Origin of the sequence: Amycolatopsis pithecellobii (assembly GCF_009707865.1) — a bacterium.
GTDB classification, from domain to species: Bacteria; Actinomycetota; Actinomycetes; order Mycobacteriales; family Pseudonocardiaceae; genus Amycolatopsis_E; species Amycolatopsis_E pithecellobii.
The window spans coordinates 57,672-105,923 of record NZ_WMBA01000021.1; the positions used below are offsets into that span (position 1 = coordinate 57,672).

Consider the following 48,252-nt stretch of genomic DNA (forward strand, 5'->3'; position numbering starts at 1 on the left):
CGAAGTTCGATCCGGCGCTGGCGGCCAGTTTCGCGAACATCGCGTTCCAGGACATCGGCACCGGCGGGGGAGTGCCGGTCCCGCGGGACCGCAACACGCTGATGGCGCGTCTGTCCCAAGAGGACACTGCCGCGATCGCGCGGGCACGGAAGGCCGATCCGAACTCGGTGGTGCGGTTGACCCGGATCGCGGTCGGCACGCGGGACGCGCTGATGGACGGGCTGCACCGGAACCGGGCGGGAAGCGCGGAACCCGACCCGCGGACCGGGCAGCCGCGTGCGGACGCGGACGTGCTGGGCGTGACCCCGGAGCAGCTGGCGTCATTCCGTGCGCTGGGCGAGGACGCGCATCCCGCGACGGCCCGGTTCGTGGCTTCGCAGTGGGGTGTCGAGCCGAGCCAGGTCGTGGACCTGTCGGTGCGGCTCGGGATGGCGCCGCTCGCACTTTCCCGGCATGTGGGGGAGCTCGCCGACGGCGTGCTGCCGAAGGCGGCCGGGCACCTGCGTCTGGACCCGGCCGGTTCGGCTGTGCTGCACGCGCCACTGGTGGCCGTGGTCCGCGAGGCCCTGGCTCAGGACGGCCACGCCGGTGTCGAGCGGTTGAGCGGCGCGGACCTGGCGGAAGGTCTGCGGGACCAGCTGCGGCCACACGGTGTGCGGACGGTCGACGACGTCGTTTTCCTGGCCGGGACGGCGAAACGGCTGGGCTGGGGCGCGAACGACCTGCCGATGCTGGAGGCGTTCGGCAGGCGCCGTGGCGTGTCGTGGGAGCTGCTGCACGACGTGCCGGCCGATCTGGCGGACGAGCATCTGGGACTGGCGCGGGATGCGCAACGGTACGCCGACGCCGGTGATTTCGAGGCGCTGGCGGGTCTGCTGAACCTGCCCAGCGGTGACGTGGTGCGCGCGGTGGCGCGGAAGCTGAACGTGGTGCAGCCCGCGGATCTGGTGGCGTTGCGGGACGACTTCCAGCGGGTGCGGGACAATGCCGATGTCCCGCCGAGGTACAGCGCCGACGAGCAGGCGGCGTACCTGGTGGACAACCTCAAGACCGAGGTGGCCGCACAGGGCGCCGATCTGGACCGTTACGTGGCGGTCAGCACCCGGCTGGGTTTCCCGGCGACCCTGCTGGCGGCGCTGACCCTGTCCGGGGCGCATTTCCGGCGGCTGGCCGCGGGATTCCTGGCCGATACCCAGCAGGTGCGCGAAAGCGACCGCGCGGTGTCCTATGTGGACATGCTGCGCCGGTACCGCGAAGAAACCGCGATACCCAACTCGGAAATCGCGCCCTACGATCCGTCGGGCAACTACACCGGCACTCCGGAAAACCTGACCGTCTCCTACGAGCTCGGGGCGTGGCACAAGCAGCGGCCGGGCCGGCTCATGGTGGCCGACGCCGGCCTCGCGCACACCCTGATCGCGTCCCTGCTCACCGACGACACGGGCAAGTCCGTGCCGGGCTATAGCGTGGCGGCCGGCGACGGAGTGAGCACGGGGATACCGGCAGGCGTGTTCTCCCACGCTCCGGAACGGCTCAACGCGTGGGCCGAACACCTCGGGGTGGATCTCGCTCGCTTCACCGAACCGGCCCGGCACTCCCAGGCCGAGGTGCAGGCGCTGGCCCGGGCCGGACTGCCGGTCAAGCAGGTGGAGCAGGCGCGCGACAAGCTCGGCCGGGTTCCGATGGATCTGCTGGGCCTGGCCGAACGGCTCGGGGTCAAGCCGCTGTACCTGCTGCGGCTCGCGAACGCGCTGGAGACCGATCCGCGCCATCTGTCGTGGCTGGGCCCGATCTTCCGTTCGGCCGACTACAGTGACGCCGTCCGCTCGACGGTGCGGCTGGCCGGGTATCTGAAGAACCACGCGGAATTGGCGTTCTCGGCCGCCAGTGGCGAGGCGGTGCGGCTGCCGTGGATCGCCTGGTTGTTCAACCACACGACCATGGACCGCGCCGAAGCCGACCGGTGGATGAGCTCGTGGTGGGCCCAGCAGCTGCCCGGCCGGACCGCGAAGGAGATCGTCCGGCTGCTCGACGTCGTGCCGGGCCTTCGGATCGCCGACATTCCCCAGCTCCTGGCCCAGACGGGGTTGGAGCGGACGGCGGACAATCTCGCGGCCTTGTGGCAGGTGATCTCCGGAGGCCGGCGGGTGCCATCGGCCACGGAACTTTCGGCGGTGGCGGCGCAGGCGGGCGTGCCGCTCGCGAGTGCCCTCCGGGTCGTGCGTCAGCTGAGTGGCCGCCTGCGGGCGATCCTGCCGTTCCGCGATGTGCTGCACCAGCTGGCTGGCGGCGGTGCGGTGCGCGACCTCGACGTCTTCAACGCCACCGCCGCGGTCAGGGGTGCGGCCGCGAGGTTGCGTCAGCCGATCGAGCGGCTGTACGACTTCCTGGCCGAGCGGCAGCCGTCGCAGGCCCAGGTCAACGATCAGGCCTACCTGGTGGCCGAGGGCGGGCGCTGGATCCGGGCGCAGGATGGGGCACCGGCATCGGTCGACCACACGCCGATCAGCGGCAAGCCCTGGTATGACCGGGGCCGGCTGGAACGTCTGATCGACAGGGTCGGTGCCGAACACGAAGGCAGGATCGTCGCGCTGGCACTGGCGCTGGACCGGATTCCCCACAACGCGTGGATGGCCGGGACGGATCCGGCGCGGATCAGGGCGACGCGAGCGGAGATGCTGGACGCCTCCGTGCGGCTCAGGGCGGATCCGAAGGATCTTCGGGCCTTCTTGCTCAGCGAGCCGATCGACGGGCCCAAGTCGGGCCAGGCCACCGGGGATGTGCTGGTGACCGAGATCGTGGCGCGCTACCCGGCGTGGGAGCAGCGGATCCGTGACCGGTTCCAGCTCCCGGGCCACGTGTCGGTCGGCGACCTGTTCGGGAGGCTGCAGAACGACGGGCACACGTTCTCCTATCTGGAGACCATGTCACCGGACGAGGCGATCAAGGAAGCCCAGCGGTACGACCTGGCCAGCCGGCTGCGGGCGAACGTCGTCCATCTGCGGGTCTTCGAGCGCGAGGCGCCGTGGCTGGACCACGAGCGGTTGTACGACCTGCTCGCGCAGCTGGGCCGGGAGCAGAACTTCGACAACTTCACGGAGCTGCGCGACTACAGCCGCAAGATCCGTCGCCTGCCCGATCACCTGCCGCGGGTGGCGGCCGAGCTGGGCATACCAGTGGACCGGCTCTACGACCACAGCCGCACCCAGGAGGCAGATCCCGATGGCCTGCGGATGTTCCCCGGCTTTGTCCGCCTCCTCACGAAACCGCAGTTACGCGGGAGCGAACTGAGCCGCCAGCAGGGTCGTGTCCGGCAGGTGATCGAGGGCCTGCAGAACAAGCTGGGCTGGTCCCGTGCGGACGTGTTCCGGTTCATCACGGACACCCAGCCGAGGCTGAGGGACCTGGATGCGGCGATCAAGGTCGCCGACAACGCGCTGCCGTGGCGCCAACAGACGGCGAACGGGCTGCTGAGGACCGCCCGGCAGTGGGGCGACACCAACGACGTCACCACCGACTACCTCGCGCTCGTCCGCGACTCCGTCCCCGGCCTCAGCGATTCCGCCGTGATGAAGCGGCTGATCGATCGGGAGGGACTGCAGGAAGCGGCCCGCTCCATCGGCCCGCACCGCGTGCCGGACATGCTGATGCACGCCCTCAGGACGGGCTGGTCTCCTCACGACCTCACGAAGCCCGCCGACGAGCTCGGTATCGAGCCCGCGCTGCTGTACGACCTGGCCGCCAAGCTCGGGGTCGACCCGAACGAGGTCGTCGCGTTCGTGCACTCGAACGGCCCGGCGGTCCGCAACCGTGCCGGTGACTTCGACGAGTTCGCGGTGCTGCGCCAGTTCCCGGCTTGGGCGCGGGAACAGCGGGAGCGGCTCGGCCTTGGTCCGAACCACCAGCTCGCCGCGGTACTCGAGCACGTGCGGAGCGGGAAGAGCGCAAAGGAACTGCAGGACAACGCGACCCGGACGGTGCAGGACGCGACGCCTGCGGAGATCGAGAAGATCCGGGACCAGCTCGACGCCCGGATGGAACACCGGTGGATGCCCTGGCTGAACAACTGGGCGGATCTGGCGAACGGTAATGCGGCGAGCTGGGAACTGCACGGGATCGTCAAGGATCGCGACACGATGCGCTGGCTCGACTTCAGCCGCGTCGTCAGTGCGATGGAGGAGCTGGGCCTGCCGGCGACCTTCGTGAACTTCCGGACCATGGCCCGCGGCAGCTACCACGCGGGCCGGGTCGTCGACGATCTCGGGCGGGCGGCCGCCGCGGCGGGGCTGCCGTACCGGGTCGCGTTGCGGCTCATGTCCGAGCTGGGGGCCGACCCGTGGGCGCTGTCGTCGGTCAAGCATCTGATCCGCAGCAGCCACGGGATCGACCCGGCCGCAGTGGGCAGCAGCGTCGGGTATTACAGCCTCCGCACCGAGATCATCGACCGGGCCGCTGCGATGAGCACCCGCCTCGGCTTGGGCCGCGACGAGGCGTTCCGGTTCCTGGCGGCCGTGCGGCCGGACCCGGAGCAGATGCGGCACTGGCTGCGCGACGCCGGCCAGCTCGCGGCACACGGCGGAATGCCGGTTCCGGACCTGTTCCGGCTGGCCACCAGGTTGAAGGCCGCTCCCGACGAGGTGGCCCGGTTCGTCCAAGTCCAGGGGCAGGCACTGCGTGGCGCCGACGGTGCCGTCGATCCGGCACTGGCGGCCCGTGACTATCCACAATGGACTGCGCAGCGACCGGACCCGCGCGTTGCTGTCGGACCGACGGTGCCGTTGGATCAGCACAAGCTCGACACCCTGCTCGGCGCGATGAGCACCGATCCGCGGGTCTTCGATCAGGCACGCCGGGTACTGGCCGCGTTCAGCACGGAAATAAGGCGGATTCCGGACGATCTTCCCGACGTGGCCGCGACGTTGAGGGTGGACCCGACGCGGCTCTATTTCGCCGCTCGCGCGCTGCGCATCGACCCGGCGCAGGTGGGCATGTTCGGCGACCTGATCGGGGCCTTGCGGCAGCCGCTGGAAGCCGGTCCCCACGGCCCGCAAGAGCCGCCTGCCGTGCGGGCCGCGGTCGAGCGGATCGATGACTCGGTGCGGTACGTCGCCGCGGGGCTGGACTGGCCACGGCAGGACCTGTTCCAGTTCATGCGGGAGACCGGGACCTCGCCGGACGAGCTGGGTGCCGCCGCCCAGTCCATGGCGAACGGCATCCGCCATCCGTTCTTCGACGCCGCCTGGCGATGGGGCATGGCGAACGGGATGCGGCCGGACTACGTGACGGTCTCGGCGAACTGGGACCGGCTGCGGGCCGGCACGGGCACCACCGATCCCGCGGAATTCCGTGATCTCCGTGGCGCGTGGTGGATCGATCGGGACCAGCTGCGCCACGCGGTCGACGCGGCCGGGTTCGACCGGCTGCGGGATGTCCTGCGGCTGACCCGGTTGACCAGCCGGGCGCCGGGGGATCTGGGTGGCTTGTCCCGTGAGCTCGGGATGTCCCCGGATCTGCTGGTGAACGTGGCGACCGCGGTGCGGGCGGACCCGGCGGACGTGGCGGCGTTCGTACGCGCGAATCCCGGTGTGGTGCGCGATGGCCGGACCGGGGCGGTGCTTCCGGACAAGGTCATGGCGAGGTATCCGGCTTGGGCGCAGGGGCTGCGTACCAGGCTGCGGTTGCCGGCGAACATGTCGATCGCGGTGCTCGACGTGGCGTTGCGTGGCTCTGGCCATTCCGGCCTCGGTGCCCTCGCGCGGATGACCGACGACGCGGCGCGCGCGGTTGTCGAGCCGTTGCGGGAGCAGCTGGCCGACGAGGTCGTGCGGCGGTGGGCCCCGCGGCTGGGGCTGGCCGACGAAACCGTCCGGCAGGATCTGCTCGAGTCGCCCGCACTGGACTACAGCCGCATGGTGGACGTACTGGGGTCGTCCGCCGTTTTCCCGCCGACGCCGGAGCACCTGACCCACCTGTACACGCTGAGCAAGGCCATCCACCGGGCACCGGACGAGCTCCAGCACGTGGCGGACCAGCTGCGGATCCCCCTCGAGCATGCCTTCGTGCTGGTGACCTCGCCAGGGCTCGTGATCGACCCGCGAGCGCTGCCCTACTTCTCCGACGCGATCGGCGCCGGCAGCAACGGGGCCACCGATCTGGAAGCCCTCGGGAAGGCCATCGACGATGTCGGTGACCGTCTTGGCCTGACGAGGCTGGAACTGTCCCGGTTCCTGGCGGAACAGCAACCCACCCGGGAACAGCTGGCGCAGCTGACCGCGCACGACCAGTCGGTGCGCACGTGGGCGGCGCAGAACGGCGTGCCGGAGTATGTCGCCGCGGCGAGCGCGGAGTTCGAGCACCTGCGCAGGCAGGACCATTTCACCGCGGGCGGATTGCGGCGCCTCGTCGACCAGTTCGGCGAGGACAGCCTGCCGGCGATCCTGGCCCTGACCCGGGTGATCCAGCGGCTGCCCGACGATATCGGCCGGCTGGCCCGGAACGACACCATGCGGCCGCGCGACCTGTTCGTGGCATCGCTGAAACTGGGGGTGGATCCGAAGGACCTCGAGGCGTTCGTGCTGTCGAGCGCCGACCTTCCCCGGCATCCGGATGGTCCCGCCGTGCTCAAGGATGTCGTGGCGCGGTACCCGGACTGGGCGGCCCACTACCGCCGGCGCCTCGGACTGGGGCAGTACGAGCCGCTGTCCATTGTGTTCGACGACATGTTCCCGCTGGGCGAGACCTTCGCGAACTTCGACGCCACCGTGGACAACGCCGTTGTCCGGGCACAGTTCGGCCACCTGCGCGCCGACCTGGCCGAGGCGGGCACGCGCGTCGCGGCCGGCGCGCCGCACGTCCAGGACCTCGCCAAGTACGGGTATGCGAGTTTCGCCCTGCCGGGGCTGGCGGGGGTCAACAAAGCGAACTACGACACCGGTCTGCGTGACTACCTGATCAACTGCCTGCTGGCGGTGGTGCAGACGGCCAACAGCATCAAGGCGATGGTCGAGGGACGGCCGGCGAACTTCGCGGCGCCGGGGGTCTCGGACTTCGGGCCGACGGTGGCGCTCGAGCGTGCGGTCGGTTCGCCGGTCAAGCCGATGGAGGGCGGTTACGACGGTCTGCGGGCGCATTTCGAGGCGCTGCCGGAGGGTGCGCAAGGCCTGCTGATCACGCCCTCCGATCAGGACGGCGTGGCCCACGCGATCAACGTGGTGCACAACCCGCGGACCGGTCTGGTCGACTTCTTCGACGGCGTGACCGGTGAGTCCCTGGATCCACGGGGCTCGGATGTCCCGGTGTGGTACACCCGGCTGCCGGATCTGCCCGCCGGCGAGTCGTTCCCGTTGCCGGATCGGGATCGCACCGGCCCGGATCCGCGCGTGGAAGGCGACCGGCCGCCGGAGCTGCTCGGGATGCCGCGCCGCTCGAAACGGCGCAGGCTCAACACCGGTGAAGCGGTCGTGCCGGACGACGCGCAGGAATTGCCCTTGCGCCAGGGCGGCGGCGAACCGTCCGGTTCGCGCGCCGACGACGACAGCGAGCCGGACGACGGCACTTTCTGGCGGACGCTGGCGGGCTTCGAGTTCCGGCAGGCCGGGGACGGCACCGTCATCGGTTCGCTGGGGGAGCGCACCGCCGCCAACCGGGAGGCGGTGGGCATCGTGGCGACGGTGCCGGCGTCGACCACCGACGACCTGCTGAGCATCGCGCGCCGGTATGCGGACGGGTTCGCGCCGGGTTCGCACGAGGGCCGCTTCGGGCTGGTGATCGGCCTGCACGACGGCCCTGGCGGCGCCGGCCTGATCGAGCAGCGGATCCGGGACTTCCAGGCCGAGTGGGCGCGGACGGGCACCTTCCCGGTCGCCATCGCCGGGATGACCGGCCAGAACACGCGCACCGGCGGGCCGGTGCCCGCTGAGGTCGTCCACGCGGCGCTCACGCAGCACCCGGCGACCGGGCAACTCGCCGCCATGGTCCGGGATCTGGGCGGTGACAAGCCCGTTTACCTGCACATCGGGGATGCCGGGGCGGACGGGTTCGGCACCCACGGCGGTCCGTTGTTCGACGCCGTGGACGTGGTGGTGCGCGACAGCCGCGGCGTGGCGCCGGAGGTGGCCCGCGGTGGTCTCCTCCCGGAGGAGGGCGAGGCCGCCGGGACCGTGGCGGAGTCCGGCAGGCCGCCCGAGGTGATCACGGGTGGTCACCTGGCGCGCCCGGAGGACGGTGCGGTCGCGAACGCCGCCGCGCGGCTCGACCTGATGGTGCGGCAAGCGATGGCCGACATCGACCCGCGGAGTGTGCCGTTCCCGGCGGGGAACACCTTCATCCGCATCGATGCCGGGGAAGACGGGATTCCGGTCGACGGTGCGTCCGCGGTCCAGGACCGTCGTCGCCAGTGGCAGGGCGACGACGCGGCCATCGCGGTCTTCGACCCGAACCTGGCGCTTCGCACGAGCGGCCAGGGCGCCGCCCCGGCCGATGTGCTGAGCGTGCCGGGCAGCCAGGCGAACAAGGCGACGTGGACCGAGCAGTTCGCGCGGTACATCGCGGCCACCAGCAGTCTCGACCGGGGGCTGGCGGCCAGTTTCGCGGATGTCGCGTTCCAGGACATCGACGCGGCGGGAGAGGTGCCGTTCAGGCGAACATACGGCTACCTGGAATCGGGTCTTACCCGGGCGCAGCGGGAGGCGATCGACGCTGCCGCGATGCAGGATCCGGCTGCGGCCGAGCGGTTGCGGAACCTCGCGCTGGAGACCCGCAACGCGTTGATCGACGGGTTGCGGCGCTACCGGGCCGGTGCCGCGGAACCGGTGCCGGAGCCCTCGCGTGCGGACGACGCGGTGACGCGCTTCGCGGCTTCGCGGCTGGGTAGCCAGCCGGGCGAGGTCGCGGAGCTCGCGGCGCGGCTCGGTGTGGCGCCGCTCGAGCTGTCTCGGCGGGTCACGCAACTGACGGACGCCGCGGCGCCGAAGCTGGCCGCTTATCTGGGGGTGGACCCGGCCGGTGCCAAGGTGCTGACCACGCCACTGGTGGGTGTGCTGCGGGATGCGGTGGCCGAAGCCGGATTCACCCGTGCCGAGCGGCTCACCGGGGCGCAGCTGGCGGAGCGGGCGCGAGTCCGGTTGCGCCCGTTCGGAGTCCGGACGGTGAGTGACATCGGTTTCCTTGCCGGGTTGGCGGACCGGCTCGGCTGGGGTGCGGACGATCTGCCGCTGGTCGAGTCCTTCGGCAGGCGCCGGGCGGTGTCGTGGGAGCTGCTGCACGACCTGCCGGCCGAGCTGGCGGACCGGTATCTGGCGCCGGCGCGCGAGGCGCAGCGGTACGCCGACGCCGGTGATTTCGACGGGCTCGCCCGGGTGCTGAACGTGCCGAACGGTGACGTGGTGCGTGAGCTGATGGGCCTCCTGCCGGTGGCGCGGCCCGCGGATCTGGTCGCGTTGCGGGAGGACTTCGCGCGGGTGCAGGCTTCCCCCGAGTTCGTTGCGAAGACCACCCCCATCGGGCATGCGGCGGAAATCAAACGCCTGCTCGAAGCCGACCTGACGTCGCTGGGTGCCGAGCTCGGTCGTTACGTGGCGGTCTCCACCCGGCTGGGCTTCCCGTCGATCGTGCTGGCGACGCTGGCCCGCTCCGGTCCCCATTTCCGCATGCTGGCCGCGGCGTTCCTCGCCGACACACCCGAGCTGCGGGAAGCCGACCGGGCAACGGGCTATGCGCAGCTGCTGCGCCAGTACCGCAGCGGCAACTCCCGCTCGGACGCGACAGGGACCGACCCCTACGATCCGCACGGCGACTATCGCCCCGACGACGACGTGGAAGAGCCCGACCTTGCGGGGGACCTCGGCCTGTGGCACCGGCAGCGGCCGGGCCGGTTCCTGGTCGCGGACGAGGGCTTCGAATACGCGCTGTCCGCGGCGCTGCTCGCGGGCGGATCGGACCTGGGCACTCCGGGCTTCAGGGAGGCCGCGCTCGTTCCCGCACACGAGGGCTTGCCCGCCGACGCGCGGCTGGCGACGCGCGAGAACCTGGCGGAGTGGTCCCGCCTGCTCGGCGTGGACGTGCCGGGGCTGCTCGATCCGTTGACATTCGGCGCCGCCGACGCCGACGCACTGCGCGCCGCCGGGCTCGACGACGACCTCGTGGCGCAGGTCAGCGCGCGGTGGGGCCGGGTCCCGGCGGATCTGGCGAAGTTCGCCGGGCGTCTCGGGGTCGATGCGCCGTATCTGCTGGAGCTCGCCGATGAGATGGACGCGGACCCGCGGCACCTGACGTGGCTCCGCCCGATCCTGCATTCGCTGGACTACGGCCGTACGCAGCTGCCCGCTGCCGAGATCGCCACGTACCTGGGTGACCACGCCGAAGCCTCGTTCGATGTGGTCCAGGGTGAGGATGTCCGGCAGCCGTGGATCTACTGGCTGTTCAGTCAGGCCGCGCACGAGCTGGACGCGGCCGAAGCCGACCGGTGGATGAGCCATTTCTGGGCTCAGGAGCTCCCCGACCATTCCATGGCCCAGGTCATCGAGCTGCTCGACAACGTCCCCGGCTTGCGCATCAATGACCTCGCCGACCTGTTGAACACCATCAACGTGCCGTGGAACGACGGCACCATCACACACCTGTGGAACATCGTGTCCACGACCCGGCGGCTCCCAAGCGCCGAGGACTTCTCCGACGCCGCGGTGCGGGCCGGCGTGACCGAGGCCGAGATCCTGCGGGTCGCGGGTGCGTACCGGGTGCCGCCGCGCGCGGTCCTGCCGTTCGAGAACCTGCTGGCCCGATTGGGGGCGGGAGAAGCGGTGACGGATGCGCAGATCCGTCACGCCGCGTTCCGGGTCCGGCAGGCGGCGCGCCGGCTCGGCTGGTCGAACGCGAGGATGTTCGAGTTCATCGCGGATCGGCAGCCCACGCAGGACCAGGTGCGCGACCGCGACTATCTCGTCGCCGAAGCCCGTCGCTGGGCCGGCGAGGATGCCGGGGCCCCGCAGACCGACCGGGCCGAGATCAGCCGCAGGCCCTGGTATGACCGGCACCAGCTGGACGCCGCGGTGGCGAAGGTCGGCCCCGAGCACGAAGCCAAGCTCATCGAACTGGCTCTGGCGCTCGACAAGATGCCCGAAGAGGTCGAACTCTTCGGCTCCGATCCGACCCGGATCAAGGCGACCAGAGCGCAGATGCTGGACGCCGCCGTGCAGCTCGCGGTGCAGCCAAGGGATCTGAGGGCGTTCCTGCTGGCGGAACCGGTCGAGTCGGAGAAGAACGCACTGGGCGTCGCCGACCCGCAGACGATGGTGGATGACATCGTCAAGGGGTACAAGGCCTGGGACAAGAAGGTGCGCCGGCAGCTGGAGCTGCCCGATGACCAGAGCATCGGCCGGTTGTTCGGGCAGCTGCAGAACAACGGCCTGACGATGTCCTACCTGGACGAGCTGGGCCCCGAGGAGGCGGTGCGGGAGGCCCGCCGGTATCGGCTGGCCGACCGGCTCGACATCGACGTCGACCAGATCCGCCAGGACGAACGGCGGACGCCGCCGCTGGACTACGAGAAGGCCGAGGACCTGCTTCCGGTACTGGGCCAGCCCCAGACCCATGAGAACCTGGTGTCCCTGCTTCAGTACGCCCGCCGCATCCACCGCCTGCCCGACCACCTGTCGCGGGTGGCCGATGAGTTCGGGGTCCCGGAAGACAAGCTGTACCTGGTGGCCAGGGCACTGGGTGCCGACCCCGAGGGGTTGCGGCCCTTCCCCGGTCTGCTCGACCTGGTGCGGCAGACCCCGGCCGACCAGCTGCTCACCCCCGCGTTCGGCGAGCAGCTGAGAACCCACGTCGGCGTGGTGTCTTCGCTGGCAGGCCGGCTTGGCTGGTCCGACGCGGACGTTTACCGCTTCATCGCGGACATCGAGCCGACCCGCGAGGCCATGGAGGCGGCGAACGCGCACCCCGACAACGCGGCGCCATGGCAGGCACCGGCCGGCAACGACTTCCTCCGGACAGCCCGGGAGTGGGGCCAGGCCAACGACGTCGTCACGAACTACCTCAAGCCGGCGGCCGATCTGCAGCCACGGGTCTACGGCACCGACGTCACGCGGGCGATGGTGCAGCCACACCGGTTGCACGAGGCGGTCACCGAGATCGGGCCGGAACGAGTGCCCGAGGTGCTGGACCATGCGCTGGCCACCGGCTGGCTGCCCAGCTCACTGGCCGGGCAGGCCAGGACCATCGGGGTGTCCGCGCCGGCGCTGTTCGACATGGCCGCCGAGCTGCTGGTGCATCCCGATGACGTGGTGGCCTTCGTGCGTTCGGCCGGTGCACAGCTGCGCGACAAGGACGGGAACCTCATCCCGGAGCAGGTGACGGCGCGGTATCCCGGGTGGGCGGCACGCCAGCGGGAGTGGCTGGACCTCGGCGTGAACCATTCGCTCGCGCAGGTCTTCAACCACCTGCGGGGCACCGGGCGGACCTTCGCGTCGCTGGAACCGGACAACATGTCCCAGGCGGAGGCGCGGGCGGCGCTCGAGCCGATCCGGCTGGACCTCGATGCCAGGGCGTGGGAGCGGTGGTCGCCGTGGCTGGGTCTCACCGACCCCGCCAACGCTCTGGGCAGGTCGATCGCCAACCATCCCGACGGGCTACGCCGGGTGGACTTCACCGGCGTGGTCCGGGTGATCGCCGGCCTGGGAATGCCGCGGCTTTATCCCAACTTCCTGACGTTCGCCGAGCTCAACCGGCACGCCGGCCGGGTCGTGGATGACCTCCCCGAGGCGTCGGAGAAGGCAGGGCTGCCGATGCCGGTCACGGTGACCCTCGCCGGCGGCATCGGCGCGGATCCGCGAGCGCTGGTGGCGTTCAAGGATCTCATCGACACCGCTGTCGGGGTCTCCCACGACGGTTCGGTGTCCCACGGAGTTGCCCGCCTCGGCGGCGACATCCACAACCGCACCGCCGCATTGGCCAACCGGCTGGGCTGGAGCACCGACGAGACGTACCGGTTCCTGGGGGCGCTGCAGGCCGAGCCGGCGCAGCTCTTGGGGTGGCTGCGCGATATCAGCCAACTCACGAAGGCCCGCGGGCTGCCGGCGCCCACGCTGTTCGGGCTGGCCCGGGACCTGACTGCCGATCCGGTGGATGTGGCGAGGTTCATCCGCTCCAATCCGCAGAACCTGCGGGGTGCCGATGGCGCGATCGATCCGGCGAAGGTGACGGCGGAGTATCCGAAGTGGACGGGCGCACGTGCCGGCAAGGCGGGCGACCAGCTGGTGCTCGACCAGGGCGCGGTCACCGCGCTGGCGACCGTGCTGGGGGTCCCGGCCGATCAGCTGGAGGCCTACAGCCGCAGTATCGGCCGCCTCCCCGACGACATTCCCGAGCTGGCCGCCCGGTTCAACGTGCAACCGGAGCGCCTGTACGGGCTCGCCCGCGAGATGGATGTGGACGCCGCGCACCTGCCGGTGTTCACCGATCTGATCCGCGCGCTCCAGCTGCCGCCGGGGGCACCCAATACCGAAGCGTGGACCCGGAATGCCCGGCAGCGGGTCGAGCGCGAGGTCTCCACACTGGCGGCCGCGATGGGCTGGCCGCGGCGGGAGATGTACCGGTTCCTCAGCGCTCACCGGCCGTCGACGCAGGAGATGACCGTCGCCACCGCGGCCGTCATGGACGGCACGGACAGCCACCTTCTCGACGCCGCGCGGCAGTGGGGCAAGACCAACGGGGTGCGGACGGATCACGTGACGGCCCTGGTGAACCGGGACCGCATCCGGGGCGGCGTCATGCAGCCCGTGGATCCGGCGGAGTTCGGGGACCTCCGCGGTGCGCCGTGGGTGGACCAGGACCAGGTGGCGCGGGCGGTCGACGAGGTCGGGTTCCACCGGCTGCGGGATGTGCTGCGGCTGGCGAGGTGGCACAGCCGGGTCGCGGGTGACGTGGGCGAGCGGGCCCGCTCGATCGGGGTGTCGCCGGGTGAGTTGCTGGACATGGCCGTCAAGCTGGAGGCGGATCCCGCGGATGTGGCGGTGTTCGTCCGGGCGAACGAACACCATCTCCGGGGGCCTGGCGGGGTCCTGAACCAGGTGGGCGTGGTATCGAGCTATCCCACGTGGGTGGCGAGACTGCGCAGCCACGCGGGATTGTCGCCGAACGAATCCATCGCGGTCCTGGACGACGTGATGCGTGCCGGTGGCATCACCACAGGTCTTGCCAAACTCGTGTCCGAAAGCCCGACCCGTGCCCGCGACTTCGTCAATCGGCTCCGGCCACGGTTGACCGACGACGTCGCGCGGCGGTGGGCCACTCGACTGGGGGCGGACGAGGAGGCGATCGCACGGGACGTGCAGGAGTCCCCCGAGCTGGCCTACCGCCAGCTGGTCGATGTGCTGGAGCAGTCGCGTGAAGTGCGGGCGACTTCGGACAACCTGGCCAAGCTGTACTCGCTGAGCAAGGTCACCAAGCGGTTCCCCGACGACATCCAGCAGGTGGCGAACCAGCGGGGGCTCACCTTCGGGCAAACCTTCCACCTGGCGACCACGCTGGAGCTGGACCCACGAGCGCTGCTCCACTTCCAGCCGGGCACCCCGGAAGCCATGGGGAAGGCGGCCGATGACCTCGCGAACCGGCTGGGGCTGACGCGCGGCGAGTTGTCGCGGTTCCTCGCGGAGGTGCAACCCCCGCCGAGCTCGATTCCTCAGCTCAACGCGCACAATGAACCGCTGCGGTCGTGGGCGGCGCGGAACGGGGTCCCGTCCTATCTCGCCGCGGCCAGCCAGGAATTCCAGCCGCTGCGTTCGCGCGGCCACTTCAAGCTGCACGAGCTGCGGCGGATGGTCGAGGAGTTCGGGGAGAACAGCGCCGAGTCGATTCTCGGGCTGACCCGGGTGATCCAGCGGCTGCCGTCCGACCTCGTGCTGGGCAACCTCGCCCGCGAAGAAACCATGCACCGGCGGGAGATGTTCCTGGCTTCGGTCCGGTTGGGGGTGGACCCGCGGGATCTCGAGGCGTTCGTGCTGTCGAAGCCGGCCGGGGTCCGCCGGCTGCCGGACAACCGTGCCTACCTGCCGGACGTCGTGGCGAAGTACCCGGCGTGGGCGGCGCGTCAGCGTCAGCGCCTCAACCTGGGGCCGCACGACCCGCTTGCGATGGTGTTCAAGCACCTGCAAGGCCACGAGTGGACGTTCGCCGACCTGGACGACATCCGCGATGACGCTGCGGCGGCGGCGGAAGTCGACGACGTGCGGGCGAACCTGCCCGCGGAAGCAAACCGGATCCAGCTCGGTGAGCGGCACAAGGCCGACTTCGCGAAGTACGGGTACACACCGGTCGCGATGCCGAAGCTGACGGGGGTGAACCAGGCCAACTACCAGCGCGGGGTGCGCGAAAACATCCTCGGGTACCTGCTGAACTGCCTGATGGCGGTGGTGGAGACCTACAACACCGTCAAGGCGGTGGCCGAGGGGGCGCCGACCGACAGTTTCGTGGCTCCCGCGGTCATCGGTGGTGCGGGTCCGACCGCGGCGCTGGAACACGTGGCCCGCTCGGAGTTCCGGCCGATGCCCGGTGGGTACGACGGCGTGCGGGCGCACATGGAGCAGCTGCCGCTGGGCGCACAGGCCGCGGTGATCACGAAGTCCGGGGACGGCGTGGGGCACGGGTTCAACGTGGTGCACAACCCGTTGACGGGTATGGTCGACTTCCTCGACGGGGTGGACGGTTCGACGCCTGATCTGCGGGGCTCCGCGGAGAAGGTGTGGTTCATGCCGCTGCCGGAGCTGCCGCGGCGCGAGTTCCTGCACCTGCCCGATCCGAACTACGCCGGCCCGGTGCCGTATGCGGAGTTCCCGGAGGACCGGCCGCCCGAGATGATCGGCAGGCCCCGTGCGATCGAACGTCTGCTCAAGCATTTCCGGTCGGGGCCGGATGTGCCCGATCGGGCGCCGGAACCGGCGGTCGAACCGAAGGGGCAGCCGGCGCAGCTGACGCAGGAGGATCTGGAGGCGCTGCGCGACCAGGCGGTGCGCGCGAAGGCGTCGATACCTCGTTTGCAGGAGGGCCTGACGGCGTTCGCGCAGCGGTTGAGCGACGACGACGTGCGCTACGCCGCCGAACTGATGAACCAGCTCGGGTTGCGAGGCTCGAAGAGCTGGCTCGAGCTGATCGAGACCAGCAGCGAACTCGGCCGGATTCCCGACGAGCTGCCTGGCCTGGCGGAGCAGCTGGGGGTGCGCCCCGATCACCTCTTCGAGATGGTGAAGACGCCGTTCCTGTTCGGCAGGCTCGACCCGAACGCGCTGCCCCATTTCCGGGACCTGCTCGCCACGATGGGCGACCCGCCGCACGGGGTGCCGCCCGGAATGGTGTTCAGGTCGATCAGCAACCACCTGGTGGCCAAGAAGAGTGAGCCGGGCGGCAATCCTCATGGCGCGTTGCTCGCGTGGACACTGCCGGACCTGCTCGAGTTCCTCGCCGATCCCGCGACGCCGGTGGGGATCATGGACAACGCGGATGCGTTTGCCTACATCGCGGCGCGGTGGTGGTCCGAAAAGTCGCTGGGCGTGCGGCCCGAGGAGTTCGACGAGGCCACCGCGATCGCGCAGCGCCTTGGCAGGAACCTCGGCCACGAAGCGCTGTCGGCTGCGGCGGTATCTCTGGGGCGCCGGCGGGTTCTCGACGTACTGCGGCTGGCCGAGGGACTGGGTCACGTCCCGTGGTTCGACCGCGAGCTGGCCGGCAAGGCGGGGATGACCCCGGAGCAGTTGCTGGACACCGCATTGGCCGGGCGAACCGAGCCGGCCGAGATCGAGGCCTACGTCAACTCCGGCCAGTTCCGGCCGCCGCTCGACGGCGGTTCGCCGGCCGAGCACATCGCGCAGGGATACCGGTCGTGGGCGCAGGGGCACCGGCAGCGGCTCGACCTCCCCGAAGGCTTCCCGATGCGCCGGGTGGGCGGCTGGCTCACCCGGCAGAACCTGACCTTCCCGCTGCTGAGCGCGATGAGCCCGTACCAGGCTGCCCGCGCGCTCGCCGGGACCCCGCACGCCGAGCACACCCTGTCCGGCCGGGAACTCGCCGAAGGTGGCGTCGTTTCGGCGGAGACCTTCCGCGGGCGTCCCGAAGCGGAACAGCAGTACCTGCAACGGTTCTACGGCAAGGTGCCCGCGGTGAACCGCATGATGAGCGAGCCCGATGCGGCGCTGCTCGCGTGCGCGCCGGGCGTGCTCACGCTCTACAACAAGCTGAACGCCGAGCAGTTCGCCCCGGGCGCGCGGCCGGAGGTCACACCGGTCGGACGGCTCGTGCCGACCACGGCGGTCGAGGAGGCGGCCGGGTCCAGCTTCGAGCTGATGCCCGGCGGCGCCGACGGCGTGGAGCGTTATCTGCGTTCGCAGGACCCGAGCGCCCAGGCCCTCGTGGTGACGCAATCCAAGGCCGGCGTCGGCCACACGCTGCTCGTGGCGCGCAACCCGCAGACCGGCAAGATCGACTACCTCGACGCCGGTACGGCACGGGATTTCGGGTCCGATGAGCTTGACCCCCGGGACGCCGAGCGGCCGGCGGTCCGGCTGGGTGAGCGCCCGGCCGCCGGAGAGCGCGTGTGGTTCCTGCCGCTGCCCGAGGCCAGGGGCGGCGCGGGCATCACCGTGCACAGCTGGCCCGACACCCCACCATGGGAGGAGCTGGCGCGCAGCGCCGGGCTGGGTAACCCCGATGTCCGCCCGGAGGTGCTGGGCATGGCCGCGCCGGTCTCCGCGGCGTTCCTCGCCCTCGGTGACGGGCAGCTGGTCGAGCTGGGCACCAGCGCGAACGGTTCGGTGCGCGTCGATGAAGCACCCGAGGACATGCACTTGCTGGAAGCCCTCGAGGACACCCTGCAGCTGTTCCCGCCGGGGCAGATCAACCGCCTGGTGCTCGAGCTGCGCAAGTCGCCGTCGACATCGCGTCCGGGTGGCGGACTGCACCCGACGTCGAAGCAGGAGAAGGGCCTCACCGAGCGGCTGATCGACATCGCGAACACCGGCATCCTCGGCCGGCGGTTCCCGATTACGGTCCGCTATCAGAGTCTCAACGCGCCGCGGGTCACGGTCCAGGGCGCGGACGGCACCAAGTCGGTCGTGCCCTCGGAGCACGTGCTGCTCGCCTCGCAGTCGGCGATCGAACAGCTGCGGGCCGCGGGCATCGAGGTGCACGGTGTCGACCCGGTGACGCCGGCGCCGGTGTCGAACGAAGCGCGCGAGCCCGCTCCGTTCAGCGATATCCGGGACCAGGATCCGGTGACGTCGTGGGGCGAGTCGCGCGACGGGGTCATCGGCCTGGTGCATGTGGACCCGATGCCGCAGGAGACCCTCGACGGGCTGCGGGACGAGCTCACCATGGCGGTCCACCACCAGGCACGCGTCGACGGTCCCGGCCGGGCGCCGATGAGCATGGACGACGATCTGGCGGGCAAGCTGGGCGCCTACCTCGATCCCGCGTGGGTCGCAGAGCGGTTGCCGTATCTGCGCAGCCGTCGTGGCGACCACGTGGTGCTGCAGCACAACGGCCGGCGTTACAAGGTGCGGTTGCGGCTGGGCCTTGCCGAACCGCAGCAGAGCGGCAAGGCACCCGCGCACGATCCGGCCGAGGACGGGCAGCGGCCACTGACGAAGGTCGAGAAGCGGGCGGTGGCCACCACCGAGTCGCGGGACACCTCGTCCACCACGAACTTCCGGTCGTTCGGCATTCCCGGCCTGCCGTCGTGGGATGTCTGGTCCGGCCCGCTCGCCGCCGTCAAGTTCGTGCCCCGGCTCGCGGTGTCCCACAACCAGCTGTCGACGGGCTCGGCCGCGGCGTCCCGGATGATGCACCTCTCGGTGATGCGGAGCCGGGAGAACTCGAAGGCGTTCGATTTCCGGCTCCAGTGGCAGTACCGGATCGAGGCCGTGGACGAAGGTGTGCTGGACTCGCCGAACCAGCACGAGCCCTGGGACGACGCCGACACCACCGGGACGACCCGTGCGGTGATACCGGATCACCTGACCGAGGCCGGCGCGCCGGTCCCGGACCCGGCCGACCCCTCGACGCAGCCGGTGGAGTCACTCGACGACATCCCGCTCTACTCGATGGACGCGGTCAAGGATCCCGGCCGGCTGCTGGACGAGGTGAACGCCGGCTACCGAACCGAATTCGCCGACCTGTCCGGGGATTCCCGGCGGGCGGTGGACGACTTCCTTTCCGAGAAGGCGCAAAAGGGCCACTTCCCGCTGATGCGCGACGGTGGTTATGTGTCACCGACGTTGTTCGACAACAACGGTGACCCGATCGGCGTTTTGCAGGTCACCGCCGAGGTCGGTGAGTTCCGCCCGGCGCACCTGTCCACCAAGGTGATGATGGAGAACTACCTCATCCGTGGGGTGCGCACCGAGGGCTCGGCGTCGCTGTCCAACAGCCTCGACCTCGGCGGTGATGTGCAGGTCACCTCCGGTGACTCGAACGACCCCGCGGCCGCCGGCAAACTCCACGCCGAGGTGAACCTCCACTACGACTACAAGAGGACCAATACCCGGAGCTTGAATTCGGGTGGGACCGCGTCGCTCGCGCATTCGCTGAAGTCCGCGAACCCGCATTTCCTGGCCGATACGGATCTGCGGTACAAGGTGACGTTGATCCGGCCGGGTAAGGCGCCTGAGGTGCGTGATCTGGGTACGTGGCCCGATGGCGCACGGATGCGGGTGCACAGCAAGGCTTTGGCGCAGGGCATCGAAAACCCGCCGCCCCGTTACCTTCCCGACGAGATCAGGTCGCTGCGTTATCTGGGGCTGTCCTCGACCACGAACAAGATCAAGGGCACGGAACAGCTGTTCGACCGGGCGGCGCGCTGGCTGACCGACGGCGGCTACCTCCCGTCGGCGGAGGGCAATCCGAGCAAGGCCGAGCAGGCGGCGCAGCTGGAGAACTTCCGCCGGTTCGTGTCGATGCGGTCGGATCTGGGGCTGCGTTCCGCGATGGACGAAGCGGTTGACGGTGGGCATTCGGAGTGGTTCGACAAGCCCACCACGACCGGTGTGGAGCGGGTCGAACTGCGCCTGGGCGCGCGGCCCGGCACGGGGGAGCCGGCGCATCAGCGGACGGTCGAGAACGTCCAGATCATCAACTGGAGCAACAACACCACGGTCGGCACCGCCGGCAGTGGTGAGGAGGGTGCGCACACGGTCGGCGTATCCGCCGGCGCCGCCGGGATGGTCGGGACCAGGAAGCTGGAAGGCAACCTCAACCCCATCGACTTGAGCGGTCAGGTCGACATCACCGGGACCACCCGGTCGGCCGGCCAGAGCTCGATCTATGAGCAGGCTCTGCTGAGCGCCGCCGCGCAGAAGCTGGACGTCTTCGATGTGCCGTTGGCGTTCTCCCTGGATGTGCACACGATCAGCGCCGACATCCCCGAGGTCCGGTTCGCCGAGAACCCGTTGACCGACGAGGAAGGCGCTGGGGGGACGCGGCCGTGGGACGACGGCTCCATGGAACTGTGGCTGCCGCAGCAGCGCACCACCGGCACCGACCCCGGTGCACTGGTGCCGGCCGGACCCGCGACGGCCCGGCTGGCCGACGACGCGGCGCTCCGTCAGCTGCAACAGCTGATGACCACGGTGCCGCACAGCTCGATGGTGGACGCGATGGCCGGCTCCGGCGCGCTGATCCAGGCGTTCCGCGACGTCATCGCCGGCCGCTACGACAACCTGCCCGCCGGGGTCTTCCAGCCCGTGCTCGGTCCGTCGTCCGGCGTCGAACACGGGTGGGCCTGGCACACCGCGTACGGGAGCGATCCCAACCACGCCGGGTCGGCTATCCAGCAGCTGGGACGAGACGCGCTGAGCCCGGCCAAGCTCATCGCCAACGGCCAGCAGATCCTGAATGGGATGTACGCGGCCGATCACCTGGCGACCTCCGGTGTGCTGACCGATACGGTCGCTTCACTGGAGCTCGAGGCCTACCTCGACCAGCCCGCGCTGGTGACCAACCCCGAGTTCCAGGAGTCCGACCACGGTGGCTTCCCCGCCTACATCGAGACCGATGTCTACGCGCCGGATTCCACGTCACTGAGCAGGCAGCACGGCACCGCCTTCCAGGCGGGCGTCTCCGGGCGGCTCGGCTGGCGTTTCGACCAGGTTCCGGACGGACAGTCGAAACCGGTGCCCGTCGGCGACTCCACGCCGTCCGGCGACAAGAAGAAGAAGTCCGGGCGCACGGCGCTGACCTACAGCGGCCAGGCGAGCTACACCTGGGACAACAGGATCACCACCGAGGACGGCTCGCACACCCAGGTCAACCGTGTTTCCGCCGAGGACGACCGGATGTTCCGCTTCGCCTCGGACGTCTACTACGTGCTGACCGTCAAACGCGGAAGCCGCAACGCGATCAGCAACTGGTTCGGCATCGGGCCGTACGGGGACGTCAAGGTGATCGTGAAGGTGCCGCGCGGCGCGCAGTTCGTGCTGACCGGGCACCAGGTCCGGCAGTACGCCGACCGCCTCGGCGCGGACGGCATGCGCCTCGCTTCCATCCCCGGCGCGTTGCCGGAGGAGGGGCAGGCGCGCTACCTGCCCGAGCGGTTCCGGGCCGGCGACGGCATCGGCCTCGGTGCGGTCACCGACGTGAGCACGTCGGCCCGTGCCCGCGCGAACGTCTATCTGCGGGAGGCCATCGACCTCGTCGAGCAGCACACGCCCGGAGTGCTGACCCCAGGTAACTCGGCCCACTGGCCGGGGTTGATGACGCAGCTGGCGGACAACACCTCGCCGGTGGGGCTGCGTGGGCTCGTCGGCCGCGGCGCTCAGGGCAGCGTGACGGTGACCTACCCCTACCGGCACGGGACGGGCGCCGAACGCGTCGAGCTGGAGTTCAGCGCCGCCCCCGAGACCCACCGGCTCGACACCGTCATCGGACACGAGCTGAACTCGAACTCCGGCGCCGACAACGGGGTGGAGGTCTACGGCGCCCACGGCACCGGCACCTCCATCGCGCCGCGTGAGCGCACCCGCATCGTGTCCCACAACCACACGCTCAAGGCCGACTATCCCGGCAACGGCAGCGGGAACCAGCTCGGCGCGGGGATGCAGCTCCAGCGCGCCACGGGGCAGAGCCGCGCACTGAACCTCGAGGACCGCAGCGCACTGCGCACCCCGAAGGCGACCGAGTTCGACGTGCCGTACGTGCTGAAGCTCAAGATCCGCAAGCTCCCCATGAACGGGCCGGTGATGGGCCTGCTGAACCGGGTCGGCCCCGCGGTCGTGGATCGCACCGCCGGCGCGCTGGTCCGCCGGTTCGGCACTCCGCCCGACGACACCCGGTCCGTGCCGGCGACCGCGAAGCTGCGGTTCGCCACCTCGGAGACCGAAGTCGCCAACCCGGGCCTGCCCGCGCCGCCGATCACGGACCGGCTCATGCCCGCCGTGCTGGACGAAGATCCGACCGGACCGAACTGGCAGCCCGCGCACACGATCGTGAACATGGACGGCAGCGCCCCCGCGCGGCAGAAGCCCGACCCGCACAAGTTCCGCCTGCACCACGACTTCGCCGTACACACGTTCAACGGCATCGAGCAGTTCCACGACGCCCTGCGCCAGGTCGCGCCCAAGCTGCTCCCCGAGGGGGCGCGGTTGTGGAAGTCGGAGGAGAACGCCGTCCAGCAGCTCACCGAGCTGCTCCGTCGCGGAGCTGTCACGCTGTCCAACGACCGCGGTGAGTTCGGGCTCGATTCGGCCGGCGTCGACAAGTCCGGGGTGACCGTCCGGGCTCAGCTCAGCGGGATGCGGTCGCTCAACACCGGCGGCGTCCATGTGGACCGGATGCGCAACGTCACCAGCACCGCCTCGGCCAAGGCCGCCACCACGACCGTGCGCCAGTTCACCCAGAACTCCAGCGCGCTGGGGACGGGCGTCAGCAACCACAACGCCTCGGGGATCATCGCCGCTAACCGGCGTGAGGTGGTCAAGAACGAGGACGGGCCGCGCAGTTCGTCGCAGGAGGTGCGGGCCGACCTGGTGCTGGAGATCTCCCACGGCGGCAAGAGCCGCTGGGTGACCGGCACGGTCTATCTGCGGGCGCGGGATCTGGATGTGCTCGGCCGTGGGCTGGACGGCCCGGTGCACAACGAGACGTTCTTCGATGTTCCCGCCATCTTGCACCAGCTGGGGCAGGACCCCGGCGTGCTGACCATGTCCGAAGGTGTGCGCCCCGCGCTGGCCGGGTTCGTCCGGGGCGACGGGGCGGCGACCGGTGAGCCGGCGCATCTGTGGCTGGACGTCACGCAGTTCGGCGACCGGGCCGCGACGAACGCCATGGTCCTGGCCGCGGGGGCGGCCCGCGACGCACGCCGGCCGGTCGAGCTGTCGTTGCGTGGCACCGACGGCGTCAGGCATATCCGGCTGGACGACCAGGGCCGCCTTGACTCCGATGACGGCCATGCGCGGCGCGCCTGGCTGAACCTGACCCATCCGCTGTACTCCCCGCAGGCGCACGGCAGGCAGAACCTCAGGGTGGCCGACGAGAGGCTCGACGCGCTCAGGAAGCAGCAGCAACACCTCCGGCGCAGGGCGAACGCCGCGAGCCCCGGGTTGCAAGCCGAACTTTCGATGGCGCTGAACGGGCTGGACACGCAGGTCCGCGAGTGGGAACAGCAGCGGCAACGCGCACTGTGGGCAGTCGGGGACCGGCGGCCCTACGACGATTTCCTGGCGGCGCATGACGCGGCGGGGCTCGGTGTCCGGCCGAAGGCGGTGACCACCGCGATGTCCGCGTTGCCGGTGATCGGCGGCAAGGACAACCACCTGCACCCGTTCCGCCAGCCGCTCGCCGACGAACCAGGCTCACCCGAAATCCCGCCGGGCTCGACGGTGTCGGCCGAGAACTTCCGCGGTGACCCGGACGGCGAGGCCCGGTACGTGGCGCGCTTCTACCCCAAGCTGTCCCTGGTGAGTCAGCGGGTGCGCGACGCGGGTGTGGCCCCGTTCGGCTGCCTTCCGGCCGTGATCAACCTGTACAACGCGATGAACTCCGCGCGGTTCGGTACCGGGGTGCACTCGGGTGGCGTGCCGATCGTCGGGCTGGCTCCGGCGACGGTGCTGGAACAGGCCGTCGGCTCGGCCTTCGAGCTGATGCGCGACGGCGCCGACGGCGTGGAGCGTTACCTGCGTTCGCAGTGGCCGGGCGCGCAGGGCGTGCTGGTGACGTCGGGCCGGGACGGGGTCGGCCACGCGATCATGGTGTCGCGCAACCCGGAGACGGGCACCATCGACTACCTGGACGCCACGCCGGATCCGCTGGGGATCGCGGCCGGGCTGGGGGAGCGACCGGCGCCCGGGACCAAGGTGTGGTTCATGCCGCTGCCCGATCCCCGGGGCGGTAACGCCATCACCCTGAACGGCTGGCCGATCGCGCCGTCGGCGGAGCAGATCCGGCGGGCTGCCTCGATGGCGGATCCTGATCACCGGCCGGAGTGGGTGGGGATGCCCGCGGCCGACGGCGTGTTCGGCCGGCTGGTTGGCCTGGGCCGGTCCGGGCCGTCCGCCCAGCCACCGGCTTACCGGCCTCGGTACTCCGACCGGGATGTGGCCACGCACACCCGGACCCTGGGTGTCGACGCCGAGCGGTTCGCGGCGTTGACCGCGCTGAACCTCGACACCGGGCCGGTGGAGTTGCGCCGGTTCGCCGATCTGATGGGTGATCGCGACGCGGGCCGCGTGATCGATCTGACCACATTGCTCCGGAGCGTCGTGCCGCGCGAGGTCGAGGCCGTCGCCCGCGATCTCGGGCTGTCCAGCCCCCGGCCGCTGTACCGGGTGGCGGACGCGCTGGGCGAAAGCCCGGCCCGGTTGCGGGTCCTGGGTGCTCAGCTGCGGCGGATCATCGGGACCGACCGGGCTCGCGCCGAGGCGCTGACCGGGGACCAGGTGGTCACCGGGCTGCTGCGTGAACTGGGCGAGTACGGGGTGCGCTCGACGAATGACCTCGGCTGGCTGATCGAGGTGGCCAACCGGTCCGAGCAGCCGGGCACGCCGGACCTCGCCGTGCTGCTGCCCGCCGCCGACAGCCGGCGACAGGTGTCGCTGGAACTGCTGCACGACCTGCCGCCGCAGTATGTGGCGCACGCCCTGGACCGGATCCGGGAAGCGGAGCGGCACGCCGCCGACCCGGAGGCACTGGCCACCGCGCTCGCGCTGCCGAACGGCCTGGTGCTGCGGCAGGTGGCCGAGCTGCTGGAGGTGGCACGGCAGGCGGACCTGGTGGCGTTGCGCGCCGATTTCGAGGCGGCGACCCGGCAGGTGGGGACACCCGCCTCGAACGACCCCGCGGAGATCCGGAGGGTCGCCGAGGCGATCGTGGCGGACATGCGGATCGCGGCCACCCGGCGCGGTCTGGACCTGGGGCACTACGTCAACATGAGCGTGCGATTCGGGTTCCGCATGCCGAAACTCGGCGACATGCTCGCTTCGGGCCCGCATTTCCGCCGCGTGCTCTGGGCTTTCTTCTCCGGCTCCCACAACGACCGGGCCGAAGACCGGGCCGCCGGCTACATGCAGCTGATGCGGGAACGCATCAGGGAGCAGGTCGAGGCCCACCGGGCCATTGCCCAATCGGCCAATGAACCCCTCCCCACTCCGTGGGTGATTTTCTCCTACGCCGACACGGTGCGGTCGGAGGAGGGGGGCCGGCCACCGGCTGACATCGTGCGATATGGCGTCCGGCGCGAGCGGGATCTGGTGGAACCCGGCGGGCTGCCCTCCTACTGGCGGCCGGAAGGCGATCCGCCCGGCTACGAGGAGGCGGCATCATCGAACGATGGTGTCCAGTCGCGGTCGGCCTACTCGCCGCAGGAGATCGCGCGCTGGTCCAGGTCGCTCGGGATCCCCGAGAGCGAGGTCCAGCGGCTGGACGGGGTCGCCTGGTTCGACCCGGTGGCCATCTCCCGCGTGGCCGAGGAGCTGAAGGTCGCGCCGGCCCGGGTGGTGAAGCTCAGCGAGACCCTCGGCCGGGTGCCGGCCGATGTCCGGGTGTACGCGCACCGGCTTTCCGGTGTGACACCACAGGATCTGTTCGGCGTGACCGAGCGGGTCGGGGTCGACTTCCGGTACTTCACTTCGCTGCGGGACTACTTCAGCTACCTCGCCGATGGCACGCTCACCGTGAAGCAGGCGGCGGACGGCCTGAACGGCCTCGCCGACGCGCTGCATGCTGATACGCCCGAGCTGCGCCAGTGGCACTTCTGGTTGCTGAGCAGGATTTCCCTGGACACCCCGGAGGAGTACCGGGCCGAGACGAACTGGTGGCTCGGTGAGTACCTGGCCCGGCGGCTGGGTATCGAAGACCTCTACAACCAGCACGGGCTCCACAACGTCTCCTGGTGGGATTTCCGCGGCGCCAAGAACCTGAGGCGCGAGCTTGGGTTGCGGGGCGAACAGGGCTACCGAGACCTGGTCGACCTCGGTTTCCGGCTCAACCGGCTTCCGGATGACCTTCCCGTCATCGCGAAGCGGATGGGGCTGCGTGCGGACAATCTCTTCCGGCTGGTCAAGACGTCCTTGTACCCTCGCCTCGACCCGCAGGCGCTGCCCTATTTCCCGGACCTGCTCGCGAACCTGGCGGGTCCGGCCGACGACAGGACGATCGACAGGCTGGCGGACTCGGTCGAGGACCACCTGCAGCCCCTGCTCGAGGCGTTGAACCGGAGTCCCCACTCGGCTCTGATCCCGACCTGGCCGGCCTCCCGCCTTGTCACGTTCCTGGCCGAAGCCAAGCCGCCGGCAGAGATCGTGCGCACGCCGGACCTGCTCGCCCTGGCCGGCGCCAAGTGGTTCGCCGAGACGAAGCTCGGGATACGTCCGGAAGACCTCGCCGAGGCCAGTGCGATCGCCCGCGGGCTCGGGTCGCCAAACACCCCTGAATGGCTGGAGGGGCAGACCAGCGCGCTGGGCCACCGGCGGGGCCTCGACCTGCTGCGCCTGGCCCAGCTGGCGGGCCGCCTGTCCTTACTACCCAACCTTGGCCCCGCCAGGTCGTCGATATCCCTGGACATGGTGGTCGACACCGCGCTGGCGGTGCGAGCCCACCCGGCCGATATCGGGATCTACCTGAACTCCGGCGAGTTCACGCCACTCGCCGGCGGCGAGCGGCGGACCAGGGTCGAGCGACTGGCCCGCCAGTACCGGACATGGGCGGCCGGGCACCGCGCGCGGCTCGAAGTGACCGACGCGGTTCCGATGCAGCAGATCGGCATCTGGCTGGACCGAGCCGGAACGAACTTCCAGGCGCTGAGCCAGATGACCCCCCAGCAGGCGGCGCGGGCGCTCAGCGAGACCGAGCATGTCGACTACGCGAACACCGGCCGGGATCTGCGTGAGCTCGTCGACCCCGGGACCGAGGTCATCACGGCGGCGAGTTTCCGCACACCCGAGGATGCCCGGCGGTTCGCCGACTGGTTCTACCCCCAGCTCGTGGACGTGAACCGGGCCAGGTACGAGAGTGGCGAATCCGGCTACCAGCAGAACTGCGTGGTCGCCGTGGTGCAGGGGCACAACGCGATCCACGCGGAGCACCTCGCCGACACCAGCGGTTCCTGGACGGCCGCGCCGACCGACGGCCCGCTTCCGGTCGAGCGCGTCGAAGAGGCGTTCGGGTCCAGGTACCAGCTGATGCCCGGCGGCATCGACGCCGTGGTCGACCACCTGCGCGCGCAGATGCCGGGAACCCAGGGTTCGCTGCTGCTGCGTGGTGACGACGGCGTCGGGCACATCCTCAACGTGCACCACCACGCCTTGATCGGCACGGTCACCTTCATGGACTCCGTGACCGGGTTGCCCGCGGTCCTTCCCGCGAATCCGGATCGGGTGTGGTTCATGCAGCACCCGAGGACGAGCACGCCGGTCCCGCCGCCGTCCACGGCACGCGATGCCGACCCGTACGCCGGGGCGACGGGCGCCGATCTACGGCCGCGCGTGGCCGGCGATGCGTCGGTCCTGCCCTCGTTCGGCGGTTCGCGCACGATTCCGGTACCCGAGGTGCCCTCTGCGGTGCTCTTCGAAACCGCCGACGGGCAGCTGATGGAGCTGCCCAAGGGACAGGACGGCACCAGGGAAACGGACCCGCTGCGGTCCATTGAGGACAGTCTGCCGCTGTTCTCCCGTGACCGGGTCAATCCGGTGCTGATCGATCTGGACGCCTCGCCGTCCACGTCGCAGACCGGTCACGGGCTGCCCCCGACGTCGGTCAAGAGGCCGGGTCTCGCCGAGCGGCTGATCGACCTGGCGGCCAACGGCCTCGACGGGCATCGCTTCCAGATCGCGGTGCGCTACCAGGGGCTGCGCGCCCCGCGGGTCACGACCGTTGACGAGCATGGCAACCGGTCCGTCGTGCCGTCGGAGCAGGTGCTGCGGGCTTCCGAGTCGGCGATCGACCGGATGCGCGCCGCCGGCATCGACGTGCAGGCCGCGGAGTTGCGGCCCGCGGCGCTCGCCGAGGCGGACGCCCCCGCACCGGGCGACCCCGCGGCCGACCCGGTGATCGCCTGGGGAGCTGCCCGCGACGGTGTGGTCGGCCTGGTGCATATCGATCCGTTCCCGCAGGAAAGCCTCGACGCCTTCCGCGGTGAACTCACCGGCGCGGTGCGCGACCACGTCCGCCGCGATGACCGGCCGGTGCCGGACGACATCGAGGACGTCGTCTCGGCCAAGCTGGGTACCTACCTGGATCCCGCGTGGGTCGAGGAGCGCATGCCGTATCTGCGCAGCGGTCGCGGTGACCACGTGGACGTCGAGGTCGACGGGCGGCGTTACCGGGTGCGGCTGCGGGTGGCGCTGGCCGATCCGGAACCGAGCACCACCCAGCCCGCGCACGATCCGGGACAGGACGGCCAGCGACCGCTGTTGAAGCTGGAGAAGCGGTCCGTGGCGGCCACCGAGTCCCGCGACGACGCCGCCACCACGAACTTCCGGTCCTTCGCGATCCCGGGGCTGCCGTCCTGGGAGGTCGCGTCCGGCCCGGTCGCCGCGGTGCACTTCACGCCGCAGCTCGCCGTCACGCACAACCAGACCTCGACGAGTTCGAGCGCCGCTTCCCGGCTCATGCACCTGGTGGTCATGCGCAGCCGTGAGAACTCCAAGGCCTACGACTTCCGGCTCGAGTGGCAGTACCGGATCGAGTCCATTGAGGACGGTGCGCGGGAATCGCGGGATGAGTTCCAGCCGTGGCAGGACGCCGACACACATGGCGTGACCCGCGCCGTGGTGCCGGACCACCTGACCGAGGCGAACGCGCCGGTGGCGGATCCGGCCGACCCGGCGACGCAGCCGGTGGATTCCCTCGACGACATCCCGCTCTACTCGCTGGACGCGGTCAAGGATCCCGGCCGCCTCCTGGAGGAGGTGACCACCGGTTTCCGGACCGAATTCGCCGGGCTGTCGGAGCAGTCCCGGCACACGGTGGAGAACTTCCTTTCGGAGAAGGCACAGCGCGCGCATTTCCCGTTGATGAACGGGAAGGTGGGGCCGAGTTTCCTCGACGGTGACCACTCCCCGTTGATGCGTGACGGCGGGTACGTGTCGCCGACCTTGTTCGACGAGAACGGGGTGCCGATCGGGGTCCTGCAGGTCACCGCCGAGGTCGGGGAGTTCCGCCCGGTGCACACCAGCACCAAGGTGATGATGGAGAACTACGTCCTTCGCGGGGTGCGCACCCAGGGCTCGGTGTCGGTGGCCAACAGCCTCGACATCGGCGGGGGCATCGGTATCGACTTCACCGGGGCCACCGGCGCGGGACACCCGGATGCGGCCGGTCACCTGAACGGCGAGGTCAAGTTCCACTACGACTACAGCCAGACCAATACCCGTTCGCTGGAGTCGGGTGGGACCGCGTCCCTGGCGCATTCGCTGAAGTCCGCGAACCCGCATTTCCTGTCCGATACGGATCTGCGGTACAAGGTGACGCTGATCCGTCCCGGTAAGGCGCCTGAGGTGCGTGACCTGGGCGCCTGGGCCGATGGCGCACGGATGCGGGTGCACAGCAAGGCTTTGGCGCAGGGCATCGAAAACCCGCCGCCCCGTTACCTGCCGGAGGAAATCAGGCGGCTGCGTTACCTGGGGTTGTCCTCGACCACGAACAAGATCAAGGGCACGGAGCAGTTGTTCGACCGGGCGGCGCGCTGGCTGACCGACGCCGGGTATCTGCCGTCCGAGACCGAGGTCTCCAACCCCGCCGTGCAGGCGGCGCAGTTGGAGAACTTCCGCCGGTTCGTGTCGATGCGGTCGGATCTGGGGCTGCGTTCCGCGATGGACGAAGCGGTTGACGGTGGGCATTCGATGTGGTTCGACAAGCCCACCACGACCGGTGTGGAGCGGGTCGAACTGCGGCTCGGTGCGCGGTCCGGCACGGGGGAGCCGGCGCATCAGCGGACGGTCGAGAACGTCCAGATCATCAACTGGAGCAACACCACGGCCGCCGCGAACGACAGTCGCGGTCACCAGGCCGAGCACACCGGCGGCGTGGCGGCCGGGGTCGGCGGCCCGATCCGGGTGAAGCGACTGCAGGGCACCATCGCGCCGCTGGACCTGGCCGGCTGGACGTCGGGCGGGACCACGAAGTCGAACGGTCAGGGGCCGGTTTACGAGCAGGCGCTGCTCAGCGCGGGTGCCCAGAAGCTGGACGTCTTCGATGTGCCGCTGGCGTTCTCCCTGGATCTGCACACGATCAGCTCGGATGTCCCCGAGGTCCGGTTCGCCGAGGACGCGCTGACCGACGAGGAGGGCGCGGCCGGGACGCGGCCGTGGGACGACGGCTCGATGGAACTGTGGTTGCCGCAGCAGCGCACCACCGGCACCGACCCCGGTCCGCTGGCACTGGCATTGCCGGCGACCGTCCGGCTCGGTGACGACGCGGCCGTGCGCCAGTTGCAGGGGCTGGGATACCGGGCGCCGCACGACGCGTTCGTCGACATGATGGCCGGTTCCGGGGAACTGATTCAGGCTTTCCGCGACGTGATCGCCGGCCGCTACGACAACCTGCCGTCCGGGGTGCGCCAGCCGGTGCTCCGCCCGGCGGAGCCGGCCGAACGCGGCACGCTGTCGCGCATCGCGCACGGCGCCGACCCGAACCACGCCGGCTCCATGGTTCAGCAGCTCGGCCGCGAGGGGCTGACGCCGGCCAAGCTGATCGCCAACGGGCCGCAGATCCTGGACGGGGTGCACACCGTCGAGCACCTGGCGAGCTCCGGTCTGCTGACCGACTCGGTCGCGGCCATCGAGCTCGAGGCCTACCTCGGTGAGCCGGAGCTGGTGACCAATCCGGAGTTCCGCGAGTCCGACCACGGCGGGTTCCCCGGCTACCTCGAGACCGATGTCTACGCGCCCGATTCCACCTCACTGGAGCGGCATGAGGACCGCAACGGTCAGCTCGGCGTCTCCGGTCAGCTCGGCTGGCACTTCGGCTCGCAAGGGGGGCCCGACAACGGCAGGCTCAACGGCACCGGCGGCGGGGACAACGCGCCGACCAGGAACGACAACGGCAAGACGTCGCTGAGCTACCGCCACCGGGTCACCCGGGCCTGGGGCCGGAAGACGGCGTCCAGCGATGGCACGCAAACCCAGGTCAACCGGGTTTCGGCCGAGGACGACCGGATGTTCCGCTTCGCCTCGGACGTCCACTATGTCCTGACGGTCAAGCGAGGGACGCGTAACTTCGCGGCCAACATGGCCGGTGTCGGGCCGCAGCAGGACGTCAAGGTGATCGTCAGCGTGCCGCGCGGTGCGCAGCTCGTGCTGACCGGCCACCAGGTCCGCAAGCACGCCACCCGGCTCGGCCCGGACGCCCTCATGCTCGCCGCCACCCCCGGTGCCCTCCCGGAGGAGGGCGAAGCGCGGTACCTGCCCGAGCGCTTCCGGGCGGGGGACGGGATGGGCCTCGGTGCGGTCACCGAGGTGCGGACCGCGGGCCGGGGGCGGGCGAACTTCCGGCGGGACGCGGTCGATCTCGTGGAGCGGAACACCCCCGGTGTGCTGACCGAGGGTCACTCCGCCCATGTGCCCGGGTTGAAGGCCCGCCTGTCCGACAACACCTCGCCGGTGGGAATGCGGGGACTCGTCGCCCGTGGCGCGCATGGCCGGCAGACCGTGTACTACATCCACCAGCACTCCGGCGGCGCGGAGCTCATCGAGCTCGAGTTCACCGCCGGCCCCGATACCCGGCGGCTCGACCACATCATCGGGCACGAGCTGAACTCGAACCCGGGTGCGGACAACGGCGTGGAGACCTACGCCGCGCACGGGAGCAACCACGCGGAGCTGTCCTCCAGCCGCAACGTGGTCACCAGCGACGTCAACACGCTCGACTTCAACTACCCCGGGGACAGCGGTAGCCGGGTCACCGCGCTGGTGCGGGTGCAGCGGTCCTCCGGGCAGAACCGTGGCCTGAACATCGAGGACCGCACGGCGCTGCGCACCCCGAAGGCGACCGAGTTCGACGTGCCGCATGTGCTGCGCGTCAAGATCCGCCGCAAGCCCATGGACGGGGCCCTGCTCGGGTTGCTGAACCGGGTCGGCCCCACGCTGGTGGACGCGACCTACGGCGCCGCCCAGCGCTGGCTGGGCGTCGCGCCGGCCGACTCCCGTTCCCGGGGCGCACTGGCGACGCTGCGGTTCGCGACTTCGGAGACCGAGCCCGCCACCGTGGGCACGCCGGCGCCGCCGATCAAGGACCGGCTCACCCCCGCCGTGCTGGACACGGATCCCACGGCGGCGAACTGGCAGCCGCCGCACGCGATCCTCGACATGGACAACGGTGCCGCCGCGGTGCGCCAGAAGCCCGACCCGAACCGGTTCCGGTTGCACTACGACTTCGGCGTGCACACCTACAGCGCCATCGACCAGTTCCACGAAGCGCTGCGCCAGGTCGCCCCGGCCCTGGTCCCGGAGGGGTCGCGGTTGTGGAGTTCGGAGGAGAACGCCGCGAAGCAGCTCACCGAGATGATCCGCCGCGGCACCGTCACGGTGTCCAACGACCGCGGCGAGTTCGGCTTGGACTCGGGCGCCCCCGGGACGGGCGTCAGCGTCACCGCCCACCTCAGCGGGATGCGCCTGCTCAACACCGGCGGCATCCACGTGGACCGGATGCGCAACGCCACCGGCAATTCCTCGGCCAACAGCGCCACCACGATCATCCCGGACGTGAGCTACCAGCAGAACGCCCACAACGACATCGGGCTCAACGCCACCGTCATCGGCGCCGACCGTAGTGGCCACGCCCCCGCCGGGCTCGTCAGCGCCAACCGGCGTGACATCGTCAAGAACGAGAACGGGCCGCGTAGTTCGTCGCAGGAGGTGCGGGCCGACCTGGTGCTCCAGGTCAGCGACGGCACCAGCACCCGCTGGGTGACCGGCACGGTGTATCTGCGTGCCCGGGATCTGGATGTGCTCGGCCGGGGCCTGGACACGCCGGTGCACAACGAGACGTTCATCGACCTGCCCGCCGTGTACCACGAACTGGGCCTGCTGCCCGGGAGCCTGGTCATGCCCGAGGACCTGCTCGCCACGGTGACCGGGTACGTGTGGGGTGACGAGGGGCCGAGCGCGCACGGCGAGCCGGCGCACCTGTGGCTCGACACCACGCAGTTCGCTGGGCGGGCCGCGGCGAACGCCATGATCCTGGCCGCCACGGCGGCGCGGGAGGCGAGCAGGCCGGTCGAGCTGTCGTTGCGTGGTCTCGACGGGGTCCGCCACATCCGGCTGGACGAGCAGGGCCGGCTGGCCGCCGACAACGACGCCGCCCGGCTCGCCTGGCGGGACCTGACCGATCCCGAGCGTTCGGCGCAAGCTCGCGGCAGCCGCCTCTTCACCGAAGCCGAGGAGGCGCTGAGGGAGCTCGGGACGCGGCGCGCCGAGGTTCAACACCGGTGGTGGACCTCCGCCGACGATGGGGAGCGCGCCGGATTCATCCGCGAGCTGTCCGCGCTGGAGGAGGAGATTCGCGGACAGCAAACCCGGCGGCAGAACGGCATCCGGCTGGCCGCCGGCTCGCGGGCCTACGAGGCTTTCCTGGCGGCACACGACGCGGCGGGGCTCGGTGTCCGGCGGGCGGCGGTTACCACCACGATGTCCACGATCCCGGCGGTCGGCGGCCGGAACGGGCACCAGCATCCGCTGCGGCAGGACGCGTCCAATGGCATCCCGGCGCGGCCGGAACTGGCACGAGGCGGTGTGGTGTCAGCGGAAACCTTCCGCGACAACCCGGGCGCCGAACGCCGTTACGTGCGGCGGTTCTACCCGAGCCTGCCGTCGGTGAGCCACCTGGTGACCGCCGGCGGGACGGCCCCGTTCGGCTGCGCCCCGGCCGTGCTCCACCTGTACAACGCGATGAACTCGACGCGGTTCGCCGCCGGTGCCCGGCCGCAGCTCGCCCCGGCTCCCGGCCTGGTGCCGGCGACCGTGGTGGAACGGGCGGCCAGGTCGCATTTCGAGCTGATGCCGGGCGGTATCGACGCGGTGGAGCGGTATCTGCGTACCCAGGAGCCGGGGACGCAGGGCGCCGTACTGACGCTGACCCAGGAGGGCATCGGTCACCTCATCACCGCGGTGCGCAATCCGGAGACCGGCTCCATCGACTACCTCGACGCCACGCGGATTCGGGAGGGCGAGCCGGGCGGACTGGGGGAGCGGCCGACCGGTGCGAGCAAGGTCTGGTTCATGCGGCTGCCCGATCCGGACGGCAGCCGGGGCCTCGAGGTGCCCAGCTGGTCTCCCCGGGAGATCGAGCAGTTCGACGATCCCGATCGGCGGCCCGAGTGGCTCGGCATGTACCGCCCCGGCGCCTACGGTTTCCGTGCCGTACCGGCGAATCCGGAGCAGCCGGGCCGCGGCTCGGTGACCTTCGACATGGGCTACGGGGCGCCGGTCGTGCTGAGCCACGGTGCGCCGGCGGACACGCTGCGGCAGACGATCCAGGACCACCTGTGGGCGTTCTCCCCGGGCGAGGTCAACCACCTGGTGTTCGACCTGGACCATTCCCCGTCCACGTCGAATCCGAGCGGCGGGCTGCACCCGACGTCGAACACGGGCATCGGGCTGACCGAACAGCTGATCGAGCTCGCCACCGTCGGTGTCCAGGGGGTCCGGTTCCGGGTCACGGTCAACTACCGCGATCTCCACGCCCCGCGGATCACGGTCGGCGGGGAGAACGGCACCTGGTCCACCGTGCCTTCGGAGCATGTGCTGCTGGCCTCGCAGTCGGCGGTGGAACAGCTTCGCACCGCGGGTGTGGAAATCCGGACCACGGAGGACGTGCAGCGGCAACAGCAGGCCCGGGCGGAGGCAGAGGCCGCACAGCTGCGCGCGCGTCAGGCGGCACGTGACAGGAACGACGAAGAGCAGCTCGCGCGGCGGGTTCCGGCGGCGCGGCCGGACGAAGCATCGGGTGCGCCCGCGCCCCGCCCGCAGCCGGCAGGCATCGAGCAGCCGCGTCAGCTGCGCCCGATCGAGAAGTTCACGGGACGCTTTACGGACCTCGCTCCGGGCGACATGCATTTGGCGAACGAAGACGAATTCCGTGCTTTCGCGCGCCTACTGGGTGGCAGAATGCGGGACGCGGCGCCGGGCAGGGAGCCGGAGGACGTCCGGATCAGTGTGCTGAGCTACCTCACCATGCCCGGTCCGGCCGGCAAGCGGATCTGGGTACTGGCCGAAGATGGCATGCGGCCGGAAATCCAGCGATACCTCACCGGCGTGCTGCGGGACGAACTGACGAACCTGGGAATCCCCGCGCAGCGGATCGACGATCTCTCGATCACCTGGCTGTGGCGGAAGAAATCACCGGGGGCCGGCCAGGCGGGCGGCTTCGAGGCCGGAATCCATCCGACCCCGGGCAAGACCCCGGACGACTACCGCAACGCGCGGGGTCTCAGCGATGCCTTCTACCACTCGAAGAGCAGCCAGCTACCGACCGCGGTGGAGCGCCGGGTGCGCTGGGCGGCGCAGGGTTTCCTGGCCCGTTTCGCCGCCGCCACACCGGACACCCGGCCCCAGCTGGTCATCGACATCCGCGCCACCCCGGGTACCGGTCCTGGCCGGCAGGAGCGGATGTTCGCGGTGGTGCGGGACGAGATGATCGCGGCGGGCCTGCCGGACGTCGAGACGCTCCTGCGTGACCATGTCCGGGTCGGCTGGTCTGAGCTCCACTTGCCCCAAGGAATCGAGTTCCGGCTCACCGAGACGGCTCCGGATGAGCAGCCGGGCCCCGCTCCGTCCACTTCGGCTACCGCGCCGGATCCGGTCGCGGAGACCGAATCCGCGTTGGCCCGCTACCTGCGCCTCAACGGAAGCCGGGTGCGTGCTCTCGGTGAGTTCGACGACGAACACGGCTTCGAACTCACCCCGGCCGACACCGCTGTCCTGGTTGGTCCTGCCCGCGAGGTGGCCGCGTTGATGCGGCAGGGGCACACCTCGTTCGAGCTGCTGGTCACGCTGCGCGGAACCGACGACGAGCGGCACGGCCGGATGGCGGAGTCGATCCGCGCGGGTCTCGCGCGGGCCGTCGACGCAGTGCCGGGCGGGCGTCCGGCCGACGACCTGGCGTGGAACGTGCGGTGGGAGACCGTCCGCGGGGCGCCCGAGGACCACGGAAAGTGGGAACTTCGCCTCGAGCCGACCGTGCAGCCGCATCTCCTGCGCCCCGAAGCGACCGAGTCGCGCGCAACCACTCCTGCGGACCACATCCAGGTCGACTCGCCCGAACAGGTGGCCGAACCGGTCGCGCCGGCCCCGCTGCCGGCGCACTTAGGTGACCGGATGCGGATCAGGCCGCCTCATGGCAGAAGCTGGTCCGGTCCTGTGGCCGGTGCTGGCCGTGCCGGGCCGGACGAAGCCGCGATGCCTGGGTTGGGGATGTTCGCGGATGCCTACGCCGAGGAGGTGCTGGCTCGTGGCGAGACGAACGCGGTGCTGCCTGATCTCCGGGTGAGTGTCTTCGCGAGGCCGGAGGAGATGGACCGGGTCGGGGAGCAGTTCTCGCGGCTGAAAAAGGTTTTCGAAGACGCGGTTGTGGCGCGTGGCGGCGACCGGCGCCTGGTGCGTCTCACCGAGCTGCCGGTGCCGAGCGAGACGTCTCAGGTCAAGATCTCGCGGTTCGACGGCCCGCGCACCGCTCGGCGGCATTATCGGGTGGCGCCGAATCTGACCGAGTTCTTTGTGCCGTCGTATCCGGTTTTGCCGGCGGCGGTGCAGGAGCGGCTGGCGTTGCGGTTGGACAGTTTCCTGGAGGCGCAGCTGGCTCTGCCCGCTGAGGAGCGCGGTGCCGCCGACGTAGCGGTGGTGGTTCCGCCGGAGGGCGATCCCGGCGCTCACCTGACCCAGGCGCAGCTCCCTTACCTGGCTGAGGCGCGGCGGCTGATCTCCGGGCGTATCGACGCGATGTTCGAGCGGCATTCTTCCGACGAGGGGTTGCCTTCGGCCGAGGAGATGCTGCGGGACTGGTTCAAGATCACCCCGTACCGGGGGGCCTCGGACGGCAAGACCGCGGTGCTGCTCGATGTGCCGCCCCGGCAAAGTCCTCCGGTGGTGGCTGCCCCTCCGGCGTCCCTACCCCGCATTGACGTGCCCGAACCGGTTTTTCTGCCCCAGCACCAGCTGCCCCGGATCGGCGCCGAACTTCCGGAGGCCGAAGCGTGGTCGGGCACGTTCGCCGGCCTGGGTATCGCCGGGTTGGACCAAGACACGGTGCAGGGGTTGCGGGAGTTCGCGGATTCCTACGCCGAGGAGGTCATGACCAGGGCCGGGAACGATGCGGTCGCCCCCGATCTGCAGCTGAGTGTTCTCTCGAGGCACGATGAGACCGAGCTTGCTCCGCTGAAGTTCTCGCGGTTGAAGAAGGTTTTCGAGGATGCGATCGAGGCTCGCGGTGGTGACAAGAGCCTCCTGCGTATCACGGAACTTCCCTACCAGTCGTCGATGCGGGGTGTGACGCACGAGATCAGGGTCGAGCGGTTCGACGGTCCGGAGTTACCTCGGGACTATTACCGTTCGGCGGCGGAGCTGACCGAGTTCTTCCTGGCGTCGCAGCCGGTGTTGTCGAAGGGCACGCAGGAGCGGTTGTCGTTGCGGTTGGACAGTTTCCTTGATGAGCAGCTGTCGTTGCCGCCGCAGCAGCGCCGGATCGCAGGTGCGGGCGTGACGTTCCAGCGCGGCTCCCAGGCCGATTCGCATCTGAGAGCGGTACAACGCCTGGTGTTCGACCGGGTCGAGGCGGCTTTGCGCAGGCATTCGTCCGATCCGGGGCTCCCGTCGGCGGAAGAGGCGCTGCGGCAGTGGTTCCGGTTCACCCCGTATCTCACGGGCCAGTCCAGAAGGTCCGCGGTCCTGCTGGACGTGCCGCCGGCAGGACATGTGGAGGACCAGGCCGGCTTCACCGCGTGGGAAGACGAGTGGACGGGGGCCCGTGGGGACGAGCTGGACGAGGATGCCGATACGGCCTCGGTCACCAGCGAGTCCTCGCTGCCGGACGTGCCTGACTCGGAGGTCGTTGTTCCTCCGCAGGGTAGGCCCGTGCGTGCCATGGAGCTCGCGCAACAGCCGTCCGATGGCGTGGTCGATGAACTGAACTATTCGCTCGAGACCCGCGACGGCGTGCGGGGACTGTCGGACGACGGGCTGCGGGACCTGCGTGCCTTCGCCAAGACCTATGCGGCGAAGGTCAAGGAGCTGTACCTGGCCGGCCGGGAGCTACCGGACATCCGGCTGCACTACCGGGACACTACGGCTCAGTACGCCCCGGACCGGGTTTTCGGGCAGATCGAAAAGGAGCTGGCGGCAGCGGTCAGCGCCGTGGGCTTGGACCCGCGGGTCCTGCGGTTGCGTTTCGACCGCACCATGACCGAGGCTTCGGCCGCCGACGCCGGTGTGGCGCTCAGGGTGCACCACTCGCCGCACCTGCGGCCGGAGGACTATCGCGCGGCCCGGACGCTGGCGATGCCCTTCTTGGGCGGCCTGCGGGACACGGGAATCCCGGTGGCGTCCTTGCGGCGGTGGCGGTGGTTTACCGAGGGCTTCATCCAGCGGGTCCGGGCCCACCAGGGTCCGGGCGATGCGCCCCGGTTGACCGTGGTCCTTCAGCACGCGAGCAAACCGTCGGCCCCCCGTCGGCGCGCCGTTGTCCAGCTGGTGAACGCGATGGTCCGCGCGGTGCTGGGCACGGGTGGACTGGAGGTGGCCGCCGCGCTGATCCGGGACCACGTCACGATCACCGATCGCGCGGGTTCCGTCGGGGTGGTGCTGGCCATCACCGGTCCGGCCCACGAGCTGGATGCCCACGTGCCTTCGGCTCCGATGCAGCCGCAGTGGCCCCGGATCCAGTCCCATGAAGATCGCGCTGCCAAGGCTCCGCTCGCCGAGCCGAAGCACGCGAAGTTCGATCTGCTCTCGCCGGACGGATTCGGTCTGGTGCACGACGATCGCGAGGACTTCCGGACGTTCGGGCAGCGTCTGGCGGAGGAGATCCGTAAGCTCGGTGAGGGCGTGCAGTGGCACGACGTGCGGATCAGCGTGCGAGCCTGGAGACAACAGCTTCCGTCGAGGCAAGCCGAGACACGGGCGAAGACGTATCTGCGCGAGGAACTCGCGGCGGGGATGGCCAGGGCCGGTGTCGATGCGAGTCTGGTGGACCGACTTCCGATCACCTGGGTCTTCACCGAACCGAACCGGGCGGATGACCAAGGTGTCCACTACCACGCGAAGCCTTCGTCGGGCCGTACCGCCGACTACTACAAGAACGCGAAGTCGCTCGAAACCGGCTTCATTCACGACACCCGGCTGTCGGCGGCGGCCGAGGAACAGCTGACCTGGGCGGCGCAGGGGTTCTCGTCCCGGCTCGATGCGAGCCCGGACTTGAAGCTCCGGATCGAGATCGGCGGCCGGGACGCGGTGGCGCCGCAACGGCGTGCCCGGATGGACGAGCTGGTGCGCGCGGCACTGAAAGCGGCGGGCCGCCAGGACACTTCGGTCGACGAGATCTTGCGCGACCGGGTCGAGATCACGTCGGATCCCGGGCTGAACTCCCGACCGGGATTCAACGTGCGGCTCACCGAGACGGCCGACGCCACTGCGCCGCAGCCCCGGCCGGAAACGGTGGAGCAGCAGAGTGGGATCGAGCCGGATGTGCCGGATCCGACGCTGATCCCGGACCGCGCCAGGGTCGATTTCTCCAGCCCGCTCGAGTCGTGGACCGGTGTGACCCCTGAGCAGTTGCGGGTTGTGCGGATGGCGGAAGGCTTCGTGGATGCGGCGGTGCGGGCGCCGGCCGACCGGTTGCCCCAGCTGTCGGTATCGGTGCACGTGCCGGCCGGGCAGCGCCCGGACCAGCCCGTCATGACCGGGCGGCTGGTGGAAGCGGCGGTGCGGCGGCGGTGGGAGCAGTACCCGCCGGGCGCGGCGACCGTGCCGGTGGAGTCGGTCCTGGCCCGGGTCAAGGACTCGGTGGTGGAGCACGACGACCCGGATTTCCGCAGTGCGGTCGTGGTGCATGTGGACGGGCAACGTCCGGCGTACGGCCTGTACGGTCCGGAGGCCTTCTCCCTGGTGGCGCATCCGTTGCCCGCCAGGGCCGAGGCGATCGCGGAGGCGCGTGCGGCGCTGGCTGACCTCCCCAACGGGCAGACGCTCCGGGAGGACGCGCTCCGGCTTGTCATCGAGCGCCACCAGCCGCCGCGGCGCGACGACACGTCGTGGGTGCACCGGGCTCATGGGTCGCGGTTCGACGCCGCGGTGGACCTGGTGGCGTGGGAGCTGCACCAGCGTGGGCGGACCGGTGCGGCCGCGTTGTCGGAGACGCTGGTTCCGGAGGTCGGTTCGCCCCGATATGGCGACGAGGCGGCGGCGGACCGCGCACGGAAGACCTTCCAGGGGCGACTTGGTGCCGAGGGTGTGCTGCCACCGGATATCGCCCGGCGCGTGGAGCGGATGACGGAAGGTTTCGTCGATGCGATGGTGTCGGGGCCGATGCCGCCTCGTCTCCGGGCGGCACTGCATGTCTCGCCGGACGTCGATGCGGCCGCGTGGGCCCGGCCGATCAAGGCTTTCATAACCGAGGTCATCGAGCGGCGGCTGGGTGAGTACCGGACGGGTACGCACGCACTGACGGCGGCACGGGTGCTGGCACAGACCCACCTGGAGGTGCTGGCGCATCCGGACCCGGCCGACCCACGCCTCGGCCTGATGGACGTCGCGGTGGAGGGCCAGCGTCCCGCGGTCGGGCTGTTCGGCCCGGAGGTGTTCACGGCACTGACGGACCCATTGCCCAACCGGAGGATGCTGCTGAGCCAGGCCCGTTGGGAGCTGGCCGGGCTGCCGGAGGCCCAGGCACGGCGGGGCGAAGCCAGGCAGATTCTCGCGCAGTGGAATCAGCTGCCGAAGGTGTGGCAGAGCTCGCCGGCGGAGATCGCCCACGGGAACCGGTTCACAGCCGCGCTGGATTTGGTGACGTGGGAACTGCACCGTAACGGACCCGTTCGCGCCGGCGAGCTGGCTCGCGACCTGGTTCCCGACGTGATGTGGCCACGGGAAGGCGGTCTGCTCGGCGGCGCTCCGCGGCGCGGCCGGCCTCCTCGTCCGGAAGGCGAGTCGTCGGGCCAGGCAGGGCCCTCAGCGGCATCGGCCGATCCGGCTCCGGTCCCGCTTCCCGAGCGGATGAAGAACCGGCTGGTCGCCCGCTTCGGCACCGAGCCCGAGGAGGGGACCGGGTGGACCGGCGAATTCCTCGGCGCCCGCAGCGCTGAACTGGGCGAGGACACCACGGAAAGCCTGGGGGAGTACGCGGAGTCGTTCGCCGACGAGGCGTGGACCCGCACCGGTCAGAACGTGGAGCTGCCCGACCTCAGGCTGGGCGTCCTGACGCTCGCGGGGAGCGACAGCACCCGGCTCGCGAACCGGTTCGCGGCCCTGCGAAAGCCCTTCGAAGACGCGTACGAGGCTCGGGGCGGCGACAAGAGCGCGCTCAAGTTCAGCGAGTACACCTACCAACAGGGCCGGCACGCCAGGCCACCCGGCATCAAGCTCGAACGGTGGGACCACCGCCGGGAGACCATTGAGCACTACCGCTCCGCGAGCGAGCTCACCGAGCCCTTCCTGCCCAGCCGTTCCGTGCTGTCGGAAGCCGCGGTGCAGCGGCTGACGTGGCGCCTCGACAGCTTCCTCGACGAGCAGATTGCGTTGCCACCGCACGAGCGGCGGGTCGCCGATCTGGGCGTGGCGATCCGTCCGGAGGTCAGGGTCGGCCCCTACCTCCAGGCGGTGCGCCGTCTCGTCGGCGAGCGCATCGACGCGGCCCTCGAGCGGCAGGGCTCGGCGCAGTCCCTGCCGTCGGCCGAAGATGCGCTGCGCGAGTGGTTCCGGTTCACCCCTTATCACCAGCGGTCCAGGGCGATCACCAAGTTCAGGCCGACGGTCCTGCTCGACGTGCCGCGCCGCGCCGAGCCGGCCCGCGCCGAATCGCAGCCTGAAGCAGCCTCGTCGAGCTCCCAGCCGGTGCCCGCACCGCGGCAGAACCGGAGCGAAGCACTCCCCGGACTGCCGGCCGCCGACCGGGTCCGGCCACTGACCGCGGCCAGCCGCGTCGACCCGCCCGTGCGCACCTGGGAGAGCCGGCTGACCGGCGCGGGGCCGTGGGAGGTGCCCGAGGACGACCGGAACACCTTCGCCGAGCTCGCGAACCGCTACGCGGACGACGTGGCGCAGCGGGTGGAGAAGGAGCAGGAGCTGCCGGACTACCGGCTGAACCTGACTCTGTCCGAGGCCTACTCGAACCCCGAACACGAGAACGCGCTGTTCGATCTGCTGAAGTACGAGCTGCGTGCCGCCGTCAACGCGCGTGGCCTTGACGCCGATGCGCTGGGCCTGGACTTCAGCACGCAGGTGCACACCCGGGCGAAGCGCATGGACCCGGTGGTGCAGATCGTCGTCCACCGGACGCCCGAACGAACGGTGGAAAGCTATCGCCGGGCGCGGAAACTGGAGCTGCCCTTCCTGCAGAAGGCGAGCGATCTCCCGGTCGCCGCGCGGTTGAAGCTGACCTGGTTGCTGGAGGGTCTCGTCCAGCGGGTCGCCGACAACGGCGAGCAGGTGAAGCTCGTTTTGGACGCCCGGGGGCCGGAACCGTCGAAGGACCAACGGCGGCGGACGGTCACCGACGCGGTGCGCACTGCGCTGACCGCGATCCTGGGCGAGGGCTCGCCGCTGGTCGACGAGATCATCCGGAACAACATCGGCTTCGCCGAAGTCGCCGGGAAGAACCAGCTCACGGTGCTGCACGCGGACATCCTCGGGCCGGCACACGAACTCGACCGGGCGGAAGAACCCGGCCAGCCGGCTGACGCACCTCGGACTGCCTTGCTGCCCGCCGGCATGGTCTCCCGCATTCCCCAGGGCGTCGGCGCCGAAGAGAGGTCGTGGGCGGGCGGCTTCACGAAGAACGAGCTGGTTTCGGCGACCGATGAGGGGCGTGCCGAGCTGGACCGGGCCGTGGCCGACTACGGGAACCGGGTGCAGCTGCGCGCGGCGCACAACCTGCAGCAGCAGGATGTCCGCCTGCACGTCTACACCAATGAGCGTTTCGACAGCCGCCGTGTGCAGGCGATGTTCGAGCACCTGGAAGCGAGGTTCAAGGCCGGAGTCCGCGCGCTGGGCGGGGATCCGGACGCGCTCGGGCTGGTGTTCACCCGGCTGCCGCACCAGGACACCGGTGAGCGGTTCCGGGTCGCTTTCCATGAGACGCCGGACCTGACGGCCGAGCATTACCGCTCCGCGGCGGAGGTGAACGAAGCCTTCCTGCCGCGGCGCGCGGCACTGTCCGCGGCGGCCGAACAACGGCTGACGTGGAAGGCGGAAACGTTCTTCCAGGACCTGCTGACCGCACCGGAGGCGAACCGGATCCTCGACGTCGCCGTGGTCACCCGCAGCGCGGTCAACGAGGTACCGCACCTGGAGGAGGCGCGGCGGATCGTGCACGCGGCGGCCACCACCGTGCTGACCGGCTACGGTGCCACTCCTTCGCGGGCCGCCGTCGACCGCGTTCTGGCCAACTGGGCCCGGTTCACCCCGTACAAGCACTGGGCCGGTTCGTCCGGTTCCTTGCTCATGGAGGTACGCGACGTCGACCAAGCCGAGCCGGAATCGACGGAGCCGGCTTCCCGGCAGAAGGGCGCGTTCCACCCGCCCACCGACGACGAGGGCTTGCAGCTTGTCGGTGAAGACGAGGAGAGGTTCCGCGAATTCGGACGGCAGCGGGCGGCCGAGATCAAGAACCTGCGTCCCGGCCAGGAACTGCCGGATATCAGGCTTTTCTTCACCAGCACGCCCGGCGTCGTCAGGAAGCACGGAGAGCTGGGTCTCGACCACATCGAAGACCTGGTGCGGGACGCGATGGCGGAGCAGGGCGTCGACTCCCGCGCGCTGGGCCTCGAGTTCACCCGGATCAAGCGCATCGGGCGCACCGAGCATGGGCCGGAGGTGCTGGCGTGGTCGGTCTCGCCCGGCAAAACCCCGGACCACTACCGGAACGCCAAGACGCTGCGGGGCGCTTTCGTCACCCACCGCACCGAGCTGTCGGTGGCCGAACTCAAACGCTTCAAGTGGGCTGTCGAAGGGTTCGCCGAGCGGTTCCGTGCTGCTGCCGAAAGCGACCGTCCCGGCCTTTCCCTGACCGTCGGCGGCGGAAAGCGGTCGGGACCTGTTCGCCGGGCCTACCTCGACCGGTTGACGCGGGAACTACTCGCGGAGCTGCGTGACCCGTCGTGGCCTTCGGTCGATTCGATCATGGGGCACGTGACGGTCGGCTGGAAACCCGGACTTCGCGCGCTCCGTGGCGGAAATCTGCGCTTGGCCGAGACGGGCGGGGCGCCGCAGGCCGGTCGCGCGGAACTGCCGGATGACAGGTCCGACTCGGGTTCGGCGGACGGGCTGTTCGTGCCGGAAAGGACGACGGACGGGCAGCGGCCTGGCCTGTTCACCGAGCCGGTCGCCGATCCCTTCGAAGACGTGATCCTGTTCCAGCCGGGGTCACCGCTGCGGATGGGCGACGACAACGAAGCCCGACCGCCCACGGCAGCCGGCACCGCTCGGAACATGTCCTTCGGCGACCTCTTCGACTTCGTCGCGGGAGCGGCGGAAGGGTCGTCTCGCCCCCGGCAGGGATCGGGTATCCCACCCGAGGTTCGCGCGCAGTGGGAACAGGTGACCGGTCGCCGGCGCGACCATGACCGGATGGAGCGCGAGGAGCAGCCCTTGCCGCACCGGCCGGCGGGCCAGGACTCCGCCGGCCCCTCGAGGAGGTTCTCCGACCTCATCCAGTACTCGGAGACCACCTTCACGGGTCAGGCGCAGACCTTGGTGGGTGAACCGGCGGCAACCGGGCCCCGGGGTGCCATTGCCAGTGGCGGAGTGGGTGATCCAGCGGCGCCGCGGCTGTCCGAGGCGGATCAGCTTGCCATGCGGGGCGCTGCTGAGGAGATCCTCTGGCAGACGGTCACGCGGGAGTCCGGGCACGAAGGGTATGACGTAAGGATCGCGGTCGAGGCGGACCCCAGTGTGCTGGCGGAGGAAGAGTTCCGGCGCATCGGCGGCATGCTGGAGGGCGAGCTGCGCGAGGCGCTCAACGCGCAGCTGGAAATGTGGTACCCGGCCCAGGAGTTCCCGGACCGGCCGCGGAACTGGGCGATCACGGTGGAGCCGGTACCGGCCACGTCGGAGGTGGCGGGGAACTGGCAGGTCAGGATCCAGCCGGGGGAGAGCCGGTCAATCCGTTCGTACCGGGCGCAGGTCACCCTGGACACGTCGCTCACGGCCGCCGGCGACCTGGTTGCGGCTGACGGCCACCGGATCGAGTGGATGGCCGAAGGCTTCGTCGATGCCCTTGTCCAGGCGCCACCCGACCGGTTGCCGCTGATGCGGGGCACGGTGCACGTGGCGGCGGGTTCGGATGCGAACGCCGATGCCCTGGGGTCGTTGGTGGAGTCCGCGGTGTGGCGACGGCTGGGCCAGTATCCGGAGGGCGCGCTGCCGAGGTCGCGGGAGCAGATGCTGGCGCTGGCCATGGACCGGATGAGAGTGTCGCCCGTTGAGCATCTCGCCGGTGATCCGCTGCTGGGCAGGGTGCAGTTGCAGGTGGAGGGGCAGCGTCCCGAGGTGGGGTTGTTCGGTCCGGAGGTGTACACCGATCCGGACAACCCGTTGCCGCGGCTGGCGGAGGAGCTGGAGAAGGCGCGGGCCGAGTTGAGGGATGTGCCCGACGGGGATCCGTTGTTCGAGGCTGCCCGGGAGATCGTGAACGCGCGGCATCAGTTCCCGCGTCCGGGTGATTCGTGGGTGGTGCGGGCGCATCGGTCGCGGTATCGGGCCGCGGTGGATTTGGTGGCGTGGGCGCTGCGTCGGTTTGGTGCCAACACTGCGAAGTCGTGGTCGGACGGCCTTGTCGATGACGTGATGTGGCCGCGGCGTTCGGGCGCGCCGGGTGGTGCTCGGCCGCCGGAGACACGGCAGGCGGGTGAGTCGTCGCGGGCGGGTGCGGGCAAGCTGGATGAGGACTCCGATACCGCCTCGGTGACAAGCGAGTCCTCGCTGCGGGAAGTGGCCGATTCGGACGTGGTCGAACTCCCCGTGGGCTCGCCCGTGCGTGGCAGGCAGCCCGGACCACAGCCGTCGGATGCCGTGGTCGGGGAACTGAGGTTTTCGCTCGAATCCGGCGCGCCGACGCTGCCGGAGGATGCGCTGCGCGACGTCCGGACGTTCGCCGAGACCTACGCGGCGAACGTCAAGGAGCTGTACCTGGCGGGCCGGGAGCTGCCGGACGTCCGGCTGCATTACCGGGACGTTCGCAACCACCTCGCCGGAGGCGGCCGGATTTCCCGGCAGGTCGAGAAGGAACTGCGGGCCGCCGTCAAAGCCGCGGGGATGAACCCGCGGGTGCTGCGGTTGCGTTTCGACCGCTTCACCGCCGCGACCGCGGCCGACAATGCCGGTTTCGCGCTCACGGTGCACCATTCGCCGCACCTGCGGGCGGAAAACTATCGGGCGGCGCGGGCGCTGGCGTTGCCGTTCACGGGCGCCACCAACCTGGTCACGAGAATCCCGGGCGCGTACTTGCGGCGGTGGCGATGGATGACGGAAGGTCTCGTCCAGCGGATCGAGGACCACACAGGGCCGGCTGATCCGCCCAAGTTGGTCGTGGTGCTCCAGCGAGGCGGAACGGAGCTGGCTCAACGTCACGGGGATGTCGCCAAGCTGGTGACCGCGATGGTCCGCACCGTGCTGGGTCCTGGCCGGGAGGCGACGGCCGACGAACTGATCCGGCGGCACATCACGTTCACCGAACGCCGGGCGCGGCATGTCGGGCTGCTCCTGGCCATCACCGGTCCGGACCACGCCCTGGACACCCAGATGTCCGGGGATCCGATGGAACTGCAGTGGCTTGGGCTCCCCGACGCCGAGGTTTCGCTGGGGAAGCTCCAGCACGCGGAGTTCACCGAGCTCACGGCGGACGAGATCATTCTGCGCGAGGATCACCTCGAGGAGTTCCAGACATTCGGGGAGCGTCTGGCCGAGGAGATCCGCGGGCTCGGTGAGGGCGTACAACTGCACGACGTGCGGATCACGGTGCGATCCTGGCCAACCCAGCTTCCGTCGCCGGAAGCCGAGACACGGGCGAAGACGTATCTGCGCGAGCAGCTCGCGGCGGGGATGACCAGGGCTGGTGTCGAGGCGAGCCTGGTGGACAGGCTCCCGATCACCTGGGTCTTCACCGGGGCCCGAGCGACGGACGACCACGGCCTTTACTACCGGGCGAGGCCTTCGTCGGGACGCACCGCCGAGGACTACAAAAACGCGAAGTTCCTGGAGACGGGCTTCATCCACGACGCCCGGCTGCCGGTGGTGGCCGAGGAGCAACTCACCTGGGCGGTGCAGGGTTTCTCGTCCCGGCTCGGAGCGAGCAGTCCGGGTCCGAAACTGCGGATCGAGATCGGCGGCCGGGAGGCGGTGGTGCCGGACCGGCGTGCCCGCATGGACGAGCTGGTGCGCGCGGCACTGACGGGGTTGGGTCACTCGGCGTCTTCGGTCGACGAGATCATGCGCGACCACGTGGAGATCGCGTCGTACTCCGGGCTGCGCTTCGGTCAGGGTCTCAACGTGCGGCTCATCGAGATCGACGCCGACGGTTCCGCCCCGGCTGCCCGCACGGCACCGGCACCGCGTCGACGTCGGCGAGTCCCGCCCCCGGCAC

The 48,252-nt window shown here is 70.4% G+C and carries 1 protein-coding gene (cut by a window edge); it reads left to right on the plus strand.

What is annotated here, in order from left to right; all coding sequences use genetic code 11:
- Positions 1–48,252, plus strand: part of the annotated coding region (locus GKO32_RS15700) for a toxin glutamine deamidase domain-containing protein (RefSeq protein WP_246243842.1) (this coding region is incomplete at its 3' end). Its footprint begins 40,279 nt before the window's first position; 48,252 of its 88,531 annotated nt are in view.